Below are 56513 nucleotides of genomic sequence, written 5' to 3' on the forward strand. Positions count from 1 at the left end.
CACGGCGCGGCCGACGCGGCGACGGGCGGCCACGGCGGCCCTGCCGCCGCCGGCCATGGCGCGGCCGACGGCGTGCGCGGACTCGCCGTCGCCGACGGCGGGCTGCGCCTCGCGCTCGGCTCGACCTCGCTGCCGCGCGGGTCCGCCACCACGTTGCGGTTCGCCGTCGATGACGCTCGCGGTCCCGTGCGCGACTTCGAGGTCACGCACGAGAAGCCGATGCACCTGATCGTGGTGCGGCGCGATGGGCGGGGGTTCCAGCATCTGCATCCGACGCTCGGCGCCGATGGCACGTGGAGCGCGCCGATCACGCTCGCCGACGCCGGGGCGTATCGCGTCTTCGCGGACTTTCAGCGCGGCGGCGAGCCGCGCACGCTGGCGGCGGACCTGACGGTCGACGGCGCGGCGACCTACGCGCCGCTGCCCGCCGCGAACACGGTCACGCAGACCGACGGGTACACCGTCAAGCTGAACCCGCGCGGCTCCGAGCTCGTCTTCGCGATCTCCAAGGGCGGCAAGCCGGTCGCCACCGAGCCGTACCTCGGCGCCGGCGGTCACCTGGTGGCGCTGCGCGAGGGCGATCTCGCCTTCCTGCACGTGCATCCCACCGAGGAGCAGGGCGTCGCGTTCGAGGCGGATCTGGATACCTCTACCCGGTATCGGTTGTACCTGCAGTTCAAGCACGACGGCCGGGTTCACACCGCGGAGTTCACGCGATGAGCGCGACGATCGAGCTGCCAATCACGGGCATGACGTGCGCGTCGTGCGCGAACCGGATCGAGCGCAAGCTGAACAAGCTCGACGGCGTCCAGGCGAGCGTCAACTACGCCACCGAGAAGGCGACGGTCGACTATGACCCGGCGGCCGTGGAGCCCGAGGCGCTGGTGGGCGCGGTCGAGGCCGCGGGCTATCACGCGGTGCTGCCGGCCGAGGAGCCCGAAGCACCCGGCACGGTCGACGAGCTCGCCTCTCTTCGTTTCCGGCTGATCCTGTCGGCGATCCTCTCGCTGCCGGTCCTGCTGGTCTCGATGATCGGAGCACTGCAGTTCGACAACTGGCAGTGGCTCGCGCTCAACCTCGCCACGCCCGTGGTGCTCTGGGGCGCGTTCCCGTTCCACAAAGCGGCGTGGACGAACCTGCGCCACGGCACCGCGACGATGGACACGCTGATCAGCCTCGGCACACTCGCCGCGTGGCTGTGGTCGCTCTACGCCCTGATCTTCGGCGACGCCGGCATGGCCGGCATGCGGATGAGCTTCGACCTGATCCCCGAGCAGGGCGAGGGGGCGAACCACATCTACCTGGAGACGGCCGCGGTCGTCACCACGTTCATCCTCGCCGGCCGCTACTTCGAGGCCAAGGCCAAGCGCAGCGCCGGCGCCGCGTTGAAGGCGCTGCTCGAGCTCGGCGCCAAGGACGTCACGCTCGCCGACGGGCGGACCGTTTCCGTCGAGGCCTTGAAGGTCGGCGACGTCTTCCTCGTCCGCCCGGGCGAGAAGGTCGCGACCGACGGCGTCGTCGAAGAGGGCCGCTCGGCGGTCGACATGAGCCTGCTGACGGGCGAGCCGGTCCCGGTCGAGGTCGGCCCCGGGGCGGAGGTCGCGGGCGCGACGGTCAACGCCGGCGGGCGCCTGCTCGTGCGCGCCACCAAGGTCGGCGCCGACACCGCGCTGGCGCAGATCGCGCGGCTCGTCACGGCCGCCCAGACCGGCAAGGCGCCGGTGCAGCGGCTCGCCGATCGCGTCGCGGGCGTGTTCGTCCCGGTCGTGATCGCGCTCTCAGTCGCCACGCTCGGCTTCTGGCTCGGCACGGGCGAGAGCGCGACGTTCGCGTTCACCGCCGCCGTCGCCGTGCTGATCATCGCCTGCCCGTGCGCCCTCGGCCTCGCCACGCCGGTCGCGCTGATGGTCGGCACGGGCCGCGGCGCCCAACTCGGCCTGCTGATCAAGGGCCCGGAGGTGCTCGAGTCCACCCGCCGCGTCGACACGATCGTCCTCGACAAGACCGGCACCGTGACGAGCGGCAAGATGTCCCTCGTCGAGGTCGTCGGCGACGACGACGCGCTGCGCCTGGTCGGCTCGCTCGAGCACTTCTCCGAGCACCCGATCGCCCGCGCGATCGCCGCCGCGGCGCCGGAACTGGCGGCGGTGGACGAGTTCGAAGCGCACGAAGGCCTGGGCGTCGAAGGCGTCGTGGCCGGGCGTCACGTCGTCGCCGGCCGCCCCGCGTTCGTCGCGCGCTCGCTTGGTAAGCCAGAGGCTTACCAAGGCATCACCCCCGCGCTCGCCGAGGCCGTGCGCGCTGCCGAGGCCCGCGGGCACACCGCGATCGTCGGCGGCTGGGACGGCGAGGCCAAGGCGGTCTTCGTCGTCGCCGACACGGTCAAGCCGAGCTCGAAGCCCGCGATCGCGCGCCTGCGCGCCCTCGGCCTCACCCCGATCCTGCTCACCGGCGACAACGCCACCACCGCCCGCGCCGTCGCGCAAGAAGTGGGCATCGACGAGGTGATCGCGGAGGTCATGCCCGCCGAGAAGGCCGACGTCATCCGCCGCCTGCAGGCCGAAGGCCGCGTCGTGGCGATGGCCGGCGACGGCGTCAACGACGCGCCCGCCCTCGCGCAGGCCGACCTCGGCCTCGCGATCGGCACCGGCACCGACGTGGCGATCGAAGCCTCCGACCTGACGCTGGTCTCCGGCGACCTCAACGCCGCCGCCGACGCCATCCGCCTCTCCCGCGCCACGCTGCGCACGATCAAGCAGAACCTCGTGTGGGCGTTCGGCTACAACGTCGCCGCCATCCCGCTGGCCGCGGTCGGCCTGCTCAACCCGGTGATCGCGGGCCTCGCGATGGCGCTCTCGAGCCTCAGCGTCGTCTTCAACGCGTTGCGCCTGCGCGGGTTCAAGGCAGGATCGACGCGCGCAGCGTCGTGACCGTGCGGAAGCCGAGCCGCTCGTAGACGCCGTACCCGTCGGGGCTGGCCTGGAGCGTCGCGGTGCGCATGCCGTCGGCCGAGGCCTCGGCCAGCGCCGCGCCGACTACCCACGCCGCGAGGCCCTGGCGGCGGTAGGCGGCGCCGGTGGCGACGTACTGGACGCTCACGTCGTCGCCGAGCCGCAGCGTCAGCGCGACGCACGCCCATTCACCGTCGACCCGCACGCCATGCGTGTGCACGCGCGGATCGCCGATCGCGGCGACCAGCGGGCCGAGCCGATCCGCCTGACCGTACGCCAGGTCGTTGAGCTCCCCGACCGCCGCCGGCGGCGGCGCCTCGACCGCGTCCTCGCGGGGCGCCCGCCAGCCGTCGAGGACGAGCCCCATGCACGGCATCTCGGCCTCCGCCGGCGCGGCCTCGGTGCTCCAGACGCAATGCGGCGCGCCGGTCAGGTCGGCGCCGGGAGCGGCGACCGCCGCGTCGATCCAGTGGTTGTCCGTCGCCCACGGCACCCGCGCGCCGACGAGACCGGGTGCGCGGATCTCGCTCGCTCCCCCGACGCCGGTCCGTCCGAGGCAGGCGAGCGTCTCCGCGAACCCGTCGATCGAGCGCCGCGCCAGCTCCTGCACGCCGTCAGGGTAGGGGGATGTCGCACGGCGCCGCGCGGCGGGCGAACCGCCAGCCCGCGGCGGTCCGGCGCAGCGAATCCTCGTAGTGCCCGACGAGCGACAGCTGCGGCTGGTCGCCGGGCCCGCGGGTGAGGTAGACCCACGTGCTGAGTGCCGTGGCGCGGTCGCCGTCCACGGCGATCTCCACGTTGGTCACGAGGTGGCGATCGTCGCCCGCCGCCACGCTCAGGGCGCCCTCCGCCTGGAGCTCCGCCAGCATCGCCAGGATCTCGGCGCGCCCGCGCACGCTCCGCCCGTCGGTGACGAACTCGCCGTCGTCGCCGAACAGGTCGGCGTAGGCCTCGAACTCCTTCTCGTCGAGCGCGCGGCGGTACGCCGTCAGCAGCGCGCGGATCGCCTCGCGGTCCTCGAGCGCCTGCAGCCGCTCCTCGACGGAGCTCACGCGTTGCCCCAGACGTCGGTCGCGACCTGCACGACGAGCTCGAGCTTCGCGCGCTGCGCGTCGTAGGTGATCGCGTTGCCCTCGGCGTTGGACCCGAACCCGCACTGGGTGGAGAGCGCGAGCCGCTCGAGTGGCATGAACGCCGCCGCCTCCTCGATCCGCGCCTTGAGCTCGTCCCCGCTCTCCATGTCCGAGCGCTTGGTCGTGACGAGGCCGAGCACGACGGTCTGGTCCTCGCGCGCGTGGCGCAGCGGCGCGAACCCGCCCGAGCGCTCGTCGTCGTACTCCAGCAGCAGCCGGTCGGCGACCGTGTGCGGGAAGATCGCGGCGGCGAACTCGTCGTAGGGCTCGGTGCCGGTGAAGTGGCTGCGGTCGTTGCCGCGGCAGATGTGCAGCGACTTCGTGACGCCCTCGACGCCGTCGAACACGCGGTTGTCGGTCTCGACGAGGCGGCGCAGGGTGGCGTTGCGGTCGGTCACGTCCGCGACGAGCTTCTGGATGTAGGCGTAGTGCGGCGCGTCGAGCTGGATGTGGTCGACGCCCGCCGCGGCCAGGGCGCGCGCGTCCTCGTTGAGCAGCTCGATCAGGTGCTCCCGGTAGGCCTCGCGGTCGGGGTACGCCTTGTCCGAGACGCCATCCGTAAAGTAGTTCACCAGCAGCGACGGAGGCGGCATCGTCACCTTCACGAGCCGCTTCGTCCGCGGGCGCAGGAACGCGACCTCGTAGTCGGCGAGCGTGCCGATCCGCTTCAGCCGGGCGACGGGCGTCGGCGTGCGCAGCTCGTGCTCGACGCCCTCCTCGTCGCGGTGATGGCGGACGAAGCCGAGCGGGTCGATGCCTTCGAGCAGCACCTCGACGGTCGAGAAGAAGAACCGGCGGCGGTACTCGCCGTCGGTGACGATCTGCAGCCCAGCATCCTCCTGGAGCTGCACCGCCTCCTCGATCGCCCGGTCCTCGACGACGCGCAGCTCATCCGGCGTCAGGCCGTCGTGACGGGCATCCAGCAGGTACGGCGGGCGCAGCAGGCTGCCGAGGTTGTCGGCGCGGACGGTCATCGTTTCTCTCCTCCGATTCGATATCTGCATCGGAAAACGTATAGGATCTTCTATCGGTGACGCCACCACCTGCCTCGAAGATCATCGCCGTGCACCTGAACTACCGCAGCCGCGCGGCGCAGCGCGGCCGGACTCCGGCGGTACCGTCCTACTTCCTCAAGCCGCCGTCGTCACTCGCGGCCGACGGCGATGTCGTCGTCCGCCCGCGCGGCACGGAGCTGCTCGCGTTCGAGGGCGAGGTCGCCGTCGTCATCGGCACGCGGGCGCGCCAGGTCACGCCCGAGGACGGCGCGCGGCACATCGGCTGGATCGCGCCCGCCAACGACGTCGGGCTCTACGACCTGCGCTGGGCCGATCGGGGCTCGAATCTGATGGCCAAGGGCCACGACGGATACACGCCGCTCGGCGCCCCGACGGCGGTCGACGGATTCGACCTCGATGCGCTGACCCTGCGCACGCGGGTCAACGGCGAGGTCGTGCAGGAGGACTCGACGGCGAACCTCATCTTCCCCTTCGGCCTCCTCGTCGCTGACCTCTCCCGCTTCGTCACGCTCGAGCCCGGCGACGTGATCCTCACCGGCACGCCCGCCGGCTCGCGGCCGGTCGAGCCGGGCGACGAGATCGAGGTGGAGCTCGAGGGTGTCGGTCGCGTGCGCAACCGCGTGGTCGAGTCCGACGAGCCGCTGGCCGGTCACGGCGCGCAGCCCAAGGTCTCCGCCGCGGTGCGCGGCGAGGCCTGGGGGACGGGCGCCCCGCGCCCGTACACGCTGTCCGAGCCGGCGCGCCAAGCGCTCCTCGAGGTCTCGACCGCGACGCTCACGACGCAATTGCGCTCGCGCGGGATCGCCAACACGTTCATGGCCGGCTTGCGCCCCACGCGTCCGGATCAGCGACTGCTCGGCTACGCCTACACGCTGCGCTACGTCCCGCTGCGCGAGGACGTCCGCGACGCCGACACCGCGGAATTGAACGCCCAGAAGCGCGCCGTCGAGTCGATCGGGCCGAACGAGGTGCTCGTGATCGACGCGCGCGGGGAGCCGGGCGCCGGCACGATCGGCGACATTCTCGCCGCGCGTGCGCTCGCCCGCGGCGCGACCGGGATCGTGACCGACGGCGGGCTGCGCGACAGCCCGGCGCTCGCCGCCCTGGACATTCCCACCTACTACCAGGCGCCGCACGCCGCCGTGCTCGGCCTGCTGCACTTCCCGCTCGAGGTCAACGTGCCGATCGCCTGCGGCGGCACGCTGGTCGTGCCCGGTGACGTGATGGTCGGCGACGCCGAGGGCGTGCTGGTCATCCCCGCGGCGCTCGCCGAGGACGTCGCGCGCGACGCGCTCGAGCAGGAGCACCGCGAGGCGTGGGCGCTCGAGCGCGTCAAGGCCGGCGAGTCGATTCGCGGGATCTATCCGCTGTCGCCGGCGCGTCGTCCCGACTACGAGCACTGGCACGAGGAGCAGCCATGACATTCGCCGCAGATCCGACGTGCATCCGGGGCGCGATCACGCCGCTCGTGACGCCGTTCGCGCCCGACGGATCGCTGGACCTGGACAGCATCGCGCCGCTGATCGAGTGGCAGCTCGAGCAGGGCACGCACGGCATCTCGGTCGGCGGGTCGACCGGCGAGCCGACCTCGATGACGATCGAGGAGCGGATCGCGGTGATGCGCGCGGCCGCGAGCGCGATCGACGGTCGCGTGCCGTTCCTGCCCGGCACCGGCAGCGCGTTGATGAGCGAGACGCTCGAGCTGACGGCCGAGGCGGAGCGGCTCGGCGCCGCCGGCGCGCTCGTCGTCACGCCGTATTACGGCCGCGCGCAGCAGCAGGGCCTGTTCGACTGGTACGCGCGCGTCGCGGGCGAGTTCCCGGACTTCCCGCTGCTGGTCTACAACGTGCCGGTGCGCGCGGCGGTCGACATCACGCCCGCCACCGTCGGCCGGCTGCGCCGCGCCCACGACAACATCGTCGGCATCAAGGAGACCACGCGCGACTTCGAGCACGTCTCCTACGTGCTCAGCGAATGCGGCCGCGACTTCATCGCGTTGTCCGGAATCGAGCTGCTCTGCTACCCGATGCTCGTGCTCGGCGGGCGCGGGCACCTCAGCTGCGCCGGCAACTTCGCGCCGCGCATCGTCGCCGACCTCTACGACGCCTTCGTGGCGGGCGATCACGATCGTGCGCGCGAGTTGCACTACGCGCTGCACCCGCTCGTCGAGGCCGCGTTCACGGAGACCAACCCCGTGCCCGCCAAGTGGGTCATGGAGCGGATGGGCCGGCTGCCGTCGGGCTTCGCCCGCGAGCCGCTCTCCGCGCTCAGCGAGGCGTCGCAGCAGCGCGTCGCCGCGCTCCTGGACGCGCACGCACTCGCCTAAGCGTGCTCTTTCTGCCAGGCGCGGAAGCTCTCGACCGTGTGCAGCTTGTGTTGGCGCGCGGCCGCTTCGATCGCGTCAGATGGCGCACCTGCTGACAGCAGCTCGATCAGCCCGCGGTGCTCGCTGACGGACTCGGCGCCGCGGTACGGGATCTGGATGAAGACGGTCCGGCGGATCGCGTCCAGGCGGCGGGCGACGTCGTGCAGCATCGATACCAGCGCGGCGTTCGGGCAGCGCTGGTGGATCAGCGCGTGGAACTCCTGGTTGAGGCGGCCGAAGGTCAGCGAGTCCATCTGCTCCATCGCCCGGATCATGCGCTCGTTGATCTCCGTCAGCTGCTCGATGTCCGCGGCGGTGAGCTCGGGCGCCGCGAGCGCGGTCGCGTAGCCCTCGAGGATCGCCAGGACGGTCATCTCCTCGTCGAAGACGCCGGGCTCGGCGGGCGCCACCTGCGCGCCGGCGTTGGGCCGGTAGATGACGAGTCCTTCGGCCTCGAGCCGCCGGATCGCCTCGCGTACGGGGAGCGCCGACACCTCGAACTCCTCGGCCAGCGAATCGATCACGACGCGGTATCCGGGGCCGTAGGCGCCGCTCAAGATCCGCTCGCGCACCTCGCGGTACACGCGCTCCTGCTTGGTGAGGTTCTTGGGCTTTGGTGTAGGGGCCATGACTCGGCGAGGCGTACGCTAGCGCGACCAGATGGAGTGCAGGCGAGTATGCCCGCGGAACACCCACCCGCGGATCTCGGGCGGACTGTCGAGATCGGCCGCGAGCGCGTCCAGGCGCCCGAACAGCGCCGGCAGCGCCGCCCCGCCGATCTGGGCGCGGGCCATCCAGACGCCGAGGCAGAAGTGATGCCCGACGCCGAACGACACCGTGCGCTGCTTGGGCCGGTGGACGTCGAAGCGGTCCGGATCCTCCCAGTGGCGCTCGTCGCGGTTGGCCGCGGCGACCAGCAACCCGAGCCGCGCGCCCGGCTCGAGCACGGTGTCCGCCAGCCGGACCGGCTTGGCGACCTGGCGCGGGAACATGGCCAGCGGCGACATCCAGCGCAGCGCCTCCTCGGTGATCGTCGGCCACGCGGTCGGGTCGGCCAGCGCCAGCGCGCGCGCCTCCGGGTGGGTCAGCAGTGCCCAGATCGCGAACCCGAGTCCGTCGCGCGGCTCGTTGAGGCCACCGCCGATCATCAGCTTGGTGTTGGCGATGATCTCCTCGCGGGTCAGCGGCCGGCCGTCGCCGTCAGCGTGCACCATCGCGCTGATCACGGAGTGGTCGGGCGTGGCGCGCACGCGCTCGATCGCCGCGTCCGTGGCCATGTCGACCTGGCTCGCGGCGATCTCACCCACCGCCCACACGTCCGGGTCGTCGGCGTAGTTGGCGGTCGCGTCCATCAGCGCCTGCGACCAGAACTGCAGGTCGCGGTCCGTCGCGTCGGCGAAGCCGAGGACGCGCGCCAGGCAACGGGCCGCGAACGGGCCGCAGAACTCCGTCATCAGATCGGCGGCGCCGCGGTCCGCGAAGCCGTCGATCAGGTCGTCGGCGATGTGGCGGAACTCCGGCAGCCAGTGGCGCTCGATCGCCTGCGGGCTGAGGGCGGACTGCGCCGCGCGGCGCAGCCGCCGGTGCTCGGCGCCGTCGCTGCGCAGCATCGTGCGCCCCATCACCCGCGTCTGCAGCGACGCCTCCTCCATCGCCGTGAAGGCGTCCGAGTCGCGCTCGACGGCGTCGACGTCGTCCCAGCGCGTGACCAACCAGCGGCCGGCGGCCTCCACCCACACCACGCCCTCGTCGCGCAGCCGCCGGTAGATCGGGTACGGGTTCTGCTCGAGGGCGGACAGCGAGATCTCGCCGTCGTCCGACGGCCCCAGACCATGTCGCTCACGCACCAACGCGCTCACGGAACGGTCTCCCGCGCGTACCACGGCTTGTGCGCCTCGGAGTGGTCGGCGCCGGGCGGGAGCTCGGCGATCGCCTGCGCCCAGCGCTCGTTGACGAGCTCGAGCGCCGGCGCGTCGATCCCGGCGCTGCGCGCGATGTCGGCCGCGATCGCGACGTCCTTGGCCAGCAGACCGGCGGCGAAGCCGGTCGCGTAGCGGCCCGGCACGACGTGCTCGGCGTACACGTGCTCGGTGCTGAAGCTGCGCCCGGTCGACGTGTTGACGACCGAGATCAGCGTCTCCGGGTCCAGCCCATAGGCCTGTCCGATGGCGAGCGCCTCGGCGGTCGCCGCGTAGGCGGCGGCCGCGAGGTAGTTGTTGAGCGCCTTCAGCGCGTGCCCGGCACCGAGCGGCCCAACGCGGAAGACGCGGTCGCCGAGCGCCTCCAGCACGGGCAGCGCCCGGGCGACCGCGTCCTCGTCGTCGGACCCCACCATGATCGAGAGCGTCCCCGTCTCGGCCCGCGGCACGCCGCCCGACACGGGCGCGTCGATGAGCGCGACGCCCAGGACGGCGCCGAGCGCACGGGTCGCCGTCGGGTTCGAGGAGCTCATGTCGACGACGACCGCCGACGGGTCCAGCACCGCGGCGATCCCCCACCCGAGCAGCGCGTCGCGCACGATGCCGTCGTTCGGCAGCATCGTCACGACGACGTCGCAGCCGGCGAATGCCTCGGGCGAGCCGGCGTCGCCGCCGAACTCCTCCCCGCGCGCCGGATCGGCGTCGCGCACGACCAGCGCGAAGCCGGCGGCCGCGAGGTTGCGGGCCATCGGCCGCCCCATGTTGCCGAGGCCGACGAAGCCGACGAGGGCGGTCATCGCGCCACCTCGGCCGGGAGAATCGCCCTCTGGGCGATTGCTCCCAGCGAAGCGAGCCCGCAGGGCGAGGCTTCGCCGGTCACAGTTCGCCCAGTTCGGTGAGCACGGCTTCGGCGTTGCGGAACGCGTCGACCGCCGCCGGGATGCCGCAGTAGATCGCGGAGTGCAGCAGCACCTCCCGGATCTGCTCGATCGTCACGCCGTTGGCCAGCGCGCCCTGTACGTGGACGCGGATCTCGTGTGAGCGACCGAGGGCGATCAGCATCCCGATCGTCAGCATGCTGCGGATGTCGTGGCTGAGCTCCTGCTCGCGTCCCCACGTCTCGCCGAAGCAGTAGACCGTGACGAGATCCTCGAGCGGGCGGCTGAACGGCGTCGCCGCCTCGACCTTGTCGCGCGCGCCCGCGGGGCCCCACATCTTCTCGCGGATCTCGATCCCGCGCTCGAACAGTTGCTCGTTCATTCGGTGCAATCCCTTCCGCTCAGAGCGTGAGCGTGACCGTCTTCTCTTCGGTGTTGGCCTCGATCCCGGCCCAGCCGAGCTCGCGTCCGACGCCGCTTGACCGCATGCCGCCCCACGGCGTCCGCGGGTCCGGCGGCGCGCCGCCGTTGATCCACACGCTGCCGGCGCGCACGCGCGCGGCGACCTGGTGCGCCTTGGAGATGTCGCGCGTCCACACGTACGCGGCGAGGCCGTAGCGCGTGTCGTTGGCCTGCGCGATCGCGTCGTCGACGTCGTCGAACGAGCGCACGAGGCCGACCGGGCCGAAGATCTCGTCGCGCGCGATTCCGATGTCGGCGTCGCCGCCGGCGAAGATCGTCGGCTGCACGAAGTACCCGGGCCGCTCTGGCCGCTCGCCGCCGGCGACGAGCTCGGCGCCCTGTTCGCGCCCCTGGGCGATGTAGCCGGTGACGCGGTCGAGCTGGCGCGCGTTGATCAGCGCGCCCATCGTCGTCCCCGCGTCGAACGGGTCGCCGAGCGAGACCGCGCGCGCCGCGTCGGCGAGGCCGGCGACGACGTCGTCGTAGCGCTCGCGCGCGACGAGGATCCGCGTGCCGGCGGCGCACACCTCGCCCTGGTTGGCCCACAGCCCGATCGCGACGCCGGGGACGACCGCCGCGGGGTCGGCGTCGGCGAGGATGATCTGCGGCGACTTGCCGCCGAGCTCGAGCGTCACGCGCTTGAAGTCGCGCGCCGCCTGGATCCCGACCTCGCGACCCACCTCGGGGCTGCCGGTGAACGAGACCTTGTCGACGCCGGGGTGGGCGACGAGCGCGGCGCCCGCCGTCGCGCCCAGGCCGGGGATGACGTTGACGACGCCGGCCGGGAAGCCGGCCTCCTCGATCAGCTTCGCCAGGTGCAGCGTGCTCAGCGGCGCGTCCTCGGCCGGCTTGAGCACGAGCGTGTTGCCGGCCGCGAGCGCGGGCGCGAGCTTCCAGGCGGCGATCAGCGTCGGCGCGTTCCACGCGGTGATCGCGCCGACGACGCCGACGGGCTCGCGGATCGTGTACGCCTGGCGCTGCTGGCCGAAGAACGGCAGCGGCGTGATCCAGCGGCCCTCGATCTTGTCGGCCCAGCCCGCGAAGTGGCGGAACACGTCGACGACGTTCGGGAGGTCGACGAGCCGCGGCTCGTACGCCGGACGGCCGACGTCGAAGCCCTCGAGCGTCGCGAGCAGCTCGATGTCGCGCTCGATCAGGTCGGCGAGCCGGAACAGCAACAGGCCGCGGTCGGCGGGCGTGAGCTGCGCCCACGCGCCTCCGTCGGACTGGGCGCGCGCGGCCCGCACGGCGGCGTCGACGTCCTCGGCGCCGGCCGCGGCGACCGTGGCCAGGTGCTGCTCATAGGCGGGGGCGACGACGTCGAACGTCGCATCGTTCGCGGCGTCGCGCCATTCGCCGCCGATGAACAACTGGGTCGGCACCTCGGGGACGGCGACGCCGCCGATCTCCCGCGCCGTCATGACGCTGCTCATGCGCTCTCCTCGAACACCGTGGGTTTCCTATCGGAAAACATATCTGATGTTGTCAACCGCGTCGCGGTCCGCCAGGCCAGCGCCTGCACGGTGAGCGTCGGGTTGACGCCTCCGGTCGAGCAGAACAGCGACGCGCCGAGCACGCCGAGGTTCTCCAGACCGTGCACGAAGCCCCAGCGATCAACCACCGAGGTCGCGGGGTCGTCGCCCATCCGCGTGCCGCCGTAGCAGTGGCGCGCGTCGACCGACGGCTCGTCCGGCGCCCAGGTGAGGTCGGCGCCGGCCTCGCGCAGCCACTCCGTCATCCGCGCGCGCAGGAACGCGAAGCCACGCCGCTCGTGCTCGCCGAGACGGTGCGTGACGCGCACGACGGGCACGCCGTACGGGTCGCGCTGGTGCGGGTCCAGATCGAGCCGGTTGTGCTCGTACGGCAGCGTCTCCAGTTGCCCGCTGACCGTGCCGACCGACTGCGCGTTGGCCTGCAGCCACGCCTTCCACGCCGCGCCCCAGCGCGGCACCGACGGCGGGTGCAGGTTCGACGCCGCGATCGGCTTGAACTCGTGCGACGCGGTCAGCATGCCGGCCTCGAAGTCGCGCACGCAGGTGGCCTGCGACCACAGGCCGCTGAACAGGTTGAGCCGGCGGCCCGGGAAGCGGCCGCAGACGTTGGGCGTGCCATGCGCCATGTAGCCCGCGCCGACCTGGTCGCCGCCGAGGCCGGAGAGCAGCAGCAGGCGCACGTTCTCGTAGACGAAGCCGCCGAGCAGGACCGCGCCGGCGGGCTGGAAGAGCACCCGCCCGTCCTGCACGTAGGTGACGCCGGTGACGCGGCCGCGGCGCGCCTCGATCCGCACCACGCGCGCGCCGGTGCGGACGTGCAGCCGCCCGGTCGCCTCCGCGCGCGGGATCACGGTCGCGTCGGTCGAGCCCTTGGCCGTGACGTGGCAGCCGTTGCACGTGCAGAAGCCGCAGTACGTGCAGCGGGCGGCGTCGATCGCCGCCGGCGCGGCGTGCGGGTGCCAGCCGAGCCGCGTCGCCGCGTCGCTCATCAGCTCGGTCCAGCCGGTGCGGCGCAGGTCGCGGGTGACGCCGATCGTGCGCTCGGTCAGCGCGTAGTAGGGCTCCAGCTCGGCGTAGTCGATCGGCCAGTGGCGGAAGTCCCAGGAATCCAACCGCGCGCTCAGGCCCGGATAGTGCAGCGTCGAGCCGCCGACGCCGTTGGCCATCAGCATCGGGTACGGCGAGGGGCCGGACGGCTGGTCGGCTGAGTGGCGGAAGGTGGGGAGCTCGCCGCGGGCCTTGGGCTCGGCAAGCCACTCGCGCACGTCGTTGCGGATCTCGTCGAAGGTCATCTCCGCGGCGCTGCGCCGCGGGCCGGCCTCGAGCGCGACGACCTCCGCGCCGGCCGCGGTCAGCACGTGCGCGGCGATGCCGCCCGCGCCGCCGAGCCCGACGAGCACGACGTCGGTCATATCAAGGCTTGGTCGGCCGCCGTCCACACCGGCCGCGGCCCGGGGTAGCCGAGCAGCTTCCAGCCCACGCGGTCGATGTTCCCGCCGTAGGACGGGTCGCCGAACATGCCTTGACGGGCGTGTGCGAGGAGCGGGTCGAACAGGTCCGGGCGCTCGCGTTCGAGCTCGGCGAGGAGCGCGTCCTGATCGGCGGCGTCCTCGAACCCGGCGAGCGCCTCGAGCGCCCCGGAGAAGGCGGCCCGGTGCGCCTCCATGTAGCGATCGACGCCCGCCTCGCACGCGCCCGGGATCAGCCGTTCCGCGATCGCCGCGATCACGAATAGAACTCGGGGGCTCGCTTGAATTCGTCCCACAGGCCCGGGTCGTGACCGGTGACGACGATCGCGTCGCGCCGCCAGGCGAGCCGCTTCAGCCGGCTCAGTGAGCGCGCGGTGTCGGACGCCGAGACCATGAACCCCGGGAGCGCGCCGTTGTCCCAGTGGTCGCGCGCGTTGGCCGCGTCGCCGCACAGGAGATAGGTCTCGCCGCTGGGCAGGTTGACCTCGAACGACATGTGCCCTGGCGAGTGCCCGGGCGAGCGCCAGCCGATCAGCGTGCCGTCGCCGTAGACGTCGTAGCCGTCTTCTGCGTCCTCGAGCAGCGCCCAGGGCACGCCCGGCTTGGCGTAGTCGGCGAGCACGTAGCTGATGCGGGCGAGCGGGTCCGGCGCGTGCGCGAACTCGTGCTCGGTGCGCGTCACCAGCACCTCGGCGTTCGGGAGCCGGTCGATCACCGCGACCGCGCCGGTGTGATCGAGGTGCAGGTGCGTCTGGACGACCCAGCGGATGCTCGCCGGGTCGATGCCGACGCGCTCCAGCGACGGCAGCAGGGCCTGCTCGGGCCGCATCACCGGGGTCGACATCTCCGTGATCGGCCCCCAGTGCTTGGCCGCGTCGACGGCCACCTCCGGCGGGTTGCCGCCGTCGATGATCGCGTTCCCGCGCGGGTGGGTGATGACGAAGTAGGGCGTCGGCGTGGTGATCATCTCGCCGCCGCCGCCCTTGCCGAACGTGAAGTTGCGCAGCGGGAGATGCGTGATGCCGCCGTCGAACATGTACAGCCGGATCTCGGTCATGAGCCCGGGAGCGGTGGCGGCCCGACGAGCGTGCGCACGACGTGGACCGTGGTCGAGGTCATCAGGAACAGCGAGTGCAGGTCCTCGCCGCCCCAGGCGATGCTGCCGCACACCTCCGGCGTGGCGACGGTGCCGAGGTGCTCGCCGTCGGGCGTGAGCACCCAGACGCCGCCCGGCCCGGTGACCCAGACGTTGCCGTGCTCGTCGCACTCCATGCCGTCGACGTTGCCCTGGCCGGGCACGCCGCTGCCGATGCCGGACGCGAACATGCGGCCGTTGCGCAGCGAGCCGTCCGGCTCGACGTCGAACACCTTGACCTCGCGCGCGCTGGAGTCGTTGACGTAGAGCAGCGACTCGTCCGGCGAGAACGTGATCCCGTTGGGCTGGTCGAACTCGTCCTCGGCGACGACGAGGTGCAGCTCGCCGTCGGGTGCGATCCGGTAGACGCCGCGGTAGCCGAGCGGTTTGCTGCGCTCCAGGCCGATCCAGTCGTTCCAGCGCCCGTAGTCCGGGTCGGTGAAGTAGATGCTGCCGTCGAGCCCGCGCGTGACGAGGTCGTTCGGGCTGTTGAGGTACGTGCCGCGGTAGTGGTAGGCGAGCACCTCGCGGTGCCCGTTCTCGAAGCGCGCCACGCAGCTCGACAGGCCCTCGCAGGCGACGATCCGGCCCTCGCGGTCGAGCGCGAGCCCGCTCGCCTTGAACATCGGCGAAAGCGCCACCTCCATGCCGCGCTCCTCGCTCCAGCGCCAGCGCGTGTCGCTCGGGATGTCGACGAACTCCAGGCAGCCCTGCGAGGCGACCCACACCGGACCCTCGGTGAACTGGTAGCCGTCACCCAGGCGGCGCAGCTCCGCGCCCGGCTCGATCAGATCGGCGAGCTCCATCTAGTCCCCTCCCGTGCGCATGGTGGCGCCGCTGACCCCCACCGCCGTCACGGACATCGGCGGCGGCCCGGGCTTGTACTGGAGCGGCGTCTCTTCGCGCCGCGCGAACAACCAGCGCCCGTCGCGCCGCACCAGCGTGTCGTGGTAGCGGGCGACGATCGCGTTCTCGAAGTTCTGCGGGATCCAGACGACGTCCGTGTCCGCCGAGGCGCTCTCGCCGTCGGGGGAGAGCTCGATCAGCGGCGGCGAGTTCATGTGCTTGCCGGCGTAGTCGTCGGGCAGGCACGTGGTCAGGAACTCGAGCATCGCCTCGCGCGGCTCGAAGGCCTCGCCGTCGACGACGAACGCCGCGTCTTCGGTCCAGAGCGAGCCGAACCGCTCCCAGTCGTGGTCGTCGAAGCTGATGGCGTACGTCGCGATCAACGCCCGGATCTCCTCGATCGACTGCAGCCGATCGACGGTGCTCATGGGTCGATCCGGTCGCTCAGCGCCGAGCAGTCCCAACTCTGGAACGTGATCTCGCGGAACCACTCCGGCAGCTGGATCATCCCGAGCCCGATGCGGCGGTCGAGGTCGTCGCGCCACACCTGCTGTTCGTCCTCGTACTCGTAGAGCGCGAGGTGCGACAAGGGCGCGTCGTCGCCGCGCGACGGCGTGATCGCGAACCGGCGGGCGCTGACGAAGCCCGGCGATTGGATGTTTTCGCGCGCGTGGACGTCGTACCAACGCTGGTACTCGTCGTCGGAGACGCGATCCGGCGGCTTGCTGAACACCAGGTAGAGCTTGCGCGTTCCCATGCAGGCGATCCTATAGCATTTGATAGAGGATGACACTCGACATTGAGACGAAGTCCCTCTTGGACGAGCTGCCGGCCGGCGACGGGGAGCTGACCGTCGAAGGGATGCGGGCGTTCGGCGCCGAGATGGCGCGCCGGTTCGGGAGCGGTCCGGAGATGGCGCGGGTCGAGCGCCACACGGTTGGCGACGGCCTGGAGCTGCGCGTACTCGTGCCACACGCGGCGTCGCGAGCCGTGCTCGTCTTCTTCCACGGCGGCGGCTGGGTGGCCGGGTCGCTCGACGAGGTCGAGACGCTCGGCCGGACGCTCGCCGACCGCGCCGCGTGCACGGTCGTGCTCGCCGAGTACCGCCTGGCCCCCGAGCATCCGTTCCCGGCGGCGGTCGACGACGCGTGGACCGCGCTCCTCTGGGCCGCGGAATACTCTGCCGGGTTGCCGTTGATCGTCGCGGGTGACAGCTCGGGCGGCAACCTCGCCGCGGTCGTCGCGCAGCGGTCCGCGCACGCGGGACCGAAGGTCGCGCTCCAGATCCTGATCGAGCCGGCGACCGACGCCGACACCGAGACCGCGTCCTATCGCGATCCCGCCAACCAGCTGATCGTGACCCGCGAGCTGATGCTGTGGTTCTTCGAACGCTACGCGCCGGGCGCTCAGCGCGACCCGCGGCTCGCGCCGTTGCGGGCGCCGAGCCTGGCGGGCGCCCCGCCGGCGGTCGTGCTGACGGCCGAGCACGACGTGCTGCGCGACGAGGGCGAGGCCTACGCCGAGCGCCTGCGCGCGGCGGGCGTGGACGTCTCGCACAAGCGCTTCGCAGGGCAGATGCACGGCTTCTTCGGCCAGATCGGCGTGCTGCCGGGGAGCGCGGCGGGCCTCGACTACGTCGTCGCGGCGATCGAGCGCTACTGCGCGGTGTAGCCGCCGTCCACGACGAGGGTCGAGCCGGTCGCGAACGTCGACCGCCCGCTGGCCAGGAACAGCACCGCGTCGGCGATCTCGTCGGGACGCGCGAGGCGCCCGTTGGGATGCCCGTGGCGCACGGGAGCATCGGCGAACGGGTCGTTCTCCATCCGCGCGAACGAGTCGTTCATCGGCGTCGCCACGGTGCCGGGGGCGACCGCGTTGACGCGGATGCCGGACGTCGCGTACTCGAGCGCCGCGGTGCGCGTGAGCCCGATCACCCCGTGCTTGGCGGTCGTGTACGGGCTCGTGCCGGGCGCGCCGACCAGCCCGGCGGCGGACGAGGTGTTGACGATCACGCCGTCCCGGCGGGCGTACATGTGACGCAACTGGGCGCGCATGCACAGCCAGACGCCCTTGAGGTTGACGCCGATGACCCGGTCCCAGGAACCCTCCGGGGTCTCGTGGAACCACCCGACGGGCTCGATCACGCCCGCGTTGTTGAAGGCCACGTCGATGCGCCCGTGCTCGACGGCCACCTCGTCGTGCGCGTCATCGACCTCGGCGCTGTCGCTGACGTCGACGACGTGCGTGGTGGCGCGACCGCCGGCCGCGACGATCTCCTCCCGCACCGAGTGCAGGCCGCCGGCGTCGCGGTCGACCAGCGCGAGCGTCGCCCCTTCGCCGGCGAAGGCCTTGGCCGTCGCGCGGCCGATCCCCGACGCCGCGCCGGTGACCAGGACGACCTTGCCCTCAAGCCCGAGGTCCATGGCGCTCCTCTCCCAGCGGCTGGCCGTTCCACGACGCGAACTGGACCTGGTCCCACCACTCCGGGAGCGGCAGCGCACCCGCGTCCGAGTCCTTGAGGTCCGCGTAGGAGTCGCGCGAGCCCATCCCGGCGCGCTCGAGCTCGGCGACCGCCTCGCGCGGGTCGCCGTCGGTCTCGTAGACGCAGATGAAGCGGTGCGGAAGGCCCGCTTCGCCGACGACCGGCTCGAGCTGGAAGCGGCGCGCGGAACGAAAGCCCTTGACCGACAGGATCTCGTCCAGGTGTGCGTCGTACCAGCGGTTGAATTCCGCGTCCGACACGCCCGGAGGGGGCTGAGCGACGACGATGTGAATGCCGCGAATCATCACGACGATCCTATACGATTTGCTTTACATGTGGAACGGACGAGTCGGTGTGTGGAGTCGCGAGTTGCGGTTCAGCCGCGATCGAGAGGACGCGCGCGACGCGGCGGCGGAGCTCGAAGAGCTCGGCTACGCGGCGCTGTGGATCCCTGACGTGGGCGGCGACGTGTTCGGCGCGTGCGAGGAATTGCTCGCCGCGACGCGCTCGATCCCCCTGCTCACGGGCATCCTCAACATCTGGATGCACGACGCGGCGGAGGTCGCGGCACGGTCCGCGGCGCTGGGCGAGCGCTTCACCCTCGGCCTCGGCGCGAGCCACGAGGCGGTGATCGGCGAGCGCTACGCGAAGCCCCTGTCCGCGATGCGCGCCTATCTCGACGAGTTGGACGTTCTCGGATCGGGCGACCGCCTGCTGGCCGCGCTGGGGCCGAAGATGCTCGAGCTCTCGCGCACCCGCGCGGCCGGCGCGCACCCGTATCTCGTGCCGGTCGAGCACACCCGGCAGGCGCGCGAGATCCTCGGGCCGGACCGTGCGCTCGCGGTCGAGCAGGGCGTCGTGCTGGCGCCGGACCGCGCCGCCGCCCGCGCGCACGTCGCGGCGTACCTCGAACTGCCCAACTACGTCGCCAACCTGCGTCGCCTCGGATACGGCGACGCGGACTTCGCGGGCGGCGGCAGCGACGCGCTCGTCGACGCGCTGGTCGCGTGGGGTGACGAGGAGGCGATCGCCGAGCGCGTGCGCGCGCAGCTCGAGGCGGGCGCGGACCACGTCTGCATCCAGGTGATCGACGCCGTCGACGACACGCCGCCCCGCGACGCATGGCGCCGGATCGCTCCGGCCCTGATCGTATAGGTTTTCCAATCATGATCAAGCTCACCGTGCTGTACGGCCATCCCGAAGACCCGGCGGCGTTCGAAAAGCACTTCGACGAGCGCCACATCCCCCTCGTCGAGAAGATGCCGAACCTGCGCCGCTTCGAGAAGGCGCTCGTGGTGGCGACGCCCGACGGCAGCCCGCCGCCGTATTACCGCGTCGTCGAGCTCTACTTCGACAGCGAAGAGGAGTTGCAGGCCTCGATGGCGACGCCGGAAGGCCGCGCGCCGGGCGAGGACGTGCCCAACTACGCGACCGGCGGAGCGACGGTGTTGATCGCCGCGCTTGACTGAATCGATCAGAAAACATATATGATCCTGTTGAAATGGAGATCGGTCAGAGCAACGCAGTGGAACAGCAGGCGGTCGAGCGGAGGCTGGTCCCAACCCAGCGCCACCTGATCGACGGGCGCTTCACCGACAGCCTCGACGGAACGACGTTCTGCACGCTGGACCCGACCACCAACCGGCCGCTGGCCGAGGTCGCCGATGGCAAGAGCGCCGACGTCGACGCCGCGGTCAACGCCGCCCGCCGGGCCTTCGACGAGGGAATCTGGCCGCGCCTGAGCGTCGCCGAGCGGGCGAAGACGCTGCGCCGCATCGCCAACCTGCTGCGCATCCACGCTGATGAGCTCATCGAGCTCGAGGTGCGCGACATCGGGATGCCGATCGCGCAGATGCACGGCCTGGCCGCACGCGCGGCCGAGAACTTCGACTACTACGCCGGCGTCATCACCGAGCTGCACGGCCGCTCGTTCCAGGTCGGCGACCAGTTCCTCAACTACACCGTGCACAAGCCCGTCGGCGTGGCCGGGCTGATCATGCCCTGGAACGCGCCGCTGATGCTGTCGACGTGGCGGATCGCGCCGGCGCTGGCGGCCGGCAACACGATCGTCCTCAAGCCGGCCGAGTGGTCGCCGCTGACCGCGACGCGCCTCGCCGAGCTGCTGGGCCAAGCGGGCCTGCCCGACGGCGTCTTCAACCTGGTCCACGGCTCCGGCGAAGGGGCAGGCGCGCCCCTGTCGCGCCACCCGGGCGTCAACCTGATCTGCTTCACCGGCGAGACCGCGACCGGCTCCACGATCATCGCGGCCGGCGCCCCGACGCTGAAGCGCTCGAGCGTCGAGCTGGGCGGCAAGTCCCCGGTCGTGGTGTTCGCCGACGCCGACCCCGGGCTGGCCGTCGACGCCGCGGTCGCCCAGATCTTCACCATGAACGGCCAGCGCTGCACCGCCGGGTCGCGCCTGTTGGTCGAGCGGCCGCTGTATGACCGCGTCGTCGGCGCGATCGCCGAGCGGGCCCGCAACATCCGCGTCGGCGACCCGTTCGACAAGCGCACCGAGCTCGGCCCGCTGATCCACCCGGAACACTACGAGCGGGTGCTCGGCTACATCGCGTCCGCTCGCGAGGAGGGCGCGACGATCTTGGCCGGAGGCGACCGGCCGGAGCACCTGCCGGACGGCAACTACCTGAAGGCCACGGTCATCGGCGACGTCACCGAGACGATGCGCGTCTTCAGCGAGGAGATCTTCGGTCCGGTGCTGGTGGCGACGCCGTTCGACGGCGAGGACGAGGCGATCCGGCTGGCCAACGCCACGCAGTACGGTCTGGCCGCCTATGTCTGGACCAACGACATCCGGCGCGCGCACCGGGTCGCGCACGCGATCGACACCGGCATGTGTTGGATCAACTCGCAGAACGTCCGCGACCTGCGCACGCCGTTCGGCGGTGTGAAAGCTTCGGGCATCGGTCGCGAAGGCGGCGACTACGCCTTCGAGTTCTACTGCGACGTCGAGATCGTCCACGTGGCGCTCGGCATGCACCCCATCCCCAGGCTCGGCCTCGCCGGGCCCGACCAGGAGGAGTGACGGGTCTTGGCCCTCACCATCACCGAGCTGCTCGAGGCGGGGCCCGATCCCATGCCGTTCGACATCCTGCGGGCGGCGTACGTCGAGCTGCACGTCCGTGACCTCGCGGCCTCGCGCCGCTTCTATGTCGACCTGCTCGGCCTGGTGGTGAGCGCCGAGACGGATGACGCGCTCTACCTGCGGGGCTGGGAGGAGCGCGTGCACCACTCGATCGTGCTGCGCCAAGCCGACCAGGCGGCGGCGGCCCGTCTCGGCTTCCGTATGCGCGCGGACGCCGACCTCGACGGGCTGGCTCACGTGCTCGAAGGCCTGGGCTGCACGGTCTGGTGGGTGGACGGCGCGCTGCCGGAGATGGGGCGCGCGCTCCGCGCCCGGGACCCGTTCGGCTTCCCGCTGGAGTTCTTCCACGAGATCGGCCTCCTCGACTCGCAGCTGCAGCGCTACGACCTGCAGCGCGGCGCGCCGATCATGCGCATCGACCACTTCAACCTCCACAGCCCCGCCATGGAGGAGACGTTCGCGTTCTGGCAGCACCTCGGCTTCCGCTGCTCGGAGTACATCTCCACCGACGGGGAACCGGAGGACGAGCGCCTGGCCGGTGCCTGGCTGTTCCGCAAGCCAGGCGTGCACGACGTCGCGCTGACGCTCGGCCGCGGCCCGCGCCTGCACCACGTCGGCGTCTGGGTGCCCGAGCCGGGCGGTGTGCTGCGCACCTGCGACCAGCTGGCCGCCGCGGGCGCCGGCGCCGCGATCGAGCGCGGACCCGGCCGCCACGGCGTCTCCAACGCGTTCTTCGTCTACTTGCGCGACCCGGACGGCCATCGCATCGAGCTCTACACGTGCGACTACTACACGGGCGATCCCGACCACCAGCCGCTGCGCTGGTCGGTCGCGGATCCGCGCTGCCGCTCGTTCTGGGGCGCGGTAGCGCCGGACAGTTGGTACGAGGAGTCGACGGAGCTGCTGGGCCCCGACGGCCGGCTCATCCCGACGGCGGCCGCGAACCTCGACGAGCGCCGTGCTCGCACGCAGGTCATGGCCTAGATCTTTCACACAAAACATATAGGATCTGGCAAAATGATCTGAGAGGCCCTAGGCCGCGACGGATCAGAGGTAGCGAGGAGAGCAAGTGTTCGACACCGGCACGGGCGCGCAGTGAGCACCCCGCGGACAGAGCGGTTGAGCGACGGTCAGGCCGAGCTGGGAGGGCCGCCCGGCTCGTCGGCGACGCTCCTGCGCGTCACCAACGTCGCGAAGGCGTTCGGGGCGACCCAGGCGGTACGTGACGCGTCGTTCGAGCTGCGCGCGGGGGAAGTCCTCGCGCTCGTCGGCGAGAACGGCTGCGGCAAGTCGACGATGGTCAAGATCCTCAGCGGCGTGCACCTGCCCGACGCGGGTGAGATCGAGCTCGACGGCGAGGCCATTCCGCCGCTCTCGACGCCGCAGCAGGCCCAGCGGCGCGGCATCGTCACGGTCTTCCAGGAGGTGCTCGTCGCCGAGTCGTGCTCGGTGCTCGACAACGTGTGGCTGGGCATCGACGACACGTGGCGCACCCGCGTGTCGCTGCGTGAGAAGCGCGCCCGCGCACGTGAGGTGCTCGGCGAGCTGCTCGGGCGCGACGTCGACCTCGGCATCGCGGCCGAGGAGCTGTCGCTGTCGGATCGCCAGGCCTGCGGCATCGTCCGCGCGCTCCTGCGCGACCCCAAGATCCTGATCCTCGACGAGGCGACCTCCGCGCTCGACGTGGCCACGCGCGATCGCCTGTTCGCGATGGTCGGCGCGCTCTCGCGCAAGGGCGTGGGCGTGATCTTCATCACGCACCGCATGGACGAGATCGAGCAGATCGGCGACTGGATCACCGTGATGCGCTCGGGCGAGACCGTCGGCGACCTCAGCCGCGGGCACTGGACCCATCGGCAGCTCGTGCAGCTGATGACGGGAGCCGACGCGCTGGGCAGCGAGGAGCAGGACCGGCTGGAGCCGGTGGCCAAGCGCCGCGGCGACGTCGTCCTGAGCGTCCGCGGGCTGCGGCTGCGTCCTGACGGGCAGCCGATCGACCTCGACGTTCACGCCGGCGAGCTGATCGGCCTGGCCGGCCTCGAGGGCCACGGCGGCAACACGTTCCTCGAGGCGCTGCGCGGCGGCGTGATGACCGAGGGCGAGGTCGTCCGCCACGTCGACGGCCGCGAGGCCGTCATCGGCTCCCCGGCCGACGCGGCCGACCATGACATCGCGTACGTGCCCCGCGAGCGTCGCGCCGACGCCGTGTTCAGCTGGATGTCGATCCGCGAGAACTTCGCGCTGCCGACGCTGGGCCGCGACACTCGCCTCGGCTGGCTGCGGACGCGGTCGTCGCGACGTCGTCTCGACGCCTACGTCAACCGCCTCGGCATCGTGCTCGGCTCCGCGGAGGACTCGATCACCACCCTCTCGGGCGGCAACCAGCAGAAGGTGATCATCGCGCGCTGGCTGGCCTACGGCCCGCGCGTCCTGCTGCTCAACGACCCGACGCGCGGCATCGACATCGGCGCGAAGAACGACCTGTACGCGCTCTTCGGCGCGCTCGCCGCGGAAGGGCTGGCGGTCGTGATGCTCTCGACCGAGCTCGACGAGCACGTCGAGCTGATGGATCGCGTCCTGGTCTTCCGCGAGCACGAGCTGTTCAAGGAGTTCGGACGCAGCGAGGTCACGCGCGAGCGGCTCGTCGCCGCGTTCTTCGGCGAGCAGAGCGAGGCCTGAGGTGGCGAACGTGAAGATGGAGCCCGCGCTGGAGACCCGGTCGGCCTCCGGGCGTAGCCCGGTCGTCGTGCGCAGCACGAAGGAGCGGCTGACCCACCTCACCCAGCACCACAGCTACGGGTTCGCGGGGCTGCTGATGGTCGCCGTGCTCGTCGTGACGATCGTCAAGGACGGCGGCAACTTCGGCGTCTCCGACCAGCTCGGGATCGCGGCGCCGATGATCCTGGCGGCGATGGCCAGCGCGCCGTCGATCATCGGCCGCGGGTTCGACCTCTCGATCTCGCCGCTGCTGGTCTTCTGCGGCGCCGTGTACGTCGTGTGGCTGGCGCCGCACGGGCTCGGCGGCGCGATCGCCGTGCCGATCGTCCTCGGCGTCGGCCTGCTCGCGGGCCTGGTCACCGGCCTGATCATCACGCTGCTGCGGATCCAGGCCGTCGTCGTGACGCTCGGCATGTACTTCGCGCTGCAGGGCGTCAACCTGCTGATCGCGCCCAACCCGGCTTCGCTGGGCGAGGGGGACCGCTGGATCTACCACCTGGCGGGCCAGGTCGGCCCAATCCCGGGTGCGGTCTTCACGCTCGGGGTCCCGGTGCTGATCTGGTACGGGCTCAAGCGCATCCCCTTCCGCGGCCTCCTCTACGCGGTCGGCTCCAATGACGCGACCGCGTTCTCCAGTGGCGTCAACGTCACCGCGGTGCGCGTCGGGAGCTACGCCCTCGGCGGCCTCTTCGCCGGGTTCGGCGGCCTCGCGCTGACCGCGCTGGTGCGGTCGACGAACGCCTCGACGTCCACGCAGTACGCGCTGATCGCGATCGCGGCGGTCGTCCTCGGCGGCACGTCGCTGGCCGGCGGTCGCGGCGGCCTGATCGGCGTGGCCTTCGGCGCCTTCACGATCTACCTGTTCCAGAACCTCCTGTCGAGTTTCGAGGTCAACCCCGCCTGGCTGCAGATCGTCTACGGGGCGATCCTGATCATCGCCGTCGTGATCCAGGGCGCGCTGGTGCCCGAGGCCGGCATCGGCGGCCTGCGGGCGAAGCGCATGCCCGTGCTCCACCGCCACAGGCGCAGAGGAACGGGGCCGGAGCTGTCGACCTTGGAGATCGGTCCCGTCGGCGGCGGGGAAGGGGATCTCGCCGCCGCGCCGGTCGAGGCCGGAGGGGCGGTCGCGCGGGTGTGGGGCTCACTCGTCCGGATCCAGGAGCGGTTCCCGCTGATCCAGCTCGTGGCGCTCGCGGCCGTGTTCGCCTTCGGTGTGATCACGCTGCCGGGTCTCGGCTCGTGGGTGAGCATCCGCTCGATCCTCGTCCTGGCCGCCCTGGTCGGACTGGCGTCCTGCGGGCAGACGCTGCTGATCCTGATGGGCGGCTTCGACCTCTCGGTCTCCGGGTTCATCGTCGCCGGCGGGCTGACGGTCACCGCGCTGAACCTGAAGTACGGCATCAGCTTCGGCGCCGCCCTGGCGCTGGCGCTGGTGTCGGCCACGGTCCTGGGCGGCTTCGCCGGCTACATCTGCCACCGCTTCAGGATCAACCCACTCGTCGTGACGCTGGCGATGGGCTCGCTGGTCATCGGCCTGGTGAAGGTGCAGATCGGCGAGCAGGCCAACGGCTACCCGACCGAGTGGATGCAGCAGCTCGCGATGCCGGTGACCAAGACGTTCGGGATCGGGATTCCGCCGGCCGTATCGATCTGGATCCTGGTCGTCGTCCTCTTCGGGATCGTCCTGCATCGCACGCGGCTGGGTCGCAACCTGTTCGCGACCGGCGCGAATCCGCGTGCGGCGGACAACGCCTTGATCAACACGCGTCGCGTCTGGATGGCGGCGTTCGCGTTCAGCGCCGTGACATCGACGCTGGTCGGCATCCTGATCGGCGGCTTCGCCGGCCAGGTCGTCGACACCGGCGGCGATGCCTATCTGTTCCAGAGCGTCGTCGCGGTGATCGTCGGCGGGACCATCTTCGGAGGGCCCGGCGACTACACCCGTACCGCCATCGGCGCGCTGTTCATCACCTTGCTCATCACGGTCCTCGTCGGACACGGTGCCAGCAAGGCGATCGAATTCATCGTTTACGGCGCAATCATCCTCGTCGCCGTCGCCATCTACGGCCGCGAACGCAGGCTGCGCGACCGCGTCTGAGCGGTCGTGATCGGAGGAGGGCAACCCCCATGGGGAGGAGAGAAATGAGCGAGACAGCGAACTGGCGCTCGTGGAGTCGCGTGACGCTGGTGGGCATGATGAGCGCCGCGGCTCTAACGGTCGCCGCGTGCGGCTCAGAGAGCGGCGGCGGGAATGAGAAGGCGTCGTCGGGCAACCAGAAGCAATCCCTCGAGAAGATCGACGTCAAGCCCACCGGGCCCGCCAAGGTCAAGGTCGGTACGGCGTGCGGTGACACCGTTCCGGTCGGACCGAAGAACAAGGAAGGCGAGGCCTTCCAGTCGATGTCCCCGGAGCTCCAGGGCATCTACGGCAGCTATCCCGAAGAGGTCGTCACGAGCCCGTGGGCGACCCAGAAGATCACGGCCAAGCCGCCGTGGAAGATCGGCTACATCACGATCGGCATCTCCAACCAGTACCAGAACAACGTCCTCAAGCAGCTCAAGGAGGAGTTCGCGCTGGCGAAGGCCAAGGGGCTGGTCACGGGCGAGTTGGTCACCAACATCCCGCCGAGCCTCGCGCAGTCGACGCCGGAGAGCCAGATCTCGGCGATGAAGCAGATGGCCCGCCAGGGCGTCAACGCGATCATCGTCAACCCCGCGGACTCGGTCGCCGAGTCGGCGACGATGGAGCAGCTCGGCGAGCAGGGCGTGCCGATCATCCTCGCCGACGTCCCGCCCGCCCCGGGCTCGAAGTACCAGACGTCGACGTGGACCCAGAACCAGGTCGAGGCCGACGCCGGCACGCTGGGCATCATCGGGAAGGGCAACATCCTGATCGTCCGCGGCGTCGCGGGCAACCAGAACGACAAGGTTCTCTACAACCAGAAGGTCCAGGACCTCAAGAACTGCCCGGACATCAAGGTCGCCTCGGTCCTGTACGGCAACTGGGACAACGGCACCGTCAAGCAGGTCGTGTCGCAGTACCTGGCGGCGCACCCGCAGCCGATCGACGGCGTCCTGCAGGACGGCGGCATGTTCGCCGGCGTCGTCCAGGCGTTCGAGTCGCGTGGCATCAAGGTCCCGCCGGTGGGCGTCGAGCAGTGCTACGCCGGTGACCTCTCCTGGTGGCTGAAGAACATCGACACGTACAAGACGGTCGCCGGCTGCATCAACGGCCTCCAGGGCGGCTACGTGTACTTCAACACCGCGCTGCGGATCCTGGCCAACAAGGGGCCGAAATACAACCTGCTGTCGATGCCCGCGGTGGCGATCGACAACACCAACCTGAAGGCCTACGCCCAGCCCGGCCTGCCGCTCACGTCGGACTTGGAGCTCCCGGGCCCGAAGGAAGCGTGGTGCGACGACAAGTGCCTGGACCAGTACTTCAACGAGCCGGGTCCGGCGACCGCGAAGTAGGCCTCAGGGTGACTGAGATCGACGAGCTCCGCGCGAGGGTGCGCGTGCTCGAGGACAGAGAGGAGATACGCAACCTGCTCCAGGAGTACCGACGGACGCTGGACGCACGCGACATGCGGGCGTTCTCGGCGCTGTTCGCGTCGGACGGCTCATGGAGCGGCAAGTCGGGCGCGGCCACCGGGCCCGACGGGATCTACGACATGCTCATCGCCCAGTTGCCGGACAACCCGCCGGCCCCGGGCGCGACGCTGTGGCACTGGATCAGCGACCCGACGATCACCGTCGACGGTGACCGCGCGACGGCGAGCAGCCTGTGGATGCACGTCCGCCGCGGCGACGATGATCGCCCGCTGCTGCCGACCCTTGGCGGCTACGACGACGAGCTGATCAGGGAGGACGGCCGCTGGCGCTTCGCGCGCCGCTCGGTCAGCCCCCTGGTGCCCGCATGACCACCGCGGAGACCATCGCCTTGGAGTTGCGCGACGCGAGCGACGAGCAGATCGAGCGCGCCGTCGCCCACGCCGAGCCGATGGTGCTCCGCGGCCTGCTCTACCAGCTCACCGGCGACGAGGAGGTCGCCGCGACGCGGGTCACGGTCGACCCGTCGGGCTTTCAGACGTTCATGATGGTCGCCGGCGAGGCCGACGTCGCGCTGCTGCGCAGCAAGGCCCTCGACTTCCTGCGGGCGCTGCGCGACTCAGGAGCCGGACCGGTGGACATCGGCCCCGAGGAGCGGCTGCGCCGCAGCATCCCGCTGGTGTTGGGTGAGGCGCTCGACGACGCCGAGTACGAGTACTGCCGCGAGGAGCTCGGGCTGGACCCGTGGGCGCGCGCGTCGACGTGGCGCGCCCACACCGGCGAGTTCTCGGTGATCGTCATCGGGGCCGGGTTCGGTGGGCTCGACGTCGCGGTGATGCTCAAGCGCGCCGGCATCCCGTACACGGTGATCGAGAAGGACTCCGGCGTCGGCGGGACGTGGTGGGAGACGCGCTATCCCGGGGCGCGCGTCGACACCCCGAGCCGCGCGTACACCCACATCTTCGGGGCGAAGTTCCCGTACTCGAGCCCGTTCTGCGGCGCGGCGGAGAACCGGCGCTATTTCGACTGGGTGGCAGACACCTTCGAGGTACGCGAGGACATCGTCTTCGACACCGAGGTGCGCGCGCTGCGCTGGGACGAAGGGGCGTGTGAATGGGAGGTCTCGATCGCCGGCCCGGCGGGAGAGCGGGTGCTGCGAGCGAACGCGGTCGTCACCGCGGTCGGCTTCCTCAACCGCCCGCGGGTCCCCGAGATCGAGGGGATGACGGACTTTCGCGGGCGCTCGTGGCACACGTCGCGCTGGCCCGTGGATGCGGACGTCGCGGACAAGCGCGTGGCCGTGATCGGCACGGGCTGCACCGGCTATCAGCTGATCCCGGAGCTGGCGCTGCAGACCGAGCATGTCGTGGCCTTCCAGCGCACGCCGCAGTGGTTGTTCGGCGTCGAGGGATATCTCGCGCCGTTCGCGGAGGAGGTGCCGTGGTTGGATCGGAACCTCCCCTACTACACGAACTTCATGCGGCTGCGGATGTTCGGGACCGGCAAGGCGTTCATGCGCATGACCGAGGTCGACCCGTCGTTTGACGATCCGCACGCGGTCAGCGCGCGCAACAAGGCCGTCCGTGAGGCAGCGCTCGCGTTCCTGGAGCGCAAGGTGGCCGACCCGGACCTGCGGGCGCGGATGACCCCACCGCACCCGCCGTGGTCGGCGCGGGCCGTGGTCGTGGACACGGACTACAACGTGCTCGACGCGATCCAGCGCGACGATGTGACGCTCGTGACGAGCGGGGTCCGGCGGATCACGACGACCGGGATCGAGGACGGTGACGGGGTCCACCACGAGGTCGACCTGATCGTCTACGCGACCGGCTTCCACGCCTCCGAGTACCTGTTCCCGATGACGGTCACCGGGGTCGGCGGGCAGACGCTCGAGGAGTTGTGGAAGGTCGGCGGCGCGCGCGCACACCGCTTCTGCATGTATCCGGGGTTCCCGAACCTGTGGTCGGTCTACGGCCCGAACACCAACGGCGTCCTCGGGCCCGCGACGTTTCATGACTTCGTCGCCCGCTACGCCATCGAATGCATGGAGCGCCTGATCGTCGGCGGCGGGCGCGCGATCGAGCCGCGTCGCGACGCCTACGACCGCTTCAACGCCGAGGTCGACGCGCGCAACGCGCGCAAGGTCTGGAGCGACCCGCGCGCGCACAACTACTACTGGACCGAGCACGGGCGCTCGGCGGTGATGTGCCCGTTCAACAGCCCCGAGATCTTCACGCTCCTGCGCCACCCGGCGTTCGACGAGCTCGAGATCCGCTGAACCCGAGGAGTTCGATGCGACGGCAGTTCGTCAACGATCCGCACGATGTCGTGCGCGAAGCGCTGGAAGGCTTCGCCCGCGCCAACGCCCACCTGGTGCGCTGGGATCGCGAGGGCAACTTCGTCGCGCGGGCGCAGCCGGCCGCGGCGGGCAAGGTCGGTCTGCTGGCCGGCGGCGGGTCGGGCCACGAGCCGCTGCACGGCGGTTTCGTGGGCATCGGGATGCTCGACGCGGCGGTGCCGGGCGCGATCTTCTCCAGCCCCACGGCCGCGCAGTTCGAGGCGGCGACGCGCGCCGTCGACGGCGGCGCCGGCGTCCTGCACATCCTCAAGAACTACACCGGCGACAAGCTCAACGCGGGCATCGCGGCCGAGATCGCCGCCGAGGACGGCATCGCGATCGAGCGGGTGCTCGTCGACGACGACCTCGCCACCGACTTCGAGGACGACCGCTCGCCCGGGCGGCGCGGGACCGCGGCGGTGATCGCCGTCGAGAAGCTCTGCGGCGCCGCGGCCGAGCGCGGCGCCTCACTGGCGGACCTGGCGGCACTGGGCCGGCGCGTCGCCGAGGGCTCGCGGTCGCTGGCCCTCGCGCTCTCGCCGCTCGCGCATCCCGGCGAGTCGCGCCCGTCGTTCGAGCTCGGCGACGACGAGATCGAGTTCGGCGTGGGCATCCACGGCGAGCGGGGCATCGACCGGCGCCCGTTCGCGCCGGCCGACGAGCTCGCGCGTCAGCTCGTCGAGCCGGTGGCCGACGCGCTCGAGCTCGGGGAGGGCGACCAGGTCGCCGTCATCGTCAACGGGCTCGGCGCCACCACCAACCTCGAGCTGCAGGTGGTCTTCGCCGAGGTGGCGCGGCGCCTGGACGCGCGCGGGGTGCAGACGGCGCGAGCGCTCGTCGGCCCGTACCTGACCGCGCTCGACATGGCCGGCTGCAGCGTCACGCTCGTGCGGATGGACGCCGAGACGCTCGCGCTCTGGGACGCGCCGGTCCGGACGCCGGCGCTGACGTGGTGACCGGACTGAACGCGGCCACGGCTCGTGCCTGGGTCGTGCGCTTCCTCGACGCCGCCGAGTCGGAGGCGGGCGCGCTGGGCGAGCTCGACCGCCTGGCCGGCGACGGCGATTTCGGCACCAGCGTGACGACCGCGGTGCGCGGCACCTGGCGCGAGCTGGGCGACGGCCCGCTCGACCGGCCGGGCGCGGCGTTCGCCGCGCTCTCCACCGCGTATCTGGGCACCGGCGGCACCAGCGGACCGCTCTATGGGATGTTCTTCCGCGCGCTGGCCAAGGCGGCCGGCGACGCGCCGGAGCTGGATCTGGCGACGCTGGCCGATGGCGTCGGCGCCGGCGTGGCCGCCGTCCGCCGGCTCGGTGGCGCGGAGGTGGGCGAGCGGACGATGGTCGACGCGCTCCAGCCCGCGGCGGACGCGCTGGCGGCCGGCGGCACGCTCACCGGCGCCCTGGACGCCGCCGCCCTCGCGGCCCGCGCCGGCGCCGACGCGACGGCCGGTCTGGTGGCGCGCCGGGGCCGGGCCACGTACGTGGGCGACGCCGCCACCGGCGTCGTCGACCCGGGCGCCGCGCTGGTCGCGCTGTTCTTCGAGGCGGCCGCCGACCGCTGACCGGTCTGGCACGCTTCGCGCCGTGATCGGCATCGAGCGAGGAGACATCACGACGGCGGAGACGGACGCGATCGCCTGCGGGGCGGGCGGCGCGCTGGAAGCCGCGCTCCGACGCGCCGGCGGGCCGCGGCTCGAACACGCGATGACGCTGATCAAACGCCCCGGCGTGACCCACGCGGGTGAGCTGCGCGCGCGCTTCGTCATTCACACCGTCGTGCCCACGGCCGAGGACAAGCTGTCCGCCTGTTACCGCGCCGTGCTGGCCCAGGCCGCGGCGCTCGACTGCCAGAGCGTCGCGCTCCCCGCGCTCGGTGCCGGCACGGGCATCCACACCTATCGCGTCGCGGTCGCGGCGTTCGACGCGGCCGTCGAGTCGGCGATCGGCGACATCCGCTTCTGGCTGCACGACGACGAGACGTTTCAGAACTTCGACCAGGCCCGCCAGTTCCGGAGCCCACCGCTGCGCGCCGCCCGCCGCGATGACTGGAAGACCGAGCCCGACCCGCCGCTGCGACCGCTCGCCTTCGAGACGCGCCTCGACGAGCGGGCCGCCGCGACGCTCGCGCTCGGCATGGTGCCCGAGGAGATGCAGAACAAATGGTTCGTCTTCCAGGAGGGCGACCGCATCCACTTCCATCGCTCCTGGACCGGCATCCTGATCTTCCGCGTCACGGTGACCGCCGGGCGCGTCCACGGCGCCGAGTTCAACGGCGACCCGGCCCAGTTCAAGGGCGACGACGCCGAGGCGGCGAAGATCCTCGGCAACCTCGTCGGCTGGCTCGCTGGTCGCACATGATCCTCAAGCGCGGCGCCGCATCACGAAGTCGATGCTCGAAGTGCTCGACACGGTGACACCGCTTCCGAGCAGCTTGAACTCACCTTCCGCGCCGATCTCGGCGCTGAAAGTGATCTCGTCGAGCACGAATGCGCCCTGTCGTGGCGTCTGATGCTCCACTAGGTCACGCAAAGAGCCGAGAAACCGGTCGAGGCTCGACTTGAGCGTTTCCACAGACATCGCCTTCTCGACGACCTTCCGAACCGGCTCACCGCGCATGCCGTCAGTCGACTCGGTCGTCACGACGATGAAGGACGTCGACTCATCTGTCTGCATGTGGCTCTCCCATCGGCTTGTCGTGTTGCCCTCGAAAGGTGTTCAGCCGCCGTGAGTCGACGACGTCCAGGCGTCCGACGCGTTCGTGCACCGGGTCGGACACGATCGCGGTCATCGTGCCGTCCGAATGAACGTCGAATACGACGTTGAGCCGCGCGGTGCCCGCGCGACCGGCCTCGACGTCCATCAGGATCGGTCCGAGCAGGATGCATTCGCTGACTCGCGTTGCCGTCCGCGTCCCCTGGAGCACCTCGACGCGGACGGTCTCCTGGTTGTCCTCTCGCGTCGTGACGGGGAACACCTTGCTCCTGTGCGGAATCGTCACGTTCGCCTCGACGAGCACGTGAAATCGGTCGTCGTCGAGCTTGATTCCGAGTGGCAACGCGAGCACGTTCACCAGTGCGCGCTCGTGAAACCGCCTGCGTCCGCGGCTCAGCATGTGGGCGTACTCCGCCGCCCCGAGGGCGACCGCGAGCTCCGGCTCGGGCGCAAGTCGCGGCGTCGCACCGAGCAGTTCCGAGACCTGCGCCTGCACCGCAGGCATACGGGTCTGACCGCCGACGAGGATGACGTCGTCGATATTGCTCCACTCGAGACCGGAGATCTCGCGCACCGCCTCGTCAGCGAGTCGCCGCGTATCCGCCAGCACGGCGCCGGAGCATTCGACCAGCTGAGCGCGCGTCATGCGTCGTCCCAACGCCATCGTCGTCTCGCCGCTCGAGAGCTCGATCTTCGCGCGCTCGGCCGCGTGCCTCACCGCTTCGCGAAACGCGGGGGTGGGCGCGGCCTCACGGGACTGCCGCAGCAGCCAGTCGGTCACCGCACGATCGATGTCATCGCCGCCGAGGCGCGTGTCGCCATGGACGGTGAGCGTTTCGAACAGGTAGCCGGCCTCGTCACGTTTGGCCTCGAGCAGCGAGAGATCGAACGTGCCTCCGCCGAGGTCGTAGATCAGGAAGAGCCGCGGATTCTCGTCGAGCAGGTCCGCGCAGGTCAGCGCGGCGGCGGTGGGCTCGTTGAGGATCTCGGCTTCGAGTCCGGCGAACTCCGCCGCGAGGAGTGTCGCGCGCCGCTGCAGCAGGTTGAAGTATGCGGGCACGGTGATCACGGCCTTGCGCAGCCCCTCCAGTGGTACGCCGAGCGCCGTGGCAGCGGTATACCGCAGCTTCGACAGCACTTTGGCCGCGATGTCCGGCGGCGTAAGCCTGGCCTCTCCGAAGTCGATCGCGATTGCCCGCAGCGGATCGTCGGCATCCCCCGGAAGCATCCGATAGGCGACCGTTCGCGAGTCCTGCATCACGCTCGGCTCGTCGAAGCGCCGGCCCATGTGTCGCTTGACGGAATAGGCGACGGCGGAAGGGTTGCGATCGGCCAACTCGGCGGCTTCCGCGCCGACCACCCACCTTCGCCGCCCGGCGTCCCAGCCGACCAGCGAAGGCATCAGGACTACGCCGTCCGGATCGGCCAAGGGCACGACCCTTCCCGCGGCCTCATCCCACACCGCAACCGCCGAGTTCGTCGTCCCGAGATCGATGCCGAGTACGCGACGGCCCTCGAAACGGTCAGTGCTCGTCATTTCTGCTCCCGATCCCCCCAGTACCGACGAGCGTGAGTCCGTCGTCCGTTTCTACGATCGCGAATGCCGTTCCGGGCACGCCCGTGTCCCAGCGCATTGCCTCCTCGGTGACCTCGAGCGTCCGCAGATCGCAGCGACGAACGCCGTCCGGGTCGGCGAACCATGCGCAGTGCTCCGTCGCGGCGGGCGCCATCGCGGTGATGCGCTCGAGGTCGACGCCGGCGATCTCCAGTGCGTGCCATCCGCCGTCGTAGCGCCACACGCCCTTGTCCGTGGCGACCCAGAGCCGGTGCTGGAGCATCGCGAGACATCGGACTGCCGAGACAAGGGGGCCGGGGCGCTCGCCCGCGAGCTGCCACGCTCCGGCACGATCGAGGCGATACACGCCGCTCGAAGTCCCGACCCACCAGGTCCCGTCGGGGGCTTGGGCGATGCAGCGGGCAGCAGCCTGCAACGGAAGTCCGACGCGCACCCACTCGCCGTCGTCGAACCGGAAAAGGCCCGCGGTCGTCAGTGCGTGCAACGGCGCGGCGAGCGCGATCGGGACACCGGGCGGTTGAGCGCCTCGGAAGTCCGCGTCGTCACGGACGCGCCCGATGCCGTGTGGCCGCGCGAGCAGCCAAGTCTCGCCACCGTGCCTCACGAGTTGGAGAACGTCGGCGGCAGCCGGGTCGTGGGTATGAGCGCCGGCGCGCACGCGGACCAGTCCGCGGGCCGTCCCGGCGAGCACCCCGCCGCGATCGGCAACCGCGCAGCGTCCGAGGTCGCTGAGCGTGTCCTCGGGCGTCGGCGAAAGCGCGTCATCCTCCCACGTGGGCAGGCCCTGCGCGCGCCACCACAACCGATTCAGCGAACGCTCGCGCGCAATCCACAGCGCGGGGCCGTCGGCGGCGGCGGCCGTCGCGCCGGGACACGGCGTCGTTTCGCCGTCGGAAAATCGCGTGACGCCATCCGCCGAAACGGCGTAAAGGACGCCTCCGGCCGCCACCAGCGCGAGCGTCCCGGGACATGCTTGCGATGTGTCCCCGCCGAGCTGGAACACCTCAGTGGCCGTCGCCGTCCAGACGTCGCCGTCCTCGCGGTCGACCAGCGCCGCACAGGCCCCTGGTGCCATTCTCTCGTCGCCGCGGTAGACGCCTCCCGTCCCGCCCACGAGCACGCCCGCGTCCGTCTCGAGCAGCGCGCGCGGAAACGTGACATCGGGTCCTGCGACGACCGGCTCATCGATTCCCCCGAGGCGGTAGAGCCGTCGGCTCGATGCCACCCACACGCCACCTTCGCGCGCCGGCGCAATCGCGAGGAGCGGGGTGTCCCGGAGGCTCGGGTGCGTCCGCCATTGTTCCTGGTCGAAGCACGCCACACCGGTCGGGGCATGCACGGTCCAGACCCGGTCGGCGTGATCGATACACAGCGCCAGGACCGTGTTCCCAGGAAGCCCATGCTCGCTCCCATAGCGCTGGTACGACGAGCCCGCGGGATCGTAGGCGATCACTCCGCCCCAGGACCCTCCCCAAACGACGCCGGTCGAGGTCACACCGAGCGTCCGGACGTCGAGCCGCGGCGCGAGCGTCGTCCATGCTCCGGCGTCGGGGCGAACCGGGGTCGCGCGGCTGACCGCAGTGATCGCCGAGCCCGGACGGTAGGCGGTGACGCCGTCCTCGCTCACCGCGGAACCTCACGAAGTCGCTGCTCGAGGCTCGCGATCTCGCGGTTGAGCTCGTCGACCTCGTCGTGCTTCGCCGTCCGAGCGTCGGTCAGGAATTCCTGCCAGCCGTCCCTGGCGCGCCACCGCTCCCAGAGGGCGAGGACCTTGTGGAACTGGCGTTCTCGCGATCGCACGTCCGAGCTCAGGCGGCCCTGCGCCTCCTCGAGTGCCTCGCGCCACTCGCTCACGCGGCGGGTGTGGGCGCTTTCGCTCTCGCCACCCGGGAGCGGGCGGTCGATCGCGTCCCAATCGAGAAGCGCGAGCATCTCGCCAAGCGGCCGACTGCGATCGTCCGCCAGCCGGTTGATCTCGGCCAGACGCTCGTCGTCGATCTCCCAGGCGTGAGCGAAGCGATTGATGAGCGTCTTGGTTCGCCGGCGCCGAATCGCGGCGTCGCCGGTCGGGCGGCGGTTCTGCCGGGCGACCGGAGCCGGCTTGCCGATCCCATCACGGCCACGCCGTCCGCGCGGGCGGGGGCCGCCCGCACCGGCTCTCGGCAGCCGCTCAGCGCTTAGCCGGGTCCGGAGTTCCTGTCGCCGTTCCTGAAGCGCGACGCGTCGATACTCGATATCGGCGAGGGCCGCGTCGTATTCCGCGACGGCGATCTCGACGGTGTCCAATTCATCCAGTCGGTCGCGGAGCGCGCGCACCGCGGCGTGCACGCGTCTGACGTCGGCATCGCTCATGAGACGAACTCTGTGTCCTTGTCGGCGTAGAGCACGTACGCGAGACCGAGGGGGTTCCCATGCTCGCGCATGAAGTGGCGCCGCGTCTCCAACAGGGCGACGGCCGGGCTGGCCGATCCAGCGCCCATCGCATCGAAGAGGTTGTTGTAGAAGTGCCGAGCGAAAGCGAAGGCGAAGTAGTCCGGGACCGGGCAAAGCGTCGCGAGCACAGCGACCGCCCCGCCTGACTCGATCCACCGGGTCGGGAATCCCGGTGGCTCGAAGGCGGCATTCGCCTGGGCTGTGCCGCACGCATTGAGAAACACGAAGGGCCCGGCCATGCGACGCGGCTCGAGTGTCAAGTCCCCCAGCGTCCCCGCATCGAGTAGTACCTGTTGCCCGGCGATCGTCAGGTCGAGCTGGGAGAGGAACTCGGTGTTGGCGCCCGGGTGACAATGGCACGCGAAGTGCAGGACGTCGCGGCTGATCGCCCGGTTGAGTGTCGCCACCAGCGCCTTACGGAGCCACTGCTTGGCTCGCAGCCCACCGTCGTCGCTGCCCGATCGCAGCTCGTGCAGGAACTCGGTGAGCGCGTCGTCCGCCAGGGCCAGATCGTCAGGACGACCGGAGAGCGCATCCCCGGCTTGGCGGCGCAGATCCTCACCGAGTCGCAGCGGATCCGAAGCCAGCCCCGGATGGCGGCAAGCCAGTTCGTCGACCTCCGTACCCGCGAATCGAAGGTCCTCGTTCAGAGCGGTGAACAGCCCGCGCTGGAGGAGGATCTCGCGGGGTCGGTTGCGTCCCAGCCAGTGGGTGATCGGGACCCGGAAGCCCCAGAACCGCTGCCACTCGAGCTCGTCGCTCTGCCGCCCGTCATACAGCATGTCCCACAGGATCGGCGCCTCGAGCTTGTCAGCGAAGGTCACCTCCGGCACCGGATCGCGGGAGTCCATCACGTTGACGTCTCGTAACAGCTGCCCGAGGCCCGAGGGACGCAGAGTGGACGACAGCGGGCTCCCCAGCGTCCGGAGCTGGTCGAGCGTCTCATCGCGCTTGGCGTCAGGGACGCTCAACGCGGCGTCGAGTGCGTCCGCGTCGACGGTCACGGGCTGGCGGCGTGCGAGATACTCCGCCAACTCGAGAAGGGCGCTGGCGAACTCGTGCGCTGCCCTTTGGGCCGTGGCGCGCGCGAAGGGCAGCTCCGAGTCCTCGTTCTCGACCGACACTTCGTCACGGCGGCGGATGGTCACGCGTACGCCGCGCCGTCCGGTCCGCTTTGCGGTGGCATAGCCGCCGATGCGCACCGGGGTCACGGCTGCAGCTCCTGGATGTCGAGATCGACCCAGAGTGAACGGAGCTCTTCGCCTGCGCTCTCGAACCGCAACATCAGCGATAGCTGGGACTCCGCAGTCGGCATGCGAAGCGTCATCACGGCCTGGTGGTCGTCGCATCCCTCGATTCGGTTCAGCGAGTGGGTCACGCGGTCGCCGCCTGCCATCGGGATGACAGCGACCGAAACGTCGTCGGTGCTCGGACGCCAATCGCGGGTGTGCAGGCGACCGTCGTACCACGCGGGCGCTTCGGCTCGATAGCTCACTCGGAACCGATACACGTGCCCGGCGAGGAACGCGCCGTGTTCGGGCTCGTCGATGGCCTCGAACAGCGCGAATCCTCCCGCGGGGCGCACGAGGTAGATCGCGCATTGCGGGTGGCCGAACACCGCGTACGCGAGCCAGTCCTGACGGTGCGAGGAGTGCGCGCGCACCGCCTCGCGCGCGCTCCGAACGGCGTCGGCCAGCGAGGCTCCCTCACGCAACCCGTCGTAAAGCGTCTTGACGAACCGCTCGTCAACGCTCGCGGGGACTCTCCAGCGCGGACCGACGACCGCGGTGGCCCCCGACCGCAAGAGCGGCGCTGCCCACGCCCGCTCGATCTGCGTTGCGCCGCCATCGGCCGGCGTTTCGCCTATGAAACTCAACGTCACCAGGGGCCGCCGCCGCGTGAGTTCCAGCCGGTGCTCCTGCACGAGCGGCTGCCGGAGTGGCGAGTCCTCCGTGGCCTGCGTGATGCCGTCCCTGATGTCTTCCCGCGCGAATCTGATGACGTGGAGCCCGAAATAGGGGTTATCCGATGCCAGCAAGTCGACGCCCGACGGTTGCTCGGGGTCTTCCCCGAGTGCCTCCCGCCAGGGCCTGAGATGTGCGGGCGGCGCGCCGTAGTCGGCGATCGCGACCCGCGCCATGGGCGCCTCGGAGTCGAGTCGCAGGCCTTGACCCGTAATCCAATGTGCGACGTCGAAGTCTTCGGCGAGACACGGTTCGAACACGACGTCTGCGCTCTCTTGCGACAAGTAGTACGGGCAAACGAGCTCCCACGGCATCACCGCCCTTTCGTCGGAGAGCACGAACCACGTCGCCGGCGCGTCGCGCAACTGTTCGTACGCCTCGCGAAGAGGCCCGCGCGGCATCAGTGTGTCAGCCAGCATTCCGCCGAACGCCTGCGTCGCGGCGCGGGTCGACGCGGGCGAACCGTCGAACGCCGAGAGCTCTGCCAGCTGCTGGCAAATGCCGCGGGCGTCATCGACGGTGATCGGTGGCAGCTCGAGGCGCTCGGCGTCATAGCCCAGTCGCGAGCAGGTGAGGTAGAACGCCAGCCGTTGGCTCGTCACCGACTCCTCGACGGTCACAAATACCATGACGTCCGACGGCGGTCCCGGGATGGCATCGGCGTGCACCAACTCCGGAAGCTGCGGGAGCGCCTCCGGCCGGCGGACGTGGATCTCGAACTGCGCCTCTGCCGGCTCCAGCCGTGCTGCCTGGGCGCCCTGGTACGCAACGGCGGTGATCGTGTGATCGCCGCTGGCAATGGCGGTCATGGAAACCGCGATGCTCGTCTGCTGAGGCGTGCCGTCGACGACCGGGATCGTGATGGGGCTGGGCGTCTCGAGCCGGAAGCCCGGAGCTTCGACGAAGACCGTCAGGTCGAGCGCGGTGATCGGGAGGACCAGCACGTGGCGCTTGAACTGGTCGGGCCGGCTCGCGGGCGCCAAGACGAGGCGGATTTCTTCGCTCGAGCCCACGCGCACCTCGCCGCCGTCGCGATCGATCGTCAGCCGCCAGGGCGTCGCCGGCACGCCCGCCGGGGCGGGCAGCAACGACTGGATGTGCAGCTCGCCGTCCTCGGACACCGAGACGATCTGCTCGTCATCGAGCAGCGCGATGTCGCGCACCGCGCCGCCGTGCGTCCGCGGGAGCCCGATCGGCTCGCCGCCGGAGCGCCACACGCGGATGACGCCGTCCGCGCATCCGGACACGAAACGCCCGTCCGCGGCAACCGCGAGTGCATGCACGGCGGCCGGGTGCCTGGGGCCCGCGCGAGGCCGAGCGTCTGAAGTCTCCAGCACCGCGGTCGAGCCATCGGCCGCGCCCGAGCACACCGTCTGTCCGTCGGTGGTGACGGCGAGCGCGAGCACCCTGTCGGCGTGTGGTGCGTGGTTCAGGAACTCCTGACCCGTGTTGACGTCCCAGCCGTGGATCGAACCGTCGCGGCAGCCAGCGAACAGTCTCGGACCGTCGCGTGCGGCGACGAGTGCCTCGATGTAGGCAGGGCATCGCAACTCCGGCCACTCGCCCACTTCCTGATCGATCGCCTCGATGCGAATCGAGCCGTCGATCCCGGCTACTCCGACACGCGGTGGCGATGGCCATGCTGCCATGGCCGCGCACGGCACGGGCAGCGAGAACGCAACGTGCGAGTCGCCTGTCGTGAGATCCCAGATCCATAGGCCGCCATCGGTATCGGCAGATCCGACTCGAGCCGACCCCAGGGCGCTGATTCCGCACACCGAACCGATGTGTGGATCGAGCGCGTCGGCTGGCGTCCCATCCTGGGCCCAAACCTGCAGCAAACCGCCCGCGCTGCCGGTCACCGTCCGGCCGTCGGGCAGGACGGTCACGACGCGGAGGAGTCGTCCGAGCGCGTCGATCACCGCCGACGCCACCTCCCCCGGCGTCGACCGTCCGTCGGCAATTCGGGTGTACATCCTGGTTGCCGTGGAATCTTCGTGGGTCCCGCCGAATCGTCCGGCGATCTGCTCGACGGCGGGGTCGAGATCGTCGCGGCTCGGCCGCAATCCGTATCCGGCCAGGTGTTCGAGGAGTCGCAGGCGGCCCCTGATGACCGGGAAGGCCCTGAGCGCCTCGCGCAGCTTTCGATGTCCCCGGGGCGTCTTGACGTTCTCGACGTCGGCTTCCGTACGCTGGATCGTGTCGGCGCGGATGATCTCCACGATGTCGCCGGGTTCGAGGACGTGCCCAAGGAAGTCGACCTCGCGCCCGTTCACCAGCGCCCCCGTGGCCTGGGAGCCGATCGCGGTGTGGATGTAGAACGCCAGATCGAGTAGCGTCGCTCCCTCCGGCACGTTCCACGTGCCGAGCCGGTCCGGGAACCGTCCGCCGCGCGTGAACACCTCGTGTCGACGGGTCACGGCGGTCCGCCACTCATCCGAGCTTCGCGGAAGCGGCGGCCGGGTGGATGGTTTCGTCCGCCGGCGGAAGAGTCGCCGGAAGCGCGCTCGTTGGTCTCCCGACGCGTCGTGCGTCTCCCGCGCCACCGCTCCCAGGTCGCCGAGCACGGCGAGCACACTCCGCCGCGCCTCCGTTTCATCTAGACCGACCAAGTCCACCACGTGCGAGTCAGCCCACTCGATTTCGACGTCTCGGACTCGTATCGCGACGCGTCGCGTGCTCGGCTCGGTGAGATCCGTGAACGGACGACTCGGCGAGACGGTGATCAGCGGTCCTGCCGCGCCGCTCTGGGAGTCGATCTCGAGCGTGTCGGGCCTGATCACCTGCAACCTCGTCGGGTAGCCGGTGTCCTCCAGTTGCCAGGCAATCCACTCCGCCCACGACCGATCGTGTGGCAGATAGCGCACCAGCAGCTCCCGAGGCTCGATGGTCACGTGCAGACTCTATTCCGAACGTCGATCGTTGTGGCAACGCTGATCACACAGCCCTTCGGCCATCGGTGTGAATTCTGGTGCCTAGATGCTGCGGCTGCGGCAATGACCCAGCGGGTCGAGTCCCGTCATCTGCGGTCGGTCGTCGCGCTGAGGTCGTAGAGCCAATCGTTGCTGGGCGCCCAGCGGCCCTTCGGGAACTCGAACTCGACCTCGCCCAAGAACGTGAACCCGCACTTGCGGCAGATCGCGTTGGACGGTCCGTTGTCCGGCACGGGGAAGGCATGGACGACGCGGGGTCCGTCGGCGGCACGCGCCGCCTCGAGCGCCAGCCGCGTGCCCTCGCCCGCGACGCCCCGGCCCTGGAAGGCGGGGAGCACGGACCAGCCGATCTCGTAGATCTGCTCGCCCTGCCATTCGTGCTCCCAATAGCCGACCCAGCCGGCGCCGACGCCGTCGACGACGATCTTGAAGATGCCGGGGTCGCCGAGGTAGCGGCGGTGGCGCGAGACGATCTTGTCCGGGTCCTCAGGCCCGCCGAGGTGCTCCATCATCACGGGGTCGCCGAGCAGTGCCTGCACCAGTGGCAGGTCGTCCTCGGCCCAGGGCTCAATGGCGATGCTCACGGCGCGTATTGTGCGCCGCATGCCCGACATCTCCGGCGTCGACTTCGTCGCACTCCAGGTGCGTGACCACACCAAGGCCGCCAAGTTCTACGGCGAGACCCTCGGCCTGCCGTTCGTCAAGACGTGGGGCAAGATGCCCGCCTCCGAGTACCAGGCCGGCAACCTCACGCTGGCCGTGATGCAGTCCGACGCGTTCGGAATCGAGTTCGCGCCGAGCAGCTCGATGGTCGCGCTCGCCGTCGACGACGTCGCGGCCACGCGCGCGGAGCTCGAGCAGCACGGGATCGAGTTCAGCGGCGGGGTGCTGGACTCCGGCGTCTGCCACCAGGCGTTCTTCTCCGACCCCGACGGCAACCTGCTCGCGCTGCACCACCGCTACGCGCCGAAGGACGCAATGCCGCCCAACGATTAGCCGCGGGCAGCGGACACGATCCAGAACAGCTCCGCCTCGCTCTGGCCGAGGTTGCGCCAGCCGGCGATGAACTCGCTGTCGGCGACCAGGACCTCGCCGTGGCGGACGGCGGGCGTCTGGCCCGCGACCTGCACCTGGACGAGGCCGCTCGCGACGCCGACGATGCCGGTGCCGGCGCGTGTCCGCGTCGGCGCGCCGGCCTCGCGCGGGCCGAGGTGGACGAGGTCGATCCAGAGGTCGGTGTTGTCGTCGCCCAAGAGGGAGACCGTGCGCTCGAAGCCGCCCTGCGGGTCGTCGGTCCGGCGCCCGATGCGGTAGGTGCCGGGGTCCTTGCCGCGCAGCAGGTCGTCGATCGTCACGCCGAGCGCGCTGCTGAGGCGCACCAGCGTCGCCAGCGAGAGGCCGCGCTCGGCGTGCTCCACCTGGGAGATCGCGCTCGCCGAGACACCCGCGAGGTCGCCGAGGTCGTGCTGGCTGAGATGGCGTGACCGGCGAACGGCACGGATCGAGGCGGCGACGCGGCCGACGATCTCCGCCGTGGCGACGATCGGCCGCCCGCCCTCCTGGTGCCAGTGCAGGACCGTGCCGCGCACGCTGTCGTCGCGTCCTTCGGCCTTGGCGACCCGCACGCTGCGCTCGTCGACGTTGAGCACGCACTGCGTCACCGCGTGGACCGTGTCGCGGACCGTGGCCGGGGTCGCCTGGGCGTCCATCGACCAGTAGGCGATCGCGCCGAGCTCGAGCAGCATCGGGCAGCAGCGCGCGAAGAAGTCGCGCGCCCGCCCGGCGCCCCACGCGTGCACCATCGCGTCGAGCGAGTCGAACAGGATCAGCCGGTGGCCGCGTGGCTGGCTGAGGCGATGCACCTCGCGCAGCAGATCCGCGGGTCGCGCGAACGGGCCGCGTGTGCCGGCCTCGACGACCTCCATCGAATCGACGTCTCGATAGGTCGTGGTGCCGGCGATCGAGATCGAGGTCTTGGTGATGAAGACGTCCGGGAGCCGGGCGATCGCGCGGTAGAACGGCTCGGGCGACGGCCCGTCGAGCTGCCAGACCACGTTGTCGCCCCAGTAAAGGCCGCCGAGCACGGCGTCGAGCGCATCCAGGCCCGTGCTCACCCGTTGCTCGGACGCGTGCGTGTCAAGCATGGCTAATCACCGGAGGCCACGGCATGGGACTGTGCGGAATCTACTCGCCGCCGGTGTGAAAGCAGTGCTTCCAGCCTTTTGACCCGCCCGCGACAGGTCCATTGAATCCTCGCCGACGACCTACCCGAACCTGAGGAGGCGGCGTGTCGGTCAACGGAACCATGCAGGCCTGGGGCGAGCGTGCCGACGGCAATCCGCTCCTTGCGTTCGTCGACTCCTGCCTGCGTGGCGTAGGTCAGGTGTGCTTCATGAACAACCCGGTCACGGGGTTGGCGATCGTCATCGCCATGTTCATCGGTGAGCCTTGGCTGGGGTTCGCCGGCCTGCTCGGCGTCGTGGTCTCGACCTTGGCGGCGATCGTGATCGGGATGGACCGCGGCGCGATCCGCGCCGGCCTGTTCGGCTTCAACGGCGTGCTCGTAGGCGGCGCCCTGTCGCTGTTCTTGCAGCCGGACTGGGACATCGTCGTGATGGTCTGGATCGTGCTCGGGGCGTCGTTGTCGACGATCCTGCACGCCGCGCTGGCCAACGTGTTCATCGGCGCCCACGCGGTGCCGCCGTTCACGCTGGCGTTCAACTTCATCACGCTGATCTTCCTGATCGGCGCGCTGAACTTCGCCAACGGCCGGGTGGGCGGGCTGATCGCTCCGGCCGACGCGCAGGTCACGCGCGGCAGCGTCAGCAACACGCTGCGCTCCGCGGCGGACGCCGCGACGGCGAACAACCTCGAGGGCGTTCTGAACGCGATCTTCCGCGGCATCGGCCAGTTGTTCTTCGCCAACAGCATCGTCGCCGGGATCGTCATCGTGGTCGGCATCGCGGTGTGCTCACGGATCGCGGCGATCTTCGCGGTCGTCGGCTCGACCGTCGGGATGCTCACGGGCCTGGCGCTCGGGGCCAATGGCGTCGCGATCTACAACGGACTATGGGGCTTCAACTCGTTCGACGCCGCGCTCGCCGTCGGCGGCGTGTTCTTCGTCCTGACGTGGCGCTCGGGCGTGCTCGCGGTCGCCTGTGCCGTGTTCGCGGCGATGCTGTTCGGCGCCATCGGGACGCTTTTCATCCCGTGGGGCCTGCCGGCCCTGACACTGCCCTTCTGCTTCGCGACGCTGGCCTTCGTCCTGCTGAAGGGGGCTTCGACCGAGCTTGAGCCGGTCGAGGTCGCGGACATCACGACGCCCGAGGAGCACCTCGCTCTCTCGGCCGCCGAGCGCTCGCAGCAGGAGGGCGTCGGGCGCCAGGCCGTTCCGGCCTAGCACGGTCATCCATCGAAGTGGAGGAGTCGGCCCATGCCGAAGAATCTGTTCCCGCTCGATAACACCAAGAAGTTCACCGACCAGAAGCACGTCGGGCACAACCGCTGGCACCCGGACATCCCGGCGCCGGTCAGCGTCCGGCCCGGCGACGTGTTCCGGGCGGACTGCCGTGAGTGGTTCGACGGGGCGATCAAGAACGACGACTCCGCCGAGGACGTGCGCAACGCGCCGCTTCCGGGCGTGCACGTCCTCACCGGGCCGTTCCACGTCGAAGGCGCCGAGCCGGGCGACCTGCTCGTCGTCGACATCCTCGAGATAGACGCGTGCGATCAGGAGGACGAAGGCCCGCTCTCGGGCATGGGCTGGGGCTACACCGGCGTGTTCGCCAAGTCCAACGGCGGTGGCTTCCTGACCGAGCGCTTCCCGGACGCTTACAAGGTGATCTGGGACTTCACGGGCGACGTCGCCACCTCGCGCCACATCCCGGAATGCTCGTACGTCGGCATCCACCACCCGGGCCTGATGGGGACCGCGCCGTCGGCGGAGCTTTTGGCGAAGTGGACCAAGCGCGAGACCGACCTGATCGCGACCGATCCGGACCGCGTGCCGCCGCTGGCGCTCCCGCCGCTCCCCGACAGCGCCATCCTCGGCTCGCTGGAAGGCGACGAGTTCAACCGCGTCGCGAGCGAGGCCGCTCGCACCGCGCCGCCGCGCGAGAACGGCGGCAACCAGGACATCAAGAACTTCACGGCGGGGACGCGGGTCTTCTATCCCGTGTTCGTCCCCGGCGCGAAGCTGTCCTTCGGCGACCTGCACTTCTCGCAGGGCGACGGCGAGATCACGTTCTGCGGCGCGATCGAGATGGGCGGGTTCATGGACCTGCACGTCGACGTGATCAAGGGCGGAATGGCGACGTACGGGATCTATGAGAACGCGATCTTCATGCCGGGCCTGCGCGACCCGCAGTACTCGGAGTGGATCGCCTTCTCCGGCGTGTCCGTGGACCTCGCGGGCAAGCAGCACTACCTGAACTCGCAACTCTCCTACGAGCGCGCGTGCCACCACGCGATCGACTACCTGATGCAGTTCGGCTACACCGACATCCAGGCCTACATGATCCTGGGCTCGGCCCCGATCGAGGGCCGCTTCTCCGGCGTCGTCGACATCCCGAACTCGTGCGCGACGGTCTACATCCCGCGGCGCATCTTCGACTTCGACGTCGCCCCGGGCCCCGGCAAGCCACACCAGGTCAAGCAGGGCATGCAAGTCCCACGATCGGCCAACTAGAAAGGGGCCGAAGATGGCGATCTACGAATACCGGTGCGAGCGTGATGGCGCATTCGAGGTGCTTCGACCCATCGGTACCGCGCCGGCGTCGGTCGCCTGCCCGGAGTGCGCGAGCGACTCCCAGCGGGTGTTCTCCAACCCGATGGTGTCGTTCGCGCCGCGGGCGCTGGTCGCCGCGCTCGACCACGAGGAGAAGTCGCGCTACGAGCCGGAGGTGGTGACGTCGCTGCCGGCCACGGGGGCGCGCAAGCGCACGCCGATGATGCCGCTGACGTCGACGATGCGGAGGTTGCCGAGGCCCTAGCCCGGTCGCCGTGGTTGACCGTGCGCGTTTGAGGGTCGGATCGCGGGTTTCGATCAGGTTCGTACTGTTCGATGTGGCGCGTTGGTGGGGGTGCGGAACGAGAGCGTCCTGACCGGAAGCTCTCGTTACACACCCCCTTCGCGCATGACTTCGTTGCTCGCCGAAACCGATCACCGGAAGGTCCGGCGCGGACCGGGGTGTCAGTACCACGCCCGTAACTGTCGGTATCCCAGCACGGCACTTCGACCCCAACAGAGCCGCGCGCCGAGCGGACCCACGCCAGCCCAGGACGGGTGGCACTGCCACTCCCCCTCCCCCACCCGGCGCAGTTGACTTTCGTCCCTCGAGGGTCCTAGGGCGCGGGGGTGAGGCCGTCGGTCCAGTTGCCGTCGAGGACGGTCTCCCGCGCGCCGACGACGGTGACGGCGTCGAGGCGGGCCAGCTCGTCCTCGGCGAGCGTCACCTGCGCGGCGTGCGCGTTCTGCTCCAGATAGGCGATCCGGCGGGTGCCGGGGATCGGCACCAAGTCGGGCGCCTTGGCGAGCAGCCAGGCCAGCGACACCTGGCCGGGGGTCGCGTCTTGGGCTTCGGCGATCTCGCGGACGACGGTCAGCGTGGCGAGGTTGGCGTCGAGCACGCCCTCGGCGTACCGGGGCATCTTGCGCCGGTAGTCGTTCGCGGGCAGGTCGTCGCGCGAGGCGATGGTGCCGGTCAGCGCCCCGCGGCCGAGCGGGCTGAACGGCACGACGCTGATCCCCAGCTCGCGCGTCAGAGGGAAGATCTCGTCCTCGATCTCGCGCGACCACAGCGACCATTCGGTCTGCAGCGCGGTGATCGGGTGCACGGCGTGCGCGCGGCGGATCGTGTCGGCCGCCGCCTCGGACAGGCCGAGGTGGCGGACCTTGCCCTCGGTCACGAATTCGGCCATGCCGCCGACCGTCTCTTCGATCGGCACGCTGGGGTCGACGCGGTGCAGGTAGTAGAGGTCGACGTGGTCGGTTCCGAGGCGCTTGAGCGAGCGCTCGAGGCGCTCGCGCATATAGGGGCGCGTCCCGTTGAGCTGGGCGGGACGGGTGTCGGTCGGCGAGCTGACGATGCCGAACTTGGTGGCCAGGACGACGTCATCGCGCCGGCCCGCGATCGCCCGGCCGATGATCTCCTCGCTCTCGCCGTAGATGTCGGCGGTGTCGATCAGCGTGACGCCGAGCTCGAGCGCGCGGCCGATCAGGTCCTCGGGCCGGTCGGTGGTGTCCGAGGCCTGCTGCCCGTAGGGAAGGGCGTAGCTCATCGCGCCGAAGCCGACGGCTCCGACCTCGACGGCGCCGCCGAGGGATCGAGTGGGAATGGTCATGTCGTGCCTTTCGGATGCAATTGTCCTCACCTGGGGACTTATCGTAGTCCTCAACTGAGGACTTGTCCAGGGACGTATGCTCGTTCGGGTGACGAACGACGTCGAATCGGCTCCGCGACGCCGTCGCGACGCCGCCGCCACCCGCGAGGCGGTGCTCATCGCGGCGCGCGAGGTGTTCGCCGAGTTCGGCTACGACGGGGCGGGGACGCGTGAGATCGCGGCCGCCGCGGGCGTCGATGCACGGCTGATCGGGCGCTATTTCGGCTCCAAGGAGGGCCTGTTCACCGAGGTCGTGGAGCGTGCGTTCGAGAAGACGCTGCTGCTCGGACCCGGGCACAACCACGAGGCGGCGCGTGCCCTGCTGTCAGACCACGGGGACGGCCCGGCCGACGGGCTGCTGATCGCGCTGCGCTCGGCCTCCAACGAGCGGGCGGCCGCGATCATGCGCGCCCACCTCGAAGCCAACTACCACCGTGCGGTCACCGACGGGCTCGCCGGTCCCCACGCCGCCGGGCGTGCGCTGCTGCTGATCGCCGTGTGCTCCGGCGTCCAGCTGATGCGCGACGTGCTCGGGCACTCCGGGCTCTCAGACGACGACGCCGGCGAGCTGGTGCCCTACCTCGAGGCCGCGCTCGACGCGATCGTCGCTTAGACGATCGGTGGGATCCAGCCCTTCGGGCGCTTGCCGGTGCTGACGTAGCGGTAGGCCTGGATGTCGTCGAACTCGTGGCTGTCGGGCGCGTAGGCCATCATCGCGGCCTCGACGCCGCCGTGCTTGGCCACGAGCGCGGCGCCCCGCTTGGCGTTGGGCGCCTCCAGGCGCGGGGGGAGGTCGGTGGGGGGCGCCGGGCGGGCGGGCGGCTCGGTCGTCGGAAGCCGCTCGTCGGGGAACGGCATCCGGCCGGTGCGCATGTCCTCGAAGTCGTTCAGGCGGGTGAGCTCGTCGAAGCGCTGCGACGCGGAGGTCCGCAGGCGGGCGAGGCGAGGGCCGATGTCCTCGGTGATGTCGTTGAGCAGCACCGTCGCATCGATCCAGTCGTCACCGGTCATCCGCTCGGTCGCCGACTGGAGGCTGATGATCGTCTCCGTCAGGTGATCGCGGGCGCGTCCGAGGTTGCGGAAGTGGTGCTCCTGGAAATGCATACCACTTCGGGATACCCGCCACGGGGTATTAGGTGACGCGCTCGGGCCTCGCATACACGTTGATCCTGCCCATTCGGGCGAAGCCGGCGAGCGTCATCCCACGATCTTCGGCCAGGGACACGGCGAGCGATGTCGGCGCCCCGACGCCGACCAGGATCGGCGCTCCCGCCACCGCGGCCTTCTGGACGAGCTCGAACGAGAGCCGGCCGGAGACGCACAGGATGTGGTCGTGCAGCGGCAGCAGGCCTTCGCGCAGGGCGCGGCCGATGACCTTGTCCATCGCGTTGTGGCGGCCGACGTCCTCGCGCACGTGGACCAGCTCGCCGTCGGGCGTGAACAGGCCGGTGGCGTGCAGGCCGCCGGTGCGGGCGAAGCCCGGCTGGCGCAGCCGCTCCGGCAGGTCGGCGAGCAGCGCGCGGTCGATCGTCGGGCCGGGCGGGAGGTTCGGCGCATGGATCGCGACCTCCTCGAGCGCGCCCTTGCCGCACACCCCGCACGAGGACGTCGTGTAGAAGGAGCGGGCGGACGGGTCTCGCAGCAGCGGGCCTGTGACCTCGATCGTGTTGACCGCGAAGTCCTCGGTCAGCCCGACCGGCCGCGCCTCGGTGATCAGCCCTTCGCCGTAGAGGAAGCCGAGCGCGAGCTCCTCGTCGTTGTCGGGCGTGCGCATGGTCACGGCCAGTGGGGCGCCGTCGACGCGGATCTCCAGCGGCTCCTCGATCGCGACCTCGTCGCTGATGCCGTCGTGGACGACGGTGCGGCTCAGCTCATGCACTGGCGAGCGCCGGCGTCAGGGACGCCTCCTCGCCGATCGGCCGGACGTCGACCGCGATCACCTTGTACTCCGGGCAGGACGTATTGACGTCGGACGAGCTGCCGATCAGCAGGTTCGTCCGGGTCTCCGGGAAGTGGAACGTGGTGAAGACGTGCCCGCGCTCGATCCGGTCGGTGATCTGCGCGGTGATCTCCGTGCGGCCCTGGCGGCTGCGGACCGAGATCACGTCGCCGTCGTTGATCCAGAGGCGGTCGGCGTCGTCGGGGTGGATCTCGATGTAGTCGCGGTCGTTGAGCTCGACGTTGCCCGTGCGGCGGGTCATCGTGCCCGCGTTGTAGTGCTGCAGGCGGCGGCCGGTCACGAGGATCAGCGGGAACTCCTCGTCGGCGGCGTCGCCGGGCGCCTTGTAGGGCAGCGCAGCGAAGTGCGCCTTGCCGCCGGGGAGCTCGAAGTGGTCCTCGTAGAGGATCGGCGCGTCGGTGCCGTCGGGCGCGACCGGCCACTGCAGGCCCTTGCGGCCGAGCCGCGCGTGGCTGATCCCGCTCCAGTGCGGGGTGAGCTTGGCGACCTCGTCCATCGCCTCGGCGGGCGTCTCCCACGGAAGCTCGTGCCCGAGCGCGGACGAGACGAGCTTGATGATCTCGAAGTCGGTCTTCGCGCCGCCGGGCGGGGTGATCGCGGGTTCGACGAGTTGCACGCGGCGCTCGGCGTTGGTGAACGTGCCCTGCTTCTCCAGGAACGAGCTGGCGGGCAGGATCACGTCCGCGTACCGGGTCGTCTCGGTCTCGAAGATGTCCTGGCAGACCATGAACTCGAGGTTCTCGAGCGCCGCGACGACGTGCGCGGTGTTCGGGTCCGTCTGCGCGACGTCCTCGCCGAAGATGTACATCGCCTTCAGGTCGCCCGCGACCGCCGCGTCGAACATCTGCGGGATCGTGTAGCCCTTCTCGCGCGGGACCTTCACGTTCCACTCGTCCTCGAAGAGCTTCGCCGTGCCCTCGTCGCCGACGGAGCGGTAGGCGGTGTAGGTGTCCGGCAGCGCGCCCATGTCGCTCGAGCCCTGCACGTTGTTCTGGCCGCGCAGCGGGAGCAGGGCGGCGCCCGCGCGACCCACGTTGCCCGTCATCAGCGCGACGTTGCAGATCAGCTGCACGACCTCGGAGCCGTACTTGTGCTCGGTCACGCCGAGGCCCCAGCTGAAGCAGGCGTTGTCGGCCTCGCCGTAGATGTGGGCGGCCTTGGTGATGTCCGCGGCGGGGACGCCGGAGATCTCCTCGACGATCTCGGGCGTGTACTGCGGGAGCAGCTCGAGCAGCGTGTCGTAGCCGACCGTGCGCGCCTCGATGAAGTCGGGCTTGGTGAGGCCGTCGCGGTGGATCACGTGGGCGATGCCGAGCATCACGGCGGCGTTGGAACCGGGGCGCGGGCTGAGGTGCAGGACGCCGTAGTCGGCGAGCTCGATCCGGCGCGGGTCGATCGTCACGAGCTTCATCCCGCGCAGCGTCGCCTGCTTGATACGGGCGCCGACGACCGGATGGCCCTCGGTCGGATTGGCGCCGATCAGGATCGTCGCGTCGGTGTGGTCGAAGTCGCTGAAGGAGCCGGTCGCGCCCGAGAGGCCGAACGACTTGCGCAGGGCGAACGAGGTCGGCGAGTGGCAGACGCGGCTGCAGTTGTCGATGTTGTTGGTGCCGATCGCGGCGCGCATCAGGCGCTGCATCGCGTAGCAGTCCTCGTTGGTGGCTCTCGACGAGGCGAGGCCGGCGATCGCGTCCGGGCCGTGGTCGCGCTTGATGCGGCCGAGCTCGGTCTGGATGCGGTGGATCGCCTCTTCCCAGGTCGCGATCCGGAACTCCCCGTTCTCCTTGATCAGCGGGGAGGTGAGGCGGTCGCGGCGGCGGGAGAACTGATGGGCGAAGCGGCCCTTCAGGCAGGTGTGACCCTCGTTGGCGGGGCCGTCGAGCGCCGGGCTGATCGACGCGACCTTGCCGTTGCGGGCGTGAGCCTCGAGGCGGCAGCCGACGCCGCAATAGCCACAGGTCGTAGTGACGGTCGAGTCGAACATGGCTACCTCACCAGGTCTAGCAGGGAGATCTCGGTAATGGCGTCGGTCGGGCAGGTGTCGGCGCAGGCGCCGCAGGACACGCAGACGGAGTCGCGGAAGCCCTGGTCCAGGCCCGCCGCGATGTTGGCCTGGAACCCGCGGCCGGTCGCGGTCAGTGCGAACGTGCCCTGGACCTCGTCGCACGCGCGCACGCAGCGCCCGCACGAAATGCAGAACTCGTGCTGGATCGCGAGGTACGGGTGGCGCTCGTCGACCTCGCGGGTGTGCTGCGTCCCTGGCCAGCGGGGCTCGCCGACGTCGAGCATCCGGGCGACCTGCGCAAGTTCGGTGTGCTCGGCCGGCGGCTCGGGCAGCTCGGAGAGGACGAGCTCGACGACCGCGGTGGCGACGCGGCGGGCGGTCGTGTCGTCGGTCGAGACCTTCATCCCCTCGCGGGCGACCGTCGTGCAGGAGGCGACCGGCCCGGGCGCGCCCTCGATGCCGACGAGGCACACGCGGCAGGCGCCGAACGGGGCCTGGCGCTCGTCGAAGCACAGCGTCGGGATCTCGGTGTCGTTCGCGCGGGCGGCGTCGAGCACCGTCGTCCCCGGTGGGACGGTGACTTCCCGGCCGTCGATCTCGAACGTGATCACTTCAGCCCCAGCTCTTCGGGGAAGTGGGCGAGCAGGCTGCGGATCGGCGCGGGCATGCCACCGCCGTGAGCGCACAGGCTGCCGAGCTCCAGCGTCTCCAGCAATTGTTCCAGACGCTCACGGTCTACCCGCTCGTCGCTCTTGAACATCGCGTGCGCGCGCTGGAGGCCGATCCGGCACGGGAAGCACTTGCCGCAGCTCTCCGCGGCGCCGAAGTGCAGCAGGTGGGTGGCGACGGCGCGCATGTCCGTCAGCTCTTCGAACGCCACGATCCCGCCGTGGCCGACCATGCAGCCCTCTTGCGCGAGCGCCTTGAAGTCGAAGACCGTGTCGAGCTTGTGCCCAGGGAGGATGCCCGCGAGCGGGCCGCCGATCTGCAGCGCCTTGATCGCCTTGCCGCTGGCCATGCCGCCGGCGACGTCCTCGCACAGCTCGCGGACCGTCATGCCGAACGGGACCTCGTAGGCGCCGGGCTTGGCGAAGCGCTCGTTGAAGCAGACGATCTTGCTGCCGGGGGTCGCGTCTTCGGGGCTGAGTTGTTTGTAGGCGTCGGCGCCGTGCTTGGCGATGAAGGCGATGTTGCAGAGTGTCTCGACGTTGTTGACGACCGTGGGAAGACCGTGGACACCGCGCTCGGCGGGGAACGGGGGGCGCGCGGAGACCGTCCCTCTGAGTCCCTGCAGGCAGGCGAGCAGGGCGGTCTCCTCGCCCACCACGTAGGAGCCGGCGCCCTCGACGATCGTGATGTCGAAGCGCTCTCCGAGGTGACCTTGCGCACGCGCTTCTTCGATCGCCCGGTCGAGGGCGGGCTTGGAGCGCGGGTACTCGGAGCGGGTGAGGACGAAGCCGTGGGCGGCGCCGACCGCGTAGCCCGCGAGCGCGAGGCCCTCGAGCAGCAGGTGCGGGTTCTCCTCCATCAGCAGCTTGTCGATGTAGGAGCCGGGGTCGCCCTCGTCGCCGTTGGCGACGATGACCTTGTCGGGGTTGGGCGACTTGGCGGCGAACTCCCACTTCATGCCCGCGGGGAAGCCGGCGCCGCCGCGGCCCTTGACGTCGGCCGCCTTGACCGCGGCGAGGAGCTCCTCCGGCGTGCCCTGGAGCGCTTTCGCGTAGCCCGACCAGTCGCCGGGGCGGGTGAGGACGGGTTCGTCGAGCAAGCTGAGGAAGACGGGCTCGGGCGCGGGGATGCTCGCGTTGGCCAGCAGCCGCTCGATCGCGCCGGGGCCGGCGTCGATCGTGTCGCCGTCTCTGACCGCCGGGCCGGCGTGACAGTAGCCGAGGCAGACGGTCTCGGCCAGCGAGACGGACTTGTCGTCCTTGCGCTCGCCCAGCTTCAGGCCAAGCGCGTCCTCGATCGTGTCGACGTGAGCGTCGCCGGTGGCCGCGAAACAGGCGGTGCCGGTACACACGCGCACGTGGCGTTCGCCGCGCGGGACGAGCAGGTCGTCGTAGAACGTCGACACGCCGTGCACCGCCGCCTCGGGCAGCCCCGAGCGCTCCGCGGCGACCCTGCGGTCGTCGTCGGTGATCTCTCCCCGTTGATCCATCGCCTCTTTGAGCACTTCGAGCGCGGTGGGCGCTCCCTGCTCATGGTGGCGCCGGACCAGTTCCACCAGATTGCGCGACACGGCGCGAACTGTCGCGCTAGAAGCCGCAATTGTCCAACTGCTGCGATGAATGCTTTGATAGACGCGACCTATCGTGTTCATCCGCCAACTCGAATACCTGACCGCCCTGGACCGGGAGCGCCACTTCGGTCGCGCGGCGGTCGCGTGCCACGTCTCGCAGCCGACGCTCTCGGCCGGTATCCGGAGCCTGGAGCGGGAGCTCGGGGTGCCGCTGGTGCGGCGCGCGCGCGAGTTCGAGGCGCTCACCCCCGAAGGCGAGCTGATCCTCGGGTGGGCGCAGCGGGCGCTCGCCGACCTGGAGTCGCTGCAGCAGGAGGCGAGCCGCCTGCGCGGCGGCCTGGAGGGCACGCTGCGGATCGGCGCGATCCCCACCTCGCTCCCGCTGTCGCCGATGATCACCGCGCGCTTCCGCGAGCGCCATCCGCGCATGCGCGTGCGGCTGATCTCGATGAGCTCGCGCCAGATCGCGCACGGGCTCGAGCACGGCGAGCTCGAGGCGGGGCTCACGTACCTCGACAACGAGCCGCTCGCGCGCGTGGACGCGGTCCCGCTCTGGAGCGAGCACTACCTGCTGGTCACGCCCGCCGACTCGCCGTTCGGCGTGTCGGTGACGTGGGCCGAGGCGGCAACCCTGCCGCTCTGCCTGCTGACGCCGGACATGCAGCATCGGCGGATCGTCGACGGCGCGTTCGGCGCCGCGGGCGCGACGCCGAACCCCGCGGTCGAGACGAACTCCGTCTCCACGCTCGTCGCCCACGCGCGTGCGGGGCTCCCGGGCATCACGGCCCACACGTGGCTCGACGCCAACCCGCTCCCCGCCGACCTGCGAGCGATCCCGCTCGTGGACCCGCTGATCGAGCACACGATCGGGCTCGTCACGTCGACCGCCGTCGAACGCACCCCGGTCATCACCGAACTGCTCGACCTGCTTTCTAGTTAGAGCAGGAGCGCGAAGGCGAGCAGGTCCACGCCCGGCAGCGGCGACCAGTCGCGCTGCGGGTCGCGCGTGAAGCCCAGCCGCTCGTAGATGCGGTGCGCCGCGCGCATCGCCGGCTGGCTCGAGCACACGACGCCGGCGCGGCCGCGGCTCGCCGTCTCTTCGACCACGCGGCGCAGCAACTCGGTCCCGACGCCGCGGCCCTGCGCGGCGGGGGAGACGGCGAGCATCCGGAACTCGGTCTCGTCGTCGGTGGCGATCTCGCCCAGCGGGCCGCCGTCGGGCACGAACGTGACGGTGCCGAGCAGCTGTTCCGCGTCCACCGCGACCAGCAACTCGGCGGCGTGTGCGCGGGCCGCGGCGTCGCGGAGGACGTCGGCGTAGTTCCCCGCCTGGCTGAGGAACGGCGCGTAGGCGGCGACGCAGAGGTCGCCGACGGCGTCGAACTCGGCTTCGGTCGCGACGCGGATCTCGAGCGGCTGCACGGCGGCGCGGAGGCTAGCGCGAGACCGCCGTCCCGGTGATCACCACGTTGCGAGGCCTCTTCTCCTGCCGCATCGTGCGGCCTACCTTCCGAGGCATGTGGGCGCTGCTGCTGCCGGTCGCGCTGGTCGGTTTCACGCTGTTGACGAGTGCCTGCGGCGTCGCCATGCGCAAGCGCAAGCGGCCCTGGTTGAGCGGGTGGTTGGCGATGCTCGCCGTGATCGCGATGGGCGCGTTCCTCGTGATCCCGTTGCACGCGCACGATCCAAACGTCTCAAGCGGCGCCTTCGTGTGGTCGATCGTGTTGGCGACGGTCGGCCTCGGCGTGCTCCCGGTGGTCGCGTTCTATTCGCTCGGATACTGGCTCGCGGATTGGCTGGTCGTGGGCATCGCCGCTTGCGTGCTGGCGCTTCCGCTCGCCCCCTACCTGCTGTTCGGCCTGATCTGGACCATCGCGGCGTCCGGCTGCCCGCCGGACGCCTACGAGTGCCCGTTCTGAGCGGCGGCGGCGTAACGCTGCCGCATGCCCTCGCCGGCGGTCTCGCCGGCGATGAACGCGACGTCGAGCTCCTCGATCGGGCGGCCCGTCTTGCGATCGATCACCACCGGCTCGATCGCCTCGCCGGTCGTGCGGTCGATCGGGATGAGCTTGCGGGCGTGGCCGGTGACGTGGTTCTCGCTCCACGTGTAGAGCGCCAGGATGACCGGGCGGAACGCGGTGCCCGCTTCGGTCAGCACGTACTCGTCGCGTGGCGGGTGCTCGGAGTAGCGCTGCTTCGTGAGCAGGCCGGCGTCGACCATCGCCTTCAGCCGGCGGGCGAGCATGCTGGGGGAGATCCCGAGGTTGCGCTGCAGGTCGTCGAAGCGGCTGAAGCCGTCGAACACGTCACGCAGGATCAGGATCGTCCACCACTCGCCGACCGACTCGAGGCCGAGCGCGATCGGGCATTCAGCGTCCGCGAAGCTCGTCCGCCGCATGGCTCAGGCCACCGGAATCACGGGGAGCGTGAAGCGGGTCGCGTCGCCGC

At 70.7% G+C, this 56513-nt stretch carries 57 protein-coding genes (1 of these 57 running past the window's edge); 24 read left to right on the top strand and 33 right to left on the bottom strand.

Going from position 1 to position 56513, the window contains the following annotated elements:
• Together OM076_RS33695 and OM076_RS33700 are read left to right on the top strand one after the other, a co-directional pair.
• The coding region (locus OM076_RS33695; RefSeq protein WP_270044549.1) for a DUF8832 domain-containing protein at positions 1 to 720 on the top strand (720 nt) is incomplete at its 5' end.
• A complete protein-coding gene (locus tag OM076_RS33700) occupies positions 717 to 2930 on the top strand; it encodes a heavy metal translocating P-type ATPase (protein ID WP_270044550.1) in 2214 nt (737 codons plus the stop codon). The genes OM076_RS33695 and OM076_RS33700, both read left to right, overlap by 4 nt.
• On the opposite strand, the gene OM076_RS33705 is transcribed toward OM076_RS33700, so the two are convergent.
• The 3 genes from OM076_RS33705 to OM076_RS33715 are packed head-to-tail and all read right to left on the bottom strand — an operon-like array spanning position 2899 to position 5058.
• On the bottom strand, positions 2899 to 3561 hold the full coding sequence (locus tag OM076_RS33705; protein ID WP_270044551.1) for a GNAT family N-acetyltransferase: 663 nt from the start codon (positions 3559 to 3561) through the stop codon (positions 2899 to 2901). The genes OM076_RS33700 and OM076_RS33705 overlap by 32 nt on opposite strands.
• Before the next feature lie 4 nt (positions 3562 to 3565).
• Positions 3566 to 4003, bottom strand: coding sequence for a nuclear transport factor 2 family protein (locus tag OM076_RS33710; RefSeq protein ID WP_270044552.1), 438 nt, complete (start codon positions 4001 to 4003; stop codon positions 3566 to 3568).
• Positions 4000 to 5058, bottom strand: coding sequence for a cobalamin-independent methionine synthase II family protein (locus OM076_RS33715; RefSeq protein ID WP_270044553.1), 1059 nt, complete (start codon positions 5056 to 5058; stop codon positions 4000 to 4002). The genes OM076_RS33710 and OM076_RS33715 overlap by 4 nt, the downstream gene beginning before the upstream one ends.
• A 56-nt stretch (positions 5059 to 5114) precedes the next feature.
• On the opposite strand from OM076_RS33715, the gene OM076_RS33720 reads away from it, so the two are divergent.
• Together OM076_RS33720 and dapA are read left to right on the top strand one after the other, a co-directional pair.
• Positions 5115 to 6521 carry a fumarylacetoacetate hydrolase family protein gene (locus OM076_RS33720; protein ID WP_270044554.1) on the top strand — a complete coding sequence of 469 codons (1407 nt, stop codon included), beginning with the start codon at positions 5115 to 5117 and terminating at the stop codon, positions 6519 to 6521.
• On the top strand, positions 6518 to 7426 hold the full coding sequence (gene dapA, locus OM076_RS33725) for a 4-hydroxy-tetrahydrodipicolinate synthase (protein ID WP_270044555.1): 909 nt from the start codon (positions 6518 to 6520) through the stop codon (positions 7424 to 7426). Before OM076_RS33720 ends, dapA begins: the two co-directional genes overlap by 4 nt.
• Here dapA and OM076_RS33730 read toward each other — a convergent pair.
• The 11 genes from OM076_RS33730 to OM076_RS33780 form a co-directional block, all read right to left on the bottom strand.
• A complete protein-coding gene (locus tag OM076_RS33730) occupies positions 7423 to 8094 on the bottom strand; it encodes a GntR family transcriptional regulator (protein ID WP_270044556.1) in 672 nt (223 codons plus the stop codon). The genes dapA and OM076_RS33730 overlap by 4 nt on opposite strands.
• 18 nt (positions 8095 to 8112) lie before the next feature.
• The gene (locus tag OM076_RS46470; RefSeq protein WP_270044557.1) at positions 8113 to 9312 is read right to left on the bottom strand and encodes a cytochrome P450; all 1200 of its coding nucleotides are present in this window, start codon (positions 9310 to 9312) and stop codon (positions 8113 to 8115) included.
• A gap of 8 nt (positions 9313 to 9320) precedes the next feature.
• On the bottom strand, positions 9321 to 10181 hold the full coding sequence (locus tag OM076_RS33740) for an NAD(P)-dependent oxidoreductase (RefSeq protein WP_270044558.1): 861 nt from the start codon (positions 10179 to 10181) through the stop codon (positions 9321 to 9323).
• A 79-nt stretch (positions 10182 to 10260) separates the two neighbouring features.
• A complete protein-coding gene (locus tag OM076_RS33745; RefSeq protein ID WP_270044559.1) occupies positions 10261 to 10644 on the bottom strand; it encodes a carboxymuconolactone decarboxylase family protein in 384 nt (127 codons plus the stop codon).
• Positions 10645 to 10663: 19 nt separating this feature from the next.
• Positions 10664 to 12145: an aldehyde dehydrogenase family protein gene (locus OM076_RS33750; protein WP_372518113.1), complete on the bottom strand. Its 1482-nt coding sequence runs from the start codon at positions 12143 to 12145 to the stop codon at positions 10664 to 10666.
• 8 nt (positions 12146 to 12153) lie between these two features.
• Positions 12154 to 13629, bottom strand: a complete 1476-nt coding sequence (locus OM076_RS33755) for a GMC oxidoreductase (protein WP_270044561.1) — start codon at positions 13627 to 13629, stop codon at positions 12154 to 12156.
• The gene (locus tag OM076_RS33760) at positions 13626 to 13946 is read right to left on the bottom strand and encodes a gluconate 2-dehydrogenase subunit 3 family protein (protein WP_270044562.1); all 321 of its coding nucleotides are present in this window, start codon (positions 13944 to 13946) and stop codon (positions 13626 to 13628) included. Before OM076_RS33760 ends, OM076_RS33755 begins: the two co-directional genes overlap by 4 nt.
• A complete protein-coding gene (locus OM076_RS33765) occupies positions 13943 to 14743 on the bottom strand; it encodes an N-acyl homoserine lactonase family protein (protein WP_270044563.1) in 801 nt (266 codons plus the stop codon). Before OM076_RS33765 ends, OM076_RS33760 begins: the two co-directional genes overlap by 4 nt.
• A complete protein-coding gene (locus tag OM076_RS33770; RefSeq protein WP_270044564.1) occupies positions 14740 to 15627 on the bottom strand; it encodes an SMP-30/gluconolactonase/LRE family protein in 888 nt (295 codons plus the stop codon). Before OM076_RS33770 ends, OM076_RS33765 begins: the two co-directional genes overlap by 4 nt.
• The gene (locus OM076_RS33775) at positions 15628 to 16095 is read right to left on the bottom strand and encodes a nuclear transport factor 2 family protein (protein WP_270044565.1); all 468 of its coding nucleotides are present in this window, start codon (positions 16093 to 16095) and stop codon (positions 15628 to 15630) included.
• Positions 16092 to 16424, bottom strand: a complete 333-nt coding sequence (locus OM076_RS33780; protein ID WP_270044566.1) for a hypothetical protein — start codon at positions 16422 to 16424, stop codon at positions 16092 to 16094. The genes OM076_RS33775 and OM076_RS33780 overlap by 4 nt, the downstream gene beginning before the upstream one ends.
• 29 nt (positions 16425 to 16453) lie before the next feature.
• On the opposite strand from OM076_RS33780, the gene OM076_RS33785 reads away from it, so the two are divergent.
• On the top strand, positions 16454 to 17338 hold the full coding sequence (locus OM076_RS33785; RefSeq protein WP_270044568.1) for an alpha/beta hydrolase: 885 nt from the start codon (positions 16454 to 16456) through the stop codon (positions 17336 to 17338).
• On the opposite strand, the gene OM076_RS33790 is transcribed toward OM076_RS33785, so the two are convergent.
• Together OM076_RS33790 and OM076_RS33795 are read right to left on the bottom strand one after the other, a co-directional pair.
• The gene (locus tag OM076_RS33790; RefSeq protein ID WP_270044570.1) at positions 17323 to 18090 is read right to left on the bottom strand and encodes an SDR family NAD(P)-dependent oxidoreductase; all 768 of its coding nucleotides are present in this window, start codon (positions 18088 to 18090) and stop codon (positions 17323 to 17325) included. The genes OM076_RS33785 and OM076_RS33790 overlap by 16 nt on opposite strands.
• Positions 18074 to 18454: a hypothetical protein gene (locus OM076_RS33795; protein WP_270044571.1), complete on the bottom strand. Its 381-nt coding sequence runs from the start codon at positions 18452 to 18454 to the stop codon at positions 18074 to 18076. Before OM076_RS33795 ends, OM076_RS33790 begins: the two co-directional genes overlap by 17 nt.
• Before the next feature lie 28 nt (positions 18455 to 18482).
• On the opposite strand from OM076_RS33795, the gene OM076_RS33800 reads away from it, so the two are divergent.
• From OM076_RS33800 to OM076_RS33855, 12 genes are all read left to right on the top strand, one after another.
• Positions 18483 to 19304 (top strand): TIGR03620 family F420-dependent LLM class oxidoreductase, encoded by an 822-nt coding sequence (locus OM076_RS33800; protein WP_270044572.1) that lies wholly within the window; start codon positions 18483 to 18485, stop codon positions 19302 to 19304.
• A gap of 11 nt (positions 19305 to 19315) precedes the next feature.
• The gene (locus OM076_RS33805; RefSeq protein WP_270044573.1) at positions 19316 to 19618 is read left to right on the top strand and encodes an EthD family reductase; all 303 of its coding nucleotides are present in this window, start codon (positions 19316 to 19318) and stop codon (positions 19616 to 19618) included.
• Positions 19619 to 19650: 32 nt separating this feature from the next.
• Complete coding sequence (gene hpaE, locus OM076_RS33810) at positions 19651 to 21192, top strand: 5-carboxymethyl-2-hydroxymuconate semialdehyde dehydrogenase (RefSeq protein WP_270044574.1); 1542 nt, start codon at positions 19651 to 19653, stop codon at positions 21190 to 21192.
• 6 nt (positions 21193 to 21198) lie between these two features.
• Positions 21199 to 22236 (top strand): 3,4-dihydroxyphenylacetate 2,3-dioxygenase, encoded by a 1038-nt coding sequence (gene hpaD, locus OM076_RS33815; RefSeq protein WP_270044575.1) that lies wholly within the window; start codon positions 21199 to 21201, stop codon positions 22234 to 22236.
• A 135-nt stretch (positions 22237 to 22371) separates the two neighbouring features.
• A complete protein-coding gene (locus tag OM076_RS33820) occupies positions 22372 to 23931 on the top strand; it encodes a sugar ABC transporter ATP-binding protein (RefSeq protein ID WP_270044576.1) in 1560 nt (519 codons plus the stop codon).
• Positions 23932 to 23947: 16 nt separating this feature from the next.
• Positions 23948 to 26068 (top strand): ABC transporter permease, encoded by a 2121-nt coding sequence (locus OM076_RS33825; RefSeq protein ID WP_270044619.1) that lies wholly within the window; start codon positions 23948 to 23950, stop codon positions 26066 to 26068.
• Positions 26069 to 26112: 44 nt separating this feature from the next.
• Complete coding sequence (locus tag OM076_RS33830) at positions 26113 to 27444, top strand: substrate-binding domain-containing protein (protein ID WP_270044577.1); 1332 nt, start codon at positions 26113 to 26115, stop codon at positions 27442 to 27444.
• Between the two features lie 8 nt (positions 27445 to 27452).
• Positions 27453 to 27893 (top strand): nuclear transport factor 2 family protein, encoded by a 441-nt coding sequence (locus OM076_RS33835; protein ID WP_270044578.1) that lies wholly within the window; start codon positions 27453 to 27455, stop codon positions 27891 to 27893.
• Positions 27890 to 29800: a flavin-containing monooxygenase gene (locus tag OM076_RS33840; RefSeq protein ID WP_270044579.1), complete on the top strand. Its 1911-nt coding sequence runs from the start codon at positions 27890 to 27892 to the stop codon at positions 29798 to 29800. Before OM076_RS33835 ends, OM076_RS33840 begins: the two co-directional genes overlap by 4 nt.
• Before the next feature lie 14 nt (positions 29801 to 29814).
• Positions 29815 to 30816, top strand: a complete 1002-nt coding sequence (locus tag OM076_RS33845) for a dihydroxyacetone kinase subunit DhaK (protein ID WP_270044580.1) — start codon at positions 29815 to 29817, stop codon at positions 30814 to 30816.
• Entirely contained in the window at positions 30813 to 31424 is a 612-nt protein-coding gene (locus OM076_RS33850; protein ID WP_270044581.1) for a DAK2 domain-containing protein, read from the top strand. Before OM076_RS33845 ends, OM076_RS33850 begins: the two co-directional genes overlap by 4 nt.
• A 22-nt stretch (positions 31425 to 31446) precedes the next feature.
• The gene (locus tag OM076_RS33855) at positions 31447 to 32220 is read left to right on the top strand and encodes a macro domain-containing protein (protein WP_270044582.1); all 774 of its coding nucleotides are present in this window, start codon (positions 31447 to 31449) and stop codon (positions 32218 to 32220) included.
• A 3-nt stretch (positions 32221 to 32223) separates the two neighbouring features.
• On the opposite strand, the gene OM076_RS33860 is transcribed toward OM076_RS33855, so the two are convergent.
• The 7 genes from OM076_RS33860 to OM076_RS33890 all read right to left on the bottom strand — a co-directional run bounded on the left by OM076_RS33860 (position 32224) and on the right by OM076_RS33890 (position 42064).
• Positions 32224 to 32535: a Pepco domain-containing protein gene (locus OM076_RS33860; protein ID WP_270044583.1), complete on the bottom strand. Its 312-nt coding sequence runs from the start codon at positions 32533 to 32535 to the stop codon at positions 32224 to 32226.
• Positions 32522 to 34111, bottom strand: coding sequence for an Hsp70 family protein (locus OM076_RS33865; RefSeq protein ID WP_270044584.1), 1590 nt, complete (start codon positions 34109 to 34111; stop codon positions 32522 to 32524). Before OM076_RS33865 ends, OM076_RS33860 begins: the two co-directional genes overlap by 14 nt.
• Entirely contained in the window at positions 34098 to 35777 is a 1680-nt protein-coding gene (locus tag OM076_RS33870) for a ligand-binding sensor domain-containing protein (RefSeq protein ID WP_270044585.1), read from the bottom strand. The genes OM076_RS33865 and OM076_RS33870 overlap by 14 nt, the downstream gene beginning before the upstream one ends.
• Positions 35774 to 36502, bottom strand: coding sequence for a hypothetical protein (locus OM076_RS33875; protein WP_270044586.1), 729 nt, complete (start codon positions 36500 to 36502; stop codon positions 35774 to 35776). Before OM076_RS33875 ends, OM076_RS33870 begins: the two co-directional genes overlap by 4 nt.
• A complete protein-coding gene (locus OM076_RS33880) occupies positions 36499 to 37785 on the bottom strand; it encodes a CHAT domain-containing protein (RefSeq protein WP_270044587.1) in 1287 nt (428 codons plus the stop codon). Before OM076_RS33880 ends, OM076_RS33875 begins: the two co-directional genes overlap by 4 nt.
• Positions 37786 to 37790: 5 nt before the next feature.
• Positions 37791 to 41441: a TGS domain-containing protein gene (locus tag OM076_RS33885; protein ID WP_270044588.1), complete on the bottom strand. Its 3651-nt coding sequence runs from the start codon at positions 41439 to 41441 to the stop codon at positions 37791 to 37793.
• 125 nt (positions 41442 to 41566) lie between these two features.
• Positions 41567 to 42064, bottom strand: coding sequence for a GNAT family N-acetyltransferase (locus tag OM076_RS33890; protein WP_270044589.1), 498 nt, complete (start codon positions 42062 to 42064; stop codon positions 41567 to 41569).
• A 19-nt stretch (positions 42065 to 42083) separates the two neighbouring features.
• Here OM076_RS33890 and OM076_RS33895 point away from each other — a divergent pair, with 19 nt between their 5' ends.
• Positions 42084 to 42476, top strand: coding sequence for a VOC family protein (locus OM076_RS33895; protein WP_270044590.1), 393 nt, complete (start codon positions 42084 to 42086; stop codon positions 42474 to 42476).
• Here OM076_RS33895 and OM076_RS33900 read toward each other — a convergent pair.
• The gene (locus OM076_RS33900; protein ID WP_270044591.1) at positions 42473 to 43624 is read right to left on the bottom strand and encodes a helix-turn-helix domain-containing protein; all 1152 of its coding nucleotides are present in this window, start codon (positions 43622 to 43624) and stop codon (positions 42473 to 42475) included. The genes OM076_RS33895 and OM076_RS33900 overlap by 4 nt on opposite strands.
• Positions 43625 to 43767: 143 nt before the next feature.
• Here OM076_RS33900 and OM076_RS33905 point away from each other — a divergent pair, with 143 nt between their 5' ends.
• From OM076_RS33905 to OM076_RS33915, 3 genes are read left to right on the top strand one after another with little or no spacing between them, the layout of a single operon-like run.
• On the top strand, positions 43768 to 44880 hold the full coding sequence (locus tag OM076_RS33905) for an urea transporter (RefSeq protein ID WP_270044592.1): 1113 nt from the start codon (positions 43768 to 43770) through the stop codon (positions 44878 to 44880).
• A gap of 33 nt (positions 44881 to 44913) precedes the next feature.
• The gene (gene fmdA / locus OM076_RS33910; protein WP_270044593.1) at positions 44914 to 46167 is read left to right on the top strand and encodes a formamidase; all 1254 of its coding nucleotides are present in this window, start codon (positions 44914 to 44916) and stop codon (positions 46165 to 46167) included.
• A gap of 13 nt (positions 46168 to 46180) precedes the next feature.
• Positions 46181 to 46471, top strand: coding sequence for an FmdB family zinc ribbon protein (locus OM076_RS33915; protein WP_270044594.1), 291 nt, complete (start codon positions 46181 to 46183; stop codon positions 46469 to 46471).
• Between the two features lie 352 nt (positions 46472 to 46823).
• Here OM076_RS33915 and OM076_RS33920 read toward each other — a convergent pair whose 3' ends face one another.
• Positions 46824 to 47822 carry an aldo/keto reductase gene (locus OM076_RS33920; RefSeq protein WP_270044595.1) on the bottom strand — a complete coding sequence of 333 codons (999 nt, stop codon included), beginning with the start codon at positions 47820 to 47822 and terminating at the stop codon, positions 46824 to 46826.
• 88 nt (positions 47823 to 47910) lie between these two features.
• On the opposite strand from OM076_RS33920, the gene OM076_RS33925 reads away from it, so the two are divergent.
• Complete coding sequence (locus OM076_RS33925) at positions 47911 to 48474, top strand: TetR/AcrR family transcriptional regulator (protein ID WP_270044596.1); 564 nt, start codon at positions 47911 to 47913, stop codon at positions 48472 to 48474.
• On the opposite strand, the gene OM076_RS33930 is transcribed toward OM076_RS33925, so the two are convergent.
• From OM076_RS33930 to OM076_RS33950, 5 genes are read right to left on the bottom strand one after another with little or no spacing between them, the layout of a single operon-like run.
• A complete protein-coding gene (locus OM076_RS33930; RefSeq protein WP_270044597.1) occupies positions 48471 to 48965 on the bottom strand; it encodes a hypothetical protein in 495 nt (164 codons plus the stop codon). The two genes, OM076_RS33925 and OM076_RS33930, sit on opposite strands and share 4 nt — an antisense overlap.
• 28 nt (positions 48966 to 48993) lie before the next feature.
• Positions 48994 to 49740: a formate dehydrogenase accessory sulfurtransferase FdhD gene (gene fdhD / locus OM076_RS33935; RefSeq protein ID WP_270044598.1), complete on the bottom strand. Its 747-nt coding sequence runs from the start codon at positions 49738 to 49740 to the stop codon at positions 48994 to 48996.
• A complete protein-coding gene (gene fdhF, locus OM076_RS33940) occupies positions 49733 to 51805 on the bottom strand; it encodes a formate dehydrogenase subunit alpha (RefSeq protein WP_270044599.1) in 2073 nt (690 codons plus the stop codon). The genes fdhD and fdhF overlap by 8 nt, the downstream gene beginning before the upstream one ends.
• 2 nt (positions 51806 to 51807) lie before the next feature.
• Positions 51808 to 52437, bottom strand: coding sequence for a 2Fe-2S iron-sulfur cluster-binding protein (locus tag OM076_RS33945; protein ID WP_270044600.1), 630 nt, complete (start codon positions 52435 to 52437; stop codon positions 51808 to 51810).
• Positions 52434 to 54065, bottom strand: coding sequence for an NAD(P)H-dependent oxidoreductase subunit E (locus tag OM076_RS33950; RefSeq protein WP_270044601.1), 1632 nt, complete (start codon positions 54063 to 54065; stop codon positions 52434 to 52436). The genes OM076_RS33945 and OM076_RS33950 overlap by 4 nt, the downstream gene beginning before the upstream one ends.
• Before the next feature lie 73 nt (positions 54066 to 54138).
• Between OM076_RS33950 and OM076_RS33955 the strand changes: the two genes are divergently transcribed.
• Positions 54139 to 55005 carry a LysR family transcriptional regulator gene (locus OM076_RS33955; protein ID WP_270044602.1) on the top strand — a complete coding sequence of 289 codons (867 nt, stop codon included), beginning with the start codon at positions 54139 to 54141 and terminating at the stop codon, positions 55003 to 55005.
• Here OM076_RS33955 and OM076_RS33960 read toward each other — a convergent pair.
• Positions 55002 to 55487: a GNAT family N-acetyltransferase gene (locus tag OM076_RS33960; protein WP_270044603.1), complete on the bottom strand. Its 486-nt coding sequence runs from the start codon at positions 55485 to 55487 to the stop codon at positions 55002 to 55004. The two genes, OM076_RS33955 and OM076_RS33960, sit on opposite strands and share 4 nt — an antisense overlap.
• A 95-nt stretch (positions 55488 to 55582) precedes the next feature.
• Between OM076_RS33960 and OM076_RS33965 the strand changes: the two genes are divergently transcribed.
• On the top strand, positions 55583 to 55984 hold the full coding sequence (locus tag OM076_RS33965) for a hypothetical protein (protein ID WP_270044604.1): 402 nt from the start codon (positions 55583 to 55585) through the stop codon (positions 55982 to 55984).
• On the opposite strand, the gene OM076_RS33970 is transcribed toward OM076_RS33965, so the two are convergent.
• On the bottom strand, positions 55966 to 56463 hold the full coding sequence (locus OM076_RS33970; protein ID WP_270044605.1) for a winged helix-turn-helix transcriptional regulator: 498 nt from the start codon (positions 56461 to 56463) through the stop codon (positions 55966 to 55968). The two genes, OM076_RS33965 and OM076_RS33970, sit on opposite strands and share 19 nt — an antisense overlap.
• Before the next feature lie 3 nt (positions 56464 to 56466).
• Positions 56467 to 56513, bottom strand: the 3' end of a protein-coding gene (locus OM076_RS33975) for an aldo/keto reductase (protein ID WP_270044606.1). 1006 nt of this gene lie beyond the right edge of the window; 47 of the gene's 1053 nt are visible here — the last part of the coding sequence; its start codon lies off the right edge, out of view — the gene reads right to left on this strand; the stop codon is at positions 56467 to 56469.

This window comes from Solirubrobacter ginsenosidimutans (assembly GCF_027587205.1).

Coding starts and splice junctions, on each gene's coding strand:
- OM076_RS33700 (WP_270044550.1), top strand. CDS start 717: ATGAGCGCGACGATCGAGCTGCCAATCACGGGCATGACGTGCGCGTCG.
- OM076_RS33715 (WP_270044553.1), bottom strand. CDS start 5,058: ATGACCGTCCGCGCCGACAACCTCGGCAGCCTGCTGCGCCCGCCGTAC.
- dapA (WP_270044555.1), top strand. CDS start 6,518: ATGACATTCGCCGCAGATCCGACGTGCATCCGGGGCGCGATCACGCCG.
- OM076_RS33730 (WP_270044556.1), bottom strand. CDS start 8,094: ATGGCCCCTACACCAAAGCCCAAGAACCTCACCAAGCAGGAGCGCGTG.
- OM076_RS33740 (WP_270044558.1), bottom strand. CDS start 10,181: ATGACCGCCCTCGTCGGCTTCGTCGGCCTCGGCAACATGGGGCGGCCG.
- OM076_RS33745 (WP_270044559.1), bottom strand. CDS start 10,644: ATGAACGAGCAACTGTTCGAGCGCGGGATCGAGATCCGCGAGAAGATG.
- OM076_RS33750 (WP_372518113.1), bottom strand. CDS start 12,145: ATGACGGCGCGGGAGATCGGCGGCGTCGCCGTCCCCGAGGTGCCGACC.
- OM076_RS33755 (WP_270044561.1), bottom strand. CDS start 13,629: ATGACCGACGTCGTGCTCGTCGGGCTCGGCGGCGCGGGCGGCATCGCC.
- OM076_RS33765 (WP_270044563.1), bottom strand. CDS start 14,743: ATGACCGAGATCCGGCTGTACATGTTCGACGGCGGCATCACGCATCTC.
- OM076_RS33770 (WP_270044564.1), bottom strand. CDS start 15,627: ATGGAGCTCGCCGATCTGATCGAGCCGGGCGCGGAGCTGCGCCGCCTG.
- OM076_RS33775 (WP_270044565.1), bottom strand. CDS start 16,095: ATGAGCACCGTCGATCGGCTGCAGTCGATCGAGGAGATCCGGGCGTTG.
- OM076_RS33780 (WP_270044566.1), bottom strand. CDS start 16,424: ATGGGAACGCGCAAGCTCTACCTGGTGTTCAGCAAGCCGCCGGATCGC.
- OM076_RS33785 (WP_270044568.1), top strand. CDS start 16,454: ATGACACTCGACATTGAGACGAAGTCCCTCTTGGACGAGCTGCCGGCC.
- OM076_RS33790 (WP_270044570.1), bottom strand. CDS start 18,090: ATGGACCTCGGGCTTGAGGGCAAGGTCGTCCTGGTCACCGGCGCGGCG.
- OM076_RS33795 (WP_270044571.1), bottom strand. CDS start 18,454: ATGATTCGCGGCATTCACATCGTCGTCGCTCAGCCCCCTCCGGGCGTG.
- OM076_RS33800 (WP_270044572.1), top strand. CDS start 18,483: ATGTGGAACGGACGAGTCGGTGTGTGGAGTCGCGAGTTGCGGTTCAGC.
- OM076_RS33805 (WP_270044573.1), top strand. CDS start 19,316: ATGATCAAGCTCACCGTGCTGTACGGCCATCCCGAAGACCCGGCGGCG.
- hpaE (WP_270044574.1), top strand. CDS start 19,651: ATGGAGATCGGTCAGAGCAACGCAGTGGAACAGCAGGCGGTCGAGCGG.
- OM076_RS33825 (WP_270044619.1), top strand. CDS start 23,948: ATGGAGCCCGCGCTGGAGACCCGGTCGGCCTCCGGGCGTAGCCCGGTC.
- OM076_RS33830 (WP_270044577.1), top strand. CDS start 26,113: ATGAGCGAGACAGCGAACTGGCGCTCGTGGAGTCGCGTGACGCTGGTG.
- OM076_RS33840 (WP_270044579.1), top strand. CDS start 27,890: ATGACCACCGCGGAGACCATCGCCTTGGAGTTGCGCGACGCGAGCGAC.
- OM076_RS33845 (WP_270044580.1), top strand. CDS start 29,815: ATGCGACGGCAGTTCGTCAACGATCCGCACGATGTCGTGCGCGAAGCG.
- OM076_RS33860 (WP_270044583.1), bottom strand. CDS start 32,535: ATGCAGACAGATGAGTCGACGTCCTTCATCGTCGTGACGACCGAGTCG.
- OM076_RS33865 (WP_270044584.1), bottom strand. CDS start 34,111: ATGACGAGCACTGACCGTTTCGAGGGCCGTCGCGTACTCGGCATCGAT.
- OM076_RS33875 (WP_270044586.1), bottom strand. CDS start 36,502: ATGAGCGATGCCGACGTCAGACGCGTGCACGCCGCGGTGCGCGCGCTC.
- OM076_RS33895 (WP_270044590.1), top strand. CDS start 42,084: ATGCCCGACATCTCCGGCGTCGACTTCGTCGCACTCCAGGTGCGTGAC.
- OM076_RS33900 (WP_270044591.1), bottom strand. CDS start 43,624: ATGCTTGACACGCACGCGTCCGAGCAACGGGTGAGCACGGGCCTGGAT.
- fmdA (WP_270044593.1), top strand. CDS start 44,914: ATGCCGAAGAATCTGTTCCCGCTCGATAACACCAAGAAGTTCACCGAC.
- OM076_RS33915 (WP_270044594.1), top strand. CDS start 46,181: ATGGCGATCTACGAATACCGGTGCGAGCGTGATGGCGCATTCGAGGTG.
- OM076_RS33920 (WP_270044595.1), bottom strand. CDS start 47,822: ATGACCATTCCCACTCGATCCCTCGGCGGCGCCGTCGAGGTCGGAGCC.
- OM076_RS33930 (WP_270044597.1), bottom strand. CDS start 48,965: ATGCATTTCCAGGAGCACCACTTCCGCAACCTCGGACGCGCCCGCGAT.
- fdhF (WP_270044599.1), bottom strand. CDS start 51,805: ATGTTCGACTCGACCGTCACTACGACCTGTGGCTATTGCGGCGTCGGC.
- OM076_RS33965 (WP_270044604.1), top strand. CDS start 55,583: ATGTGGGCGCTGCTGCTGCCGGTCGCGCTGGTCGGTTTCACGCTGTTG.
- OM076_RS33970 (WP_270044605.1), bottom strand. CDS start 56,463: ATGCGGCGGACGAGCTTCGCGGACGCTGAATGCCCGATCGCGCTCGGC.